Annotated in this window: 45 protein-coding genes (1 of these 45 running past the window's edge); 32 read left to right on the top strand and 13 right to left on the bottom strand. The window is 69.9% G+C overall.

Features of this window, described 5'->3' with window-relative positions; genetic code table 11:
• From RAC81_RS06355 to RAC81_RS06345, 3 genes are all read left to right on the top strand, one after another.
• Positions 1-648, top strand: partial view of a MerR family transcriptional regulator gene (locus RAC81_RS06355; protein WP_375081564.1) — the 3' portion only. 141 nt of this gene lie to the left of the window's left edge; only the last 648 of its 789 coding nucleotides appear in the window; the start codon falls outside the window, past its left edge; the stop codon is at positions 646-648.
• A 118-nt stretch (positions 649-766) separates the two neighbouring features.
• Positions 767-1,141 (top strand): hypothetical protein, encoded by a 375-nt coding sequence (locus RAC81_RS06350; RefSeq protein ID WP_375081563.1) that lies wholly within the window; start codon positions 767-769, stop codon positions 1,139-1,141.
• Between the two features lie 4 nt (positions 1,142-1,145).
• The gene (locus RAC81_RS06345) at positions 1,146-1,964 is read left to right on the top strand and encodes a nitroreductase family protein (RefSeq protein ID WP_375081562.1); all 819 of its coding nucleotides are present in this window, start codon (positions 1,146-1,148) and stop codon (positions 1,962-1,964) included.
• Between the two features lie 6 nt (positions 1,965-1,970).
• Here RAC81_RS06345 and RAC81_RS06340 read toward each other — a convergent pair whose 3' ends face one another.
• Complete coding sequence (locus RAC81_RS06340) at positions 1,971-3,497, bottom strand: FAD-dependent oxidoreductase (protein ID WP_375081561.1); 1,527 nt, start codon at positions 3,495-3,497, stop codon at positions 1,971-1,973.
• A 108-nt stretch (positions 3,498-3,605) separates the two neighbouring features.
• On the opposite strand from RAC81_RS06340, the gene RAC81_RS06335 reads away from it, so the two are divergent.
• The 9 genes from RAC81_RS06335 (at position 3,606) to RAC81_RS06295 (ending at position 13,880) form a co-directional block, all read left to right on the top strand.
• Complete coding sequence (locus RAC81_RS06335; protein ID WP_375081560.1) at positions 3,606-3,995, top strand: fluoride efflux transporter FluC; 390 nt, start codon at positions 3,606-3,608, stop codon at positions 3,993-3,995.
• Positions 3,992-4,351 (top strand): fluoride efflux transporter FluC, encoded by a 360-nt coding sequence (locus RAC81_RS06330; protein WP_375081559.1) that lies wholly within the window; start codon positions 3,992-3,994, stop codon positions 4,349-4,351. The genes RAC81_RS06335 and RAC81_RS06330 overlap by 4 nt, the downstream gene beginning before the upstream one ends.
• 98 nt (positions 4,352-4,449) lie before the next feature.
• Positions 4,450-5,721, top strand: a complete 1,272-nt coding sequence (locus RAC81_RS06325) for an ABC transporter substrate-binding protein (protein ID WP_375081558.1) — start codon at positions 4,450-4,452, stop codon at positions 5,719-5,721.
• 4 nt (positions 5,722-5,725) lie between these two features.
• Positions 5,726-6,685, top strand: coding sequence for a carbohydrate ABC transporter permease (locus RAC81_RS06320; protein WP_375081557.1), 960 nt, complete (start codon positions 5,726-5,728; stop codon positions 6,683-6,685).
• On the top strand, positions 6,678-7,571 hold the full coding sequence (locus RAC81_RS06315; RefSeq protein ID WP_251584266.1) for a carbohydrate ABC transporter permease: 894 nt from the start codon (positions 6,678-6,680) through the stop codon (positions 7,569-7,571). The genes RAC81_RS06320 and RAC81_RS06315 overlap by 8 nt, the downstream gene beginning before the upstream one ends.
• A 3-nt stretch (positions 7,572-7,574) precedes the next feature.
• Positions 7,575-8,636 carry a LacI family DNA-binding transcriptional regulator gene (locus RAC81_RS06310; RefSeq protein WP_375081556.1) on the top strand — a complete coding sequence of 354 codons (1,062 nt, stop codon included), beginning with the start codon at positions 7,575-7,577 and terminating at the stop codon, positions 8,634-8,636.
• Between the two features lie 42 nt (positions 8,637-8,678).
• On the top strand, positions 8,679-9,860 hold the full coding sequence (locus tag RAC81_RS06305; protein WP_375081555.1) for a Gfo/Idh/MocA family protein: 1,182 nt from the start codon (positions 8,679-8,681) through the stop codon (positions 9,858-9,860).
• Between the two features lie 197 nt (positions 9,861-10,057).
• The gene (locus RAC81_RS06300; RefSeq protein ID WP_375081554.1) at positions 10,058-10,651 is read left to right on the top strand and encodes a TetR/AcrR family transcriptional regulator; all 594 of its coding nucleotides are present in this window, start codon (positions 10,058-10,060) and stop codon (positions 10,649-10,651) included.
• A 19-nt stretch (positions 10,652-10,670) separates the two neighbouring features.
• Positions 10,671-13,880, top strand: a complete 3,210-nt coding sequence (locus RAC81_RS06295) for an efflux RND transporter permease subunit (RefSeq protein WP_375081553.1) — start codon at positions 10,671-10,673, stop codon at positions 13,878-13,880.
• 81 nt (positions 13,881-13,961) lie between these two features.
• Here the strand turns inward: RAC81_RS06295 and RAC81_RS06290 are convergent, their stop codons facing one another.
• Positions 13,962-14,858 carry an aldose 1-epimerase family protein gene (locus tag RAC81_RS06290; RefSeq protein WP_375081552.1) on the bottom strand — a complete coding sequence of 299 codons (897 nt, stop codon included), beginning with the start codon at positions 14,856-14,858 and terminating at the stop codon, positions 13,962-13,964.
• 275 nt (positions 14,859-15,133) lie between these two features.
• On the opposite strand from RAC81_RS06290, the gene RAC81_RS06285 reads away from it, so the two are divergent.
• Positions 15,134-17,323 carry a DEAD/DEAH box helicase gene (locus tag RAC81_RS06285; protein WP_375081551.1) on the top strand — a complete coding sequence of 730 codons (2,190 nt, stop codon included), beginning with the start codon at positions 15,134-15,136 and terminating at the stop codon, positions 17,321-17,323.
• Positions 17,324-17,439: 116 nt separating this feature from the next.
• On the opposite strand, the gene RAC81_RS06280 is transcribed toward RAC81_RS06285, so the two are convergent.
• From RAC81_RS06280 to RAC81_RS06270, 3 genes are all read right to left on the bottom strand, one after another.
• Positions 17,440-17,979, bottom strand: a complete 540-nt coding sequence (locus RAC81_RS06280; RefSeq protein ID WP_375081550.1) for a YaeQ family protein — start codon at positions 17,977-17,979, stop codon at positions 17,440-17,442.
• Between the two features lie 57 nt (positions 17,980-18,036).
• Positions 18,037-20,187, bottom strand: coding sequence for an intein-containing Rv2578c family radical SAM protein (locus RAC81_RS06275; protein ID WP_375081549.1), 2,151 nt, complete (start codon positions 20,185-20,187; stop codon positions 18,037-18,039).
• A 61-nt stretch (positions 20,188-20,248) separates the two neighbouring features.
• Positions 20,249-20,392, bottom strand: coding sequence for a hypothetical protein (locus RAC81_RS06270; RefSeq protein WP_375081548.1), 144 nt, complete (start codon positions 20,390-20,392; stop codon positions 20,249-20,251).
• A gap of 90 nt (positions 20,393-20,482) precedes the next feature.
• On the opposite strand from RAC81_RS06270, the gene RAC81_RS06265 reads away from it, so the two are divergent.
• From RAC81_RS06265 to RAC81_RS06250, 4 genes are all read left to right on the top strand, one after another.
• Positions 20,483-21,418, top strand: coding sequence for a M15 family metallopeptidase (locus RAC81_RS06265; RefSeq protein WP_375081547.1), 936 nt, complete (start codon positions 20,483-20,485; stop codon positions 21,416-21,418).
• A 151-nt stretch (positions 21,419-21,569) separates the two neighbouring features.
• Entirely contained in the window at positions 21,570-22,733 is a 1,164-nt protein-coding gene (locus RAC81_RS06260) for an acyl-CoA dehydrogenase family protein (RefSeq protein WP_375081546.1), read from the top strand.
• Between the two features lie 123 nt (positions 22,734-22,856).
• On the top strand, positions 22,857-23,078 hold the full coding sequence (locus RAC81_RS06255) for a ribbon-helix-helix domain-containing protein (protein ID WP_096716183.1): 222 nt from the start codon (positions 22,857-22,859) through the stop codon (positions 23,076-23,078).
• Positions 23,075-23,446: a type II toxin-antitoxin system PemK/MazF family toxin gene (locus RAC81_RS06250; protein WP_375081545.1), complete on the top strand. Its 372-nt coding sequence runs from the start codon at positions 23,075-23,077 to the stop codon at positions 23,444-23,446. Before RAC81_RS06255 ends, RAC81_RS06250 begins: the two co-directional genes overlap by 4 nt.
• A gap of 77 nt (positions 23,447-23,523) precedes the next feature.
• On the opposite strand, the gene RAC81_RS06245 is transcribed toward RAC81_RS06250, so the two are convergent.
• The 5 genes from RAC81_RS06245 to RAC81_RS06225 all read right to left on the bottom strand — a co-directional run bounded on the left by RAC81_RS06245 (position 23,524) and on the right by RAC81_RS06225 (position 28,264).
• Positions 23,524-24,105, bottom strand: coding sequence for an ECF transporter S component (locus RAC81_RS06245; RefSeq protein ID WP_375081544.1), 582 nt, complete (start codon positions 24,103-24,105; stop codon positions 23,524-23,526).
• On the bottom strand, positions 24,102-24,977 hold the full coding sequence (locus tag RAC81_RS06240) for a siderophore-interacting protein (protein WP_375081543.1): 876 nt from the start codon (positions 24,975-24,977) through the stop codon (positions 24,102-24,104). The genes RAC81_RS06245 and RAC81_RS06240 overlap by 4 nt, the downstream gene beginning before the upstream one ends.
• 11 nt (positions 24,978-24,988) lie before the next feature.
• Positions 24,989-25,804 carry an energy-coupling factor transporter transmembrane component T gene (locus RAC81_RS06235; protein WP_375081542.1) on the bottom strand — a complete coding sequence of 272 codons (816 nt, stop codon included), beginning with the start codon at positions 25,802-25,804 and terminating at the stop codon, positions 24,989-24,991.
• Positions 25,801-27,528 (bottom strand): ABC transporter ATP-binding protein, encoded by a 1,728-nt coding sequence (locus tag RAC81_RS06230; protein WP_375081541.1) that lies wholly within the window; start codon positions 27,526-27,528, stop codon positions 25,801-25,803. Before RAC81_RS06230 ends, RAC81_RS06235 begins: the two co-directional genes overlap by 4 nt.
• Before the next feature lie 193 nt (positions 27,529-27,721).
• Complete coding sequence (locus RAC81_RS06225; RefSeq protein ID WP_096716177.1) at positions 27,722-28,264, bottom strand: ECF transporter S component; 543 nt, start codon at positions 28,262-28,264, stop codon at positions 27,722-27,724.
• 197 nt (positions 28,265-28,461) lie between these two features.
• On the opposite strand from RAC81_RS06225, the gene RAC81_RS06220 reads away from it, so the two are divergent.
• The 7 genes from RAC81_RS06220 to RAC81_RS06190 all read left to right on the top strand — a co-directional run bounded on the left by RAC81_RS06220 (position 28,462) and on the right by RAC81_RS06190 (position 38,139).
• Positions 28,462-30,744: a carbon starvation CstA family protein gene (locus RAC81_RS06220; RefSeq protein WP_375081540.1), complete on the top strand. Its 2,283-nt coding sequence runs from the start codon at positions 28,462-28,464 to the stop codon at positions 30,742-30,744.
• 12 nt (positions 30,745-30,756) lie between these two features.
• Complete coding sequence (locus RAC81_RS06215; RefSeq protein ID WP_375081539.1) at positions 30,757-31,002, top strand: YbdD/YjiX family protein; 246 nt, start codon at positions 30,757-30,759, stop codon at positions 31,000-31,002.
• Positions 31,003-31,205: 203 nt separating this feature from the next.
• The gene (locus RAC81_RS06210; protein ID WP_375081538.1) at positions 31,206-32,390 is read left to right on the top strand and encodes a sensor histidine kinase; all 1,185 of its coding nucleotides are present in this window, start codon (positions 31,206-31,208) and stop codon (positions 32,388-32,390) included.
• Positions 32,391-32,394: 4 nt separating this feature from the next.
• Positions 32,395-33,126, top strand: a complete 732-nt coding sequence (locus RAC81_RS06205; protein ID WP_375081537.1) for a LytR/AlgR family response regulator transcription factor — start codon at positions 32,395-32,397, stop codon at positions 33,124-33,126.
• Complete coding sequence (locus RAC81_RS06200) at positions 33,123-33,497, top strand: heavy metal transporter (RefSeq protein WP_375081536.1); 375 nt, start codon at positions 33,123-33,125, stop codon at positions 33,495-33,497. The genes RAC81_RS06205 and RAC81_RS06200 overlap by 4 nt, the downstream gene beginning before the upstream one ends.
• Entirely contained in the window at positions 33,494-34,975 is a 1,482-nt protein-coding gene (locus RAC81_RS06195; protein ID WP_375081535.1) for a cation acetate symporter, read from the top strand. Before RAC81_RS06200 ends, RAC81_RS06195 begins: the two co-directional genes overlap by 4 nt.
• Positions 34,976-35,112: 137 nt before the next feature.
• Positions 35,113-38,139, top strand: coding sequence for a S8 family peptidase (locus RAC81_RS06190; RefSeq protein ID WP_375081534.1), 3,027 nt, complete (start codon positions 35,113-35,115; stop codon positions 38,137-38,139).
• A gap of 115 nt (positions 38,140-38,254) precedes the next feature.
• Here RAC81_RS06190 and RAC81_RS06185 read toward each other — a convergent pair whose 3' ends face one another.
• Positions 38,255-39,172 (bottom strand): pirin family protein, encoded by a 918-nt coding sequence (locus tag RAC81_RS06185; RefSeq protein ID WP_375081533.1) that lies wholly within the window; start codon positions 39,170-39,172, stop codon positions 38,255-38,257.
• Positions 39,172-39,501: a GNAT family N-acetyltransferase gene (locus RAC81_RS06180; protein WP_375081532.1), complete on the bottom strand. Its 330-nt coding sequence runs from the start codon at positions 39,499-39,501 to the stop codon at positions 39,172-39,174. The genes RAC81_RS06185 and RAC81_RS06180 overlap by 1 nt, the downstream gene beginning before the upstream one ends.
• Before the next feature lie 192 nt (positions 39,502-39,693).
• On the opposite strand from RAC81_RS06180, the gene recQ reads away from it, so the two are divergent.
• Positions 39,694-41,724, top strand: a complete 2,031-nt coding sequence (recQ, locus tag RAC81_RS06175) for a DNA helicase RecQ (RefSeq protein ID WP_375081531.1) — start codon at positions 39,694-39,696, stop codon at positions 41,722-41,724.
• Between the two features lie 21 nt (positions 41,725-41,745).
• Here the strand turns inward: recQ and RAC81_RS06170 are convergent, their stop codons facing one another.
• Positions 41,746-43,029: a TetR/AcrR family transcriptional regulator gene (locus RAC81_RS06170; RefSeq protein ID WP_375081530.1), complete on the bottom strand. Its 1,284-nt coding sequence runs from the start codon at positions 43,027-43,029 to the stop codon at positions 41,746-41,748.
• Positions 43,030-43,165: 136 nt separating this feature from the next.
• Here RAC81_RS06170 and RAC81_RS06165 point away from each other — a divergent pair, with 136 nt between their 5' ends.
• The 7 genes from RAC81_RS06165 to RAC81_RS06135 all read left to right on the top strand — a co-directional run bounded on the left by RAC81_RS06165 (position 43,166) and on the right by RAC81_RS06135 (position 57,296).
• Positions 43,166-44,464: an MFS transporter gene (locus tag RAC81_RS06165; RefSeq protein ID WP_375081529.1), complete on the top strand. Its 1,299-nt coding sequence runs from the start codon at positions 43,166-43,168 to the stop codon at positions 44,462-44,464.
• 1 nt (position 44,465) lies between these two features.
• Entirely contained in the window at positions 44,466-46,229 is a 1,764-nt protein-coding gene (locus RAC81_RS06160; RefSeq protein WP_375081528.1) for a glycoside hydrolase family 3 protein, read from the top strand.
• Between the two features lie 327 nt (positions 46,230-46,556).
• A complete protein-coding gene (locus tag RAC81_RS06155; protein WP_375081527.1) occupies positions 46,557-51,764 on the top strand; it encodes a choice-of-anchor G family protein in 5,208 nt (1,735 codons plus the stop codon).
• 68 nt (positions 51,765-51,832) lie between these two features.
• Positions 51,833-52,648 carry a DUF5819 family protein gene (locus RAC81_RS06150; protein ID WP_375081526.1) on the top strand — a complete coding sequence of 272 codons (816 nt, stop codon included), beginning with the start codon at positions 51,833-51,835 and terminating at the stop codon, positions 52,646-52,648.
• A complete protein-coding gene (locus RAC81_RS06145; protein WP_375081525.1) occupies positions 52,645-53,859 on the top strand; it encodes an HTTM domain-containing protein in 1,215 nt (404 codons plus the stop codon). Before RAC81_RS06150 ends, RAC81_RS06145 begins: the two co-directional genes overlap by 4 nt.
• Before the next feature lie 171 nt (positions 53,860-54,030).
• Positions 54,031-56,097, top strand: coding sequence for an acyl-CoA dehydrogenase (locus RAC81_RS06140; RefSeq protein ID WP_375081524.1), 2,067 nt, complete (start codon positions 54,031-54,033; stop codon positions 56,095-56,097).
• A gap of 152 nt (positions 56,098-56,249) precedes the next feature.
• Positions 56,250-57,296 carry an NAD(P)-dependent alcohol dehydrogenase gene (locus RAC81_RS06135; RefSeq protein ID WP_375081523.1) on the top strand — a complete coding sequence of 349 codons (1,047 nt, stop codon included), beginning with the start codon at positions 56,250-56,252 and terminating at the stop codon, positions 57,294-57,296.
• Positions 57,297-57,671 lie beyond the last annotated feature (375 nt).

Here is a 57,671-nt window from a genome sequence, read left to right as displayed (position 1 = left end):
GCCCTCGTGCGTCTGCAGCGGATCTTGCTGCTGCGCGAGCTCGGACTCGGGCTCCCGCAGATCGCCGACGTGCTCGACACCGGTTCGCGCACGACGACGGAGGCCTCGGCCCTCGAGACCCACCTCGCGCTGCTGCGCGAGGAGCAGAACAGGCTGGCGCGCCAGATCGCGTCGGTCGAGAGCACCATCACGGCACTGAGAGGAGGTGAAGAACTCATGGCAGAGAACATGTTCGACGGCTTCGATCACACGCAGTACAAGCAGGAGGTCGAGCACCGCTGGGGTCGGAAAGCGTACGCCGACGGCGACCGCTGGTGGCGCGGGATGACGGAGGCCGAGCGCGCCGATTGGCAGCAGCGCGTGTCCGATCTCGGACGCGACTGGATCGCCGCCGCCGAGAGCGGTGTCGATCCGGCATCCGCTGAGGCGCAGGACATCGCCCGCCGCCATGTCGAGTGGCTCACGGGCGTCCCCGGCACGCCGGCGTCGGCGCCCGGCGGAGACGTCAAGGCATACGTGATCGGCCTCGGCGAGATGTACGTCGCCGACCCACGCTTCGGCGCGAACTACGCGACGTCGTCCGGTGGCACGCACGGCGCCGAGTTCGTCCGCGACGCGCTCCGCGTGTACGCGGAGGCGAACCTCTAACGACCCCGCCGACACACCCCCTTGGGTGCGAGCCACCCCCTTGTGGCTCCTATCCAAAGGGGTGTTTCGCGCGCAAGGGGGTGGCTCGGCAGAGGGTGTCCGGGCGTAGTGTCGTGCCATGGGCCACCGTCGCACGCGCACGAATGCGGCTCCGCTGTTCGTCGCGGCGACTATCGCCTACGCCGCGAACGCCGCCCTCGGCACCGCCGTCGCGGCACGGGTCATCGACACGCGAGGGTTCCGCTGGGTGCACCACGCGCTCTACGTGTCGACGTGCATCACGACGGCCGCCGCCGTCAGCGCCGCGCTCTGGGCCCGCCCGAAGGCCGCGAGTCGCCGGGCCGCGGCATCCCTCGCTCCGGCGATCGTGCCGCTCGCGGCGATCCCGTATCTCGGCACGCACACGCGTCGGCACCCCCTGGTCGCGCTCGCCGCGGCCCCCTTCCTCGTCGCGGGCCTGGTGTGCTCGCGCATCCCCTCCGACCGGAAGTGAACGCATGGAACTGCTCGATGTCATCCGCCGCCGCAAGACCACGAACGGGCCGTTCCTGCCCGATCCGGTGTCGGAGGAGCATCAGCGCATCCTGCTCGAGGCGGCGGGCCGCGCGCCCTCGCAGCTGAACAGCCAGCCATGGCGCTTCGTCGTGATCGAGAACCGGGACACGATCGACAGGATCGCGCAGATCTCGGGCGAGAGCATGACGGAGGCGATGTCGAACGGCACGTTCTTCGAGCGCTACAAGCCGTACTTCCGCTTCAGCCAGGCCGAGATGGAGGAGAAGCGCAGCGGGATGCTGTTCGACAAGCTCCCTGCGGCCCTGCGGCCCTTCACGAGTCAGGTGTTCACGAAGCGCGGGCAGAAGCTCATGAACACCTTCGGTGTGCCCAAGACCCTCGGGGAGGAGAACCACAAGCTCGTCGCCGGCTCTCCGCTGCTCCTCGGGGTCATGCTCGACCGCAGCGAGTACCGGCCGGGGCAGCTCTCGTCGTTCTACTCGGTGTTCAGCATGGGCGCCGCGATGGAGAACGTGTGGCTCACGACGGTCGAGCTCGGGATGGGGATCCAGTTCATCTCCTTCCCGATGGAGGTCCCTGGCAAGTGGGAGGAGATCGTCGACCTGCTGCACGTACCGGACGACCTCGAGCTCATGGCCGTCTACCGCCTCGGCTACCTGCCGCACGACCAGCGCCGCCCGGCCATCGACTGGTCGAGCCACCAGCGGAAGCTCGTGTCGCAGTACGTGTTCCGCGAGACCTGCGAGCAACCCCAGCAGGGGTGGGACGCCCCTCCCGCGGAGGCTAGCGCCCGCGACTGACGGGATTCAGTCCTCCGGGGTGCGGGGCAGCTTCTTCAGATCGCTGAGCGCCGGGCCCTCGATGCGTGTTCCGTCGGCGGTGAAGCGGGAGGCGTGCAGCGGGCAGTCCCACGTGCACTCGGCGTCGTTCCAATCGAGGACGCCCCCGAGGTGCGGGCACACGGCGTCGACGGCTCTGGTGACGCCGTCGACGGTCGAGATGCCGACCGGGAGCCCTCCTCGGTTCGCAACGACGCCCTCGCCCTCGGCGGGCTGAGGCACGGGCACGGGGGTCTTCTCGGCATCCACCCAGCCCTTGGTGGCGGCAGCGGCGACCTTGACGCCCTCGACGGCACCGCGGGCGAGGTCGGCCGGCACCGTCAGGCGCGTGCCGATCTTGACCATCCAGCCGGGACGGTCGTGCCAGCTCGCGCCGAGGATCTCCGTGGTGAGTCGCAGTGCCGCAGCCGGGGCGTTCGACAGCCCCCACTTGGCGTAGCCGGTCGCGAAGCGGATGCGTCCGAGACCCCGCGGCATCGCACCCACGAACGGGATCTGGTTGTGCGACTCGTAGTCCTGCGCCGACCAGCGGTGGGTCTCCTCCGCGCCGGGGAAGAACTTCTGCGTCCACTCGACGAGCTCGTCGACAGCGGCGCGCTCGCCGTCGGAGCGCCCGACCGGGTGGCCGTTGCCGCCGACGACCAGCTGCGCGGTCGCGCCTGGCCCGTCGGACGCGGACACGGGCCGGATGGACCGCGTCGGCTGGTCGGTCGAGATGAACGTGGAGTCGGGGATGCCGCCTGGCACCCGGAACGACACGCAATACGACCGAAAGGCCCGCATCTTCGCGAAGTACAGGCCGCGGTCGAGGATCGGATACCCGGTCGCGATGACGATGTGCTGGGCGAACAGGGGACCTGCGGTCGTCTCGACGCGGGGGTCGGGAAGCGCGTGCGCCGCCGTGACGCGGACTCCGGTGTGCAGCGTGCCGCCCGCGGACAGGAGCTCTGTCGCAAGCGCCTCGCTCACGCGCATCGGGTCGATCGTGACCTGGTCGTCGAGGGCCACGGCACCCGCGGCCGGGAAGTCGACGTTCAGCTCGCCGCGCGTGAGCATGCGCGTCGGCAGCCCGGCCTCCTGCGCTGCGGCGTGCTGCGCGCGCACCGATTCCAGTCCGTCGGCCGTCTGCGCGTAGGTGTGGTCGATGCGTCGTTCGTACGGCACTCCGGCGTGGTCGGCGAAGGATGTGAGCCAGTCCATGCCGGCGCGGTTGCCGTCGACGTAGGCCTGCAGCAGCTCCGCGGAGTGGTGGCGGCGGATCTCGGCCAGCCGTTGCGCCTGCAACAACGAGAGCTTGCCGGTGTTGCCGCCGGACGCGAGTTCTCCCACCGACCCCGACTCCAGTACCGCGACGTCGAGCCCCGCTCGGGTCAGCATCACGGCGGTCGAGAGACCGGTGAGACCGGCGCCGACGACGATGACGTCGTGTCGAGCTCCGGGGTCGAAGGGAGTGCCTGTGGGCGGGGTGCGGTCGAGCTTCCACAGCGGCTTCATGTCATCAGTGTTCGCCCCGAGCCCAGGGGCTGCACAGCGGGTTGACATTCATCGGCCGCCCTGCGACGGTCCGCCGGGGCCGGATCGGCGCCCGGCTAGAGTTGCCGGGTGACTGTCCGCCGCGTGCTCCTCGTGTTCCTCGGGGGCACCGTGGGCACAGCGGGTCGACTCGCGCTCGGCCTCTGGATCACGGATGCCGGCGGCTTCCCGCTCGCGACGTTCGTCGTCAACGTCATCGGCGCGTTCCTCATAGGACTCCTCGCCGCGCGGATGCCGCAGACCGCCGACCTGCGCGTGCTGCTCGGCACCGGGGTGCTCGGCGGCTTCACGACCTACAGCGCCTTCATGACCGGCACCGTGCAGCTCTGGTCCGTCGCGCCGGTGCTCGCCGCGGTGTACGCGGTGGGCAGCCTCGTGCTCGGACTCGCCGCCGCCGCGCTGGGGCTGCGCCTCGGTCGGCCACGCAACTCCGCAGCCGGGGCGGGGGCCGCGCCGTGAGCCCGCTGCTCTTCCTGGGCGCGGCGCTCGCCGGGGGAGCGGGCGCGGTGCTCCGGTACGTCCTCGACCTGGCCGTCGGATCGATCGCGGGTCGTCGGTTCCCGTGGGGCATCCTCGTGGTGAACCTCACCGGCTCGTTCGCCCTCGGCGTCGTGACCACCGCGCTGCCCGATGCCGCCTTCCTCGTCGGCGCCGGTCTGCTCGGCGGGTACACGACCTTCAGCACCGCCATGCTCGACGCCGTCGCGCTGTGGCGGGACGGCGAGCGCGCGGCATCCGTCTTCGACTCTCTCGGGATGCTGGTGCTCGGCCTGGCGGCTGCGGCTGCCGGGCTGCTGCTCGGCGCACAGCTCTGACACCTCTTGCGCGGCGCGCGGGTGGCGGGCTACTCTCTTGCTAATCGTTTAACTGCTAAACGTTTAACAAGGACCTGCACCCGTCGAAGGAGACACCGATGCCCCGCACCTCCCACCGCGCCCTGGGCGGCCTCGCCGCCGCCACGGCGGCCGTCGTCTCGCTCACCGCCTGCTCCTCGTGCACTGGGGGCGGCGAGTCCTCCGGGGGAGATGTCACCCTCAGCTACGCGATCTGGGACGAGAACCAGAAGCCCGCGATGGAGGAGATCGCCGCAGCGTTCGAGAAGGAGAACCCGAACGTCACGATCGACATCCAGGTCACGCCGTATAAGGAGTACTTCACGAAGCTGCAGACCGCGGCGACCGGCGGCTCGGCGGCGGACGTGTTCTGGATGAACGGTCCGAACTTCCAGCTGTACGCCTCGAACGGCCAGCTCGCGCCGCTCGACGACGCCGGGGTGGATGCCGAGGACTACCCCGAGGGGCTCATCGACCTCTACACGTTCGACGGCACGCTCTACGGCGCCCCCAAGGACTTCGACACCGTCGCGCTCTGGTACAACAAGGCGCTGTTCGACGCGGCAGGAGTCGCCTACCCCGCCGCGGGGTGGACGTGGGACGACTTCACCGCCGCCGCCGCAGCCCTCACCGATCCCGCGACCGGCCAGTACGGCGTCGCGGCGAGCCAGTACGGTCAGGAGAACTACTACAACTCGATCGCGCAGGCCGGCGGCGAGGTCATCTCGGCCGACGGCACGGAGTCGGGCTACGGCACCCCCGAAGCGCTCGAGGGCATCGAGCTGTGGACCGACCTCATCGAGGCGGGGTCGTCGCCGACCGCCCAGCAGATGACCGACACCAACCCCGAGGACCTCTTCCTCTCGGGCAAGGTCGCGATGTTCCAGAACGGCTCGTGGGCCGCGATCGCCTACGGCGAGAACGCCGACATCTCCGACCAGGTCGACGTCGCGCCGCTGCCGGAGGGGCCCACGGGGAACCAGAGCGTGATCCATGGCGTCGGCAACGTCGCGAACGCCAAGAGCCCGCACCTCGCGGAGGCGAAGGCGTTCGCCGCATTCGCGAGCGGCGAGCAGGCCGCGAAGATCCAGGCCGAGACCGGCACCGTGATCCCCGCCTTCCACGACACGCAGCAGGCCTGGGTCGACGCGCAGCCGCAGTTCGACCTGCAGGTCTACATCGACGCGCTCGACACCGCCGTGCCCTACCCCGTCTCGAAGAACACGTCTGCGTGGACGAGCATCGAGAGCGAGGTGCTGTCGCAGGTCTGGTCGGGTGCCGTCACGCCCGAGGCCGGGCTGAAGGACCTCGCCGAGCAGATGCAGGCGGCGCTGGACGCGGAGCAGGAGTGACCTCATGACCGTCGTCGCCTCGCGCGAGGCCGTGCAGACGGCGCGGATGCCGGAGGCGCAGCGCCCCGGCATCCGTCGCCGCCGGCGCACGCCGGGCGCCTCGCCCTGGTGGGCGCTCGTGTTCCTCGGCCCCACAGCCCTCGGCATCGCCGTCTTCTACCTGTGGCCGACCGTGCGCACGCTCATCATCTCGTTCACGAAGTCCGGACCGTTCGGCGGGTCGGAGTGGGTGGGCGTCGAGAACTACGCGCGTCTGTTCCAGGACCCCGAGCTGATCGGCGCACTGCGCAACACCGCGATCTACACGGTGATCGCGCTCATCGGCATCCCGCTCGCGGTCGCGATCGCGGCGCTGCTGAACACCACGGGCCTCAAGGGGCGCAGCGCCTATCGCACCCTGTACTTCATCCCCGTCGTGACGATGCCCGCTGCGATCGCGCTCGTCTGGCGCATGATCTACAACGGCGACTACGGCGTGCTCAACGCCGCGCTCGGCGCCGTCGGCATCGACGGCCGCAGCTGGCTGACCGACCCGAGCACTGCGCTCGTGGCGATCGCAGTCGTCGGCATCTGGGCGGGGCTCGGCACGAACATCGTGATCTTCCTCGCCGGTCTCCAGGGCATCCCCGACACGATCATGGAGGCGGCCGACCTCGACGGCGCCGGCCCGGTGCGCAAGTTCTTCTCCATCACGATCCCGCTGCTGTCGCCGTCGATCTTCTTCGTCAGCGTGATCAGCGTGATCAGCGCGCTGCAGGTGTTCGACCTCGTCTACATGATGCTCGGTCGCAGCAACCCGGCCATGCCGAACACCCGCACGGTCGTCTACCTGTTCTACGAAGCGGGGTTCCTCGACAACGATCGCGGCTACGCGGCCGCCGTCGCCTTCCTGTTGCTGCTCATCATCCTGGCGCTGACGATCGTGCAGTTCCGCCTGCAGAAGAAGTGGGTGCACTATGAGTGACCTCTCCCTCGACACCCGCGCGATCGTGGGCGCCGACGCATCCCGTCGCCGCCGTGCGGCCGGGACGCCGAAGAACCGCGGCCTGTGGATCGTGCACCTCGTGCTGATCGTGGGCGCCGTGCTCATGGTGTTCCCCTTCATCTGGCAGCTGCTGACCTCGTTCAAGACGCTGTCCGACTCGGTGCAGGTGCCGCCGAGCCTGCTGCCGCGCGAGTGGGTGTTCACGAACTTCGCCGAGGTGTTCGACTCGATGCCCTTCGCCCAGATGTTCGCGAACTCGGTGCTGCTCACGGTCGGCCGCACGGTCGGACAGGTCGTGCTCTGCACCATGGCCGGATACGCGTTCGCCCGCATCCCGTTCCCCGGCCGCAACGCCCTGTTCGTCGTGTTCCTCTCGGTGCTCATGGTGCCCTCGCAGCTCTACCTGCTGCCGCAGTACGAGATCATCCAGTCGCTCGGCTGGCTCAACACGCTGCAGGCGCTGATCGTCCCCGGCATCTTCAGTGCCTTCGGCACGTTCCTCATGCGGCAGTTCTTCCTGTCGATGCCCGCCGAGCTCGAGGAGGCGGCGCGCATCGACGGCGCGAATCCGTGGCAGACCTTCTGGCGGATCATGGTTCCGCTCGCGAAGCCTGGCATCATCGCACTTGTGGTGTTCACCGTGCTGTGGTCCTGGAACGATCTGCTCTGGCCCCTGATCGTGACGACCGACCCTGCCAGGATGCCGCTGTCGGTCGGGCTGTCGCAGCTCGTCGGCATCCACGGCACCGACTACCCGGTGCTCATGGCCGGTGCGCTGCTCGCGACCCTGCCGATGCTGGTGACCTTCATGATCCTGCAGCGGCAGTTCATCCAGGGCATCGCGTTCAGCGGATCGAAGGGCTGACCCATGGCGGAGCGCAGACAGCATCCTCCCCGGCGCCCGACGCTGCGGATGGTCGCCGAGCGAGCCGGGGTGTCGACAGCGACCGTGTCGTACGTGTTCTCCGGACGCGCCGGCTCCGCATCCGGTGCCGGTGTCGCCGAGGCGACGGCTGCGAAGGTCCTGGCCGCCGCCGACGAGCTGAACTACCGCCCGAACAGCGCCGCGCGCGCGATCAGAACCGGGCGCTCCGGCATGGTTCAGCTCTCGCTGCACATGCTCAGCGACCCCTGGTCGCTCGCGGTCGCCGATGCCGTCAACGTCGAGGCGAACAAGCACGGGCTGACGACGCTGATCCTCGCTGACGGCGACTGGCACGCGGCGCTCGACCGGGTCGAGAGCGACGTGGCCTACCTCGACGGCATCGGACTCGACGAAGACGCCGTGGGCAAGCTCGGCGACCTCGTGCGCCGGGGGCAGCGCCTGGTGGTGTTCACCGAACGACCGCTCGACCCGGACGGCTTCGACGTCGTGCGCTCGGATGCGATCCCCGGCTGCGAGATCGCGATGGACCACCTGCTCGAGCGCCACACGAGGATCGGCGCCCTCACGGCGGAGGGCGCGGTGCGCCTCGCGCCGACGCAGGTCACGCGGTACACGCCCTACCTCGAGCGCATGGCCGCGTCCGGCCTCGATGTCGACCCCGCGTGGACGGCGACGTACGGCGACTCGCAGTCGAGCGCCTTCGAGGCCGCCGTCGGGCTGCTGTCTCGCGAGGACCGCCCGGAGGCCATCTACGCGACGACCGACTTCGCCGCGATCGCGGCGATCAACGCGGCGCACATGCTGGGCCTGCGGGTGCCGCACGACGTGGCGGTGGTCGGCGTGGGCAACACCCCCGACGCGCAGCGGGTCGCCCCCACCCTCACCACGGTGGGCCCGACCGACTTCTTCGACAGTCAGGCGCGCATCATCATCGACCGCGCGCTCGCTCCCGACGACTCCCCGCCCCGGGTCCACGAGTTCCCCTGGTCGCTCTTCCCCGGAGCGTCGACGGATCTCGATTCCGCGGCATCCCGCATTCGCTGACGCAGACGTCACGCACTCTCTCTCGACCCCAGAAGGACCATCGTGGATCTCTCCATCGGAATCATCGGCTTCGGCGCGCGCGCCACCCTCCGCGACGAGGTGCACCGCCCCGGTGCGGGCTCGCGCATCACTGCGGTCTGCGACCCCTCGGAGCGGGCGCGCGACGACGCGCGCCGCCTGCTGCCCGACGCCCTCGTCACCGACTCGCTCGACGAGCTGCTCGCCTCGGGGGTGGATGCCGTGATGGTGCTGACGCCGGACGACACCCACGCCGCGCTCAGCATCCGCGCACTCGAGGCCGGCGTCGCGGTGTTCTGCGAGAAGCCTCTCGCGATCGACCTCGCCGACGCCGACGCCATGCTGCGCACTGCGCGCCGCACCGGGAGCCGCCTCTACATCGGCCACAACATGCGGCACATGCCCGTGATCACGCTCATGCGCGGCCTGATCCAGGACGGGCGCATCGGCGACGTCAAGGCCGTCTGGGTGCGGCACTTCGTCGGGCACGGCGGTGACTACTACTTCAAGGACTGGCACGCCGACCGCCGCCGCACCACCGGGCTGCTGCTGCAGAAGGGGGCGCACGACATCGACATCATCCACTGGCTCGCCGGCGCCTACACCGAGCAGGTCGCGGCGATGGGCGAGCTCAGCGTGTACGGTGCGATCACCGACCGCCGGGAGCGGCCGGGGGAGCGGATGCCGGACTGGTTCAGCGTCGACAACTGGCCGCCCGCATCCCTCACCGGACTCAACCCCGTGGTCGACGTGGAGGACATCTCGATGGTGAACATGCGGCTCGCCGGCGGCATCCTCGCCTCGTACCAGCAGTGCCACTTCACGCCCGACTACTGGCGCAACTACACGGTGATCGGCACGGAGGGGCGCATCGAGAACTTCGGCGACACCGCCGGCAGCGAGGTGCGCCTGTGGAACCGCAGGCACCGCGGTGCCGCCGACGCCGACGAGACGTTCATCGTGCCCGAGGTCGTCGATGCCGGACACGACGGCGCCGACGCGCTGCTCGTCGCCGAGTTCCTGCGGTTCGTGCGCGACGGCGGCCTCACCGAGACGTCGCCGGTCGCCGCCCGCGAGGCGGTCGCCGCCGGCATCCTCGCGACGGAGTCGTTGCGCGGAGACGGCTCGGCGATCGAGGTCCCCGCACTGGATGCCGACCTCGTCGCCTACTTCGAACGCGGTCAGGTGGAGGCCTCCGCCGCCTGAACGGCCCCGCCGCTTTCGCCGACGCCCCTGCTGGTCGCCGACGCCCCGTCTGATTCGCGTCGACCAGACGGGGCGTCGGCGCTCAGGCGGGGCGCCGGCGTTCGACAGGAGGGATGCAGGGCCAGGCGCCGGGCGAACGCTCAGCTTCGACGGGCAAGATGTACAAACGTACATGTACGCCCGTACAGGAGGTTCGGATGAGCGAGGTCACCCGTCGCCGTCGCGACCCCGAGGCGCGTCGCCGTGAGATCGTGACCGCCGCCGCGGAGCTCATCGTCGAGATCGGCGTCGACGCCCTCACGCACCGCAAGGTGGCGACGCGGGCAGGCGTGCCGCTCGGCGCCACCACGCAGTACTTCGCGACCCTCGACGATCTGCGCGAAGCAGCCCTCGATGCGCTCGCCGCCGAGATCCAGGGGCGCATCGAAGAGACCAGGCAGGCCGTCGTCGCGGAGGGCGTGACGCCGGCCGGCATCGCCCGTCTCGTGCGTCAGGCCCTCGACGACGCCCGCGCCGTGCACGCGGACCGCGCGGTCGTCACCGCCGCCGTTCACGACCCCCGCGTGCGAGCGTTCGCGCGCCAGTGGTCCGACGAGATCGTCGGCTTCATGGCGCCCGTCCACGGCCGCGACCGCGCCAGGGCGGCAGCCGTCTTCATCGACGGCGTACTCTGGCACGCACAGATCCACGACGAGCCGCTCGACGAAGAGCTGATCCGAGACGCCCTCGCCGGGATCCTCTGTCCCGCACCGGCGTCCGCACCCGCACCCACCGCCGCAGCATCCGCCTGACCGACAGAGAGAGAATCCCGTGTCGAAACTCGCCGTCCTGAGCCTGAAGAACCGCGCGCTGATCGCCCTCATCACGATCGTCGCCGCGGTGTTCGGCGGACTCGCTCTCACGAACCTCAAGCAGGAGCTCATCCCGTCGCTCGAGCTGCCGAACCTCGTCGTCACCGCGACCTATCCCGGCGCCTCGCCCGAGGTCGTCGAGAACGACGTGTCGACGCCGATCGAAGCGGCGATCCAGGGCGTGCCCGGCCTCGAGAGCACCACCGCGACGAGCACCACCAATGCGTCGGTCGTGCAGGCGACGTTCGCCTACGGCACCGACCTCGCGACGGCCGAGCAGAAGATGCAGCAGGCCATCAACCGCATCTCGGCGCAGTTGCCGGAAGGCATCAGTCCGCAGGTGCTCGCGGTGTCGGTCGACGACTTCCCCGTCATCCAGGTCGCGGTGACCGGCTTCGAGAACGCGCAGGAGGCGCAGACCCAGCTCGAGAACGTCGCGATCCCCGACCTCGAAGACGTCGACGGCGTCAACGCGGCGCAGATCATCGGTGGCGTCGGACAGCGCATCACCATCACGCCCGACGTCGCCGCGCTCGCCGCGCAGGGCGAGAGCACCCAGGCGATCAGCGACGCGCTCGAGCAGAACGGCACCCTGTTCCCGGGCGGCGACATCACCGAGAACGGCCAGACGCTCACGGTGCAGACGGGTGCGAAGATCACCTCGGTCGAGGAGATCGCCGCTCTCCCCATCGTCGGCACCGACGTGACGATCGGCGACGTCGCGACGGTCGTGCAGGAGGCCGATCCGGTCTCGTCGATCTCGCGCGTCGACGGCGAGGACGCCCTGTCGATCTCGATCACCAAGCTCCCCGCCGCGAACACCGTCGAGGTGTCGAAGGGGATCATCGCCGCGCTCGACGAGATCGGCGAGGCGCTGCCGGATGCCGAGTTCACGATCATCTTCGACCAGGCGCCCTTCATCGAGCAGTCCATCGAGACGCTCGCAACCGAGGGACTGCTGGGTCTGGCGTTCGCCGTGATCGTGATCCTCGTGTTCCTGCTGTCGATCCGCTCGACGCTCGTGACCGCGATCTCGATCCCGACGAGCGTGCTCATCACCTTCATCGGACTGCAGGCGTTCGGCTACTCGCTCAACGTCCTCACCCTCGGCGCCCTCACCATCGCGATCGGACGCGTCGTCGACGACTCGATCGTCGTGATCGAGAACATCAAGAGACACTACGTCGGCGACGCCGACAAGGGCGACGCGATCCGGCTCGCCGTGCGCGAGGTCGCGATGGCGGTGACCTCGTCGACCATCACCACCGTCGCCGTGTTCCTGCCGCTCGTCTTCGTCGGCGACGCCGTGGGTGAGCTGTTCCGGCCGTTCGCCATGACCGTGTCGATCGCGATGGTCGCCTCGCTGCTCGTGTCGCTGACCATCGTGCCGGTTCTCGCCTACTGGTTCCTGCGCCCCGGCAAGCCCCTGCTCGACGAGGACGGCGTGCAGATCGATCCCGAGCACCCGGATGCTCCGCCGACCCGCCTGCAGCGCGGCTACCGCCCGATCCTCGGATGGACGCTCAAGCACTCGTGGATCACCGTGCTCCTCGCCGTGATCGTGCTCGGCGGCACGATCGCCGCCGCACCGCTCATGAAGATCAACTTCCTCAGCGACTCCGGCCAGAACACCATGACGGTCACGCAGGACCTCGGTCCCACCGCCAGCCTCGAGACGAAGTCCGATGCGGCGATCGCCGTCGAGGACGCCCTGCTCGACATCGACGGCGTCGAGCACGTGCAGGCGTCGATCGGGTCGAGCGGCTCCGCGCTGCGCGACGCGTTCTCGGGCGGCGCGGGAGTCACCTACTCGGTGCTCACCGACAGCGACGCCGACCAGGAGGCCCTCCGCACCGAGGTGCAGGACGCGATCGAGAAGCTGACCGACGTCGGAGAGGTGTCGGTCGCGGCATCCGCAGGCCTCGGATCGAGCGACATCGAGATCACCGTCACCGCCTCGAGCAGCGACGACCTCGCCACAGCCACCTCTGCCGTGGTCGACGAGCTCGACGGTCGCGACGGCATCGGCCAGGTCACCGACAACCTCGCCGCCGCCCTGCCCTATCTCGCGGTGGTCGTCGATCGCGACGCCGCCGCGGCGCGCGGGCTCTCCGAGGTAGCCGTCGGCGCGATCGTGTCGAACACCATGCGTCCGCAGCAGCTCGGATCCGTCGAGATCGACGACTCCTCGCTGACCGTCTACCTCGCGAACGCCACCCCGCCCACGACCGCCCAGGCGCTGCGCGAGCTTACGATCCCCACCCCGACGGGCGTCGTGCAGCTGCAGGACCTCGCGGCCGTCGAGGAGCGCAACGGCCCCACCTCGATCACCACCGAGCAGGGCCGTCGCACCGCCACGATCACGGTGCCCCCGGCCTCCGACAACCTCGCCACCGCGACGCAGTCGGTGACCGAGGCGCTCGCCGCGGTCGACCTGCCCGACGGCGCCTCTGCCGAGGTCGGCGGCGTCGCCTCGCAGCAGGCCGACTCGTTCTCGCAGCTCGGACTCGCGATGCTCGCGGCCATCCTCATCGTGTACGTGGTGATGGTCGCGACCTTCAAGTCGCTGCGTCAGCCGCTGCTGCTGCTGGTCTCGGTGCCGTTCGCGGCCACCGGCGCGATCCTGCTGCAGATCGTCACCGGCGTGCCGCTCGGCGTCGCCTCGCTGATCGGGGTTCTGATGCTCATCGGCATCGTGGTGACGAACGCGATCGTGCTCATCGACCTCGTGAACCAGTACCGGGAGAAGGGACTGTCGACCGCCGAGGCGGTGATGGCGGGTGGTGAAAAGCGTCTGCGGCCGATCCTCATGACCGCGCTCGCGACGATCCTCGCGCTCACCCCGATGGCGCTCGGCATCACCGGTCACGGCGGCTTCATCTCGCAGCCGCTCGCGATCGTCGTAATCGGCGGTCTGCTGTCGTCGACCGTGCTCACGCTGATCGTGCTCCCGACGCTGTACAACCTCGTCGAGGGTGCGAAGGAACGGCGCCACGCTCGCAAGGGCGGCGGTACCGCCGCGACGGATGCCGCAGACGGCGCCCCGGACGGGACCGACGGCCCCGCGCTCGCCGGAGCCACGGCATCCGGAGCGTCGTCGGCTTCGGCACCCGCCCTCCCGCACGCGCCGCAGCTCACTCGCCGCGAGCTGCGCGAGCGCGGCGAGTAGCCGCCTCACCGCTGAGACCCCGTCCTGTCGACCGCAGGGCGGGGTCGTCGCGAACCGGGCGTCTCGGGCGCGGGGCGCGTCTCAGTCGAGCGTGATGCCCCAGTGCAGGGTCCAGGTCTCGCCGGGGGCGAGGCGCCGCAGTCCGGTTCTGCTGTTGAACGCGTCGGCCGGGGCGGTCATCGGCTCCATCGCGACGGCGAGCGGGCGTCCGGGGTACTTGTCGGTCGTGAAGACCTGCACGACCTCGTAACCCTCGCCCTGCCAGAGCGTCAGACGGCGGCCGTCCGGTGCGGTGAGCGAGTGGCGCGCGATGCCGTCGGCATCCCGCTCGAGGTCGATGAACCCCGTGTCGAGCGAGACGTCGCCGAGGCGCACGCCCTCCCGCACGGCCGCGTCGATCGGGCGCGTGCCGACGGGCAGCATCCGCTCGTCCGTCTCGATCGCCGTGGCGGCCGAGACGCGCAGCACGAGGTCTTCCTCGGCGACGTCGCCGATCGTGAGGAACGGGTGCGAACCGACGGCCACGGGCGCCGGCGTCGCCGACTGGTTCGTGATCACGTGCTCGACGTCGATGCCGTCGGCACGCAGCGTGTAGGTGACGCTCGTCTCGAGCAGGTACGGGTAGCCGGTCTGCGGCACCACCGACGTGCGCAGGGTCGCCGACGACGCGCCCTCCGTGACCTCGTAGGCCGTGAACCTCAGCAGGCCGTGGCTGGCGTTGCCGAACTTCGGCTCGGTGATCGCCAGCTGTCGCTCGGTGCCCTCGTCGTCCCATCGCCCGTCACGCACGCGGTTCGGCCACGGCACGAGCACGACGCCCGAGCACGACGGCGTCGGCGCGTCGAGCGGGTACGGGGCGATCAGATCGACCGATCCGATGCGCAACGAGCGGAGCGAGGCGCCCACCTGCGCGATCTGCGCCGACACCTCGCCGAGCTGGAGATGGATCTGGGTGCCGGTGGGGGATGCGGTGCTCATGCCGCCATCGTAGGGCGACGGGCGTCCTCCCAGGTGCGACCGGTACACTGGTGTGGTCGGCTTCGGGCACCCGCGTATGGACGCGGACGTTTTTGTGCAAGAAGTGTGAGCCCAGGGGCCGATGGTGAGCGTCGATCGACGCAAATCAACCATCACATGAATGGCCCCGGCCGCTGACAGTCCGGACCCGCAGTTCGATTTCTCGATCGGATGCCGGGTGCTCGCGCGTGTGCGCGGTAGCGCTGTTCTCGTGCGAGAACTCAGAAGGACACCCCATGCCCAAGAACAAGAAGCCCCGCGGCGGACGCCCCGCCGCCAACTTCGAGCCGCGCTACGGCGCCAAGAAGACCTCGTTCCACGACCGTCACGCCGGCGGCCGCGACGGAGCCCGCGACACCCGCGACGGAGCCCGCGACACCCGTGGCGGACGAGCGGATGCCGGGGAGCGGCGTCCTGCGGCGGCCGGCTTCGACCGCCGTCCCGGCAGCCGCAGCCCCGGCCACCGCGGTTACCGCGCAGCCGACGAGGGCGGTGCTCCCAAGCAGCGCTGGTCCGCGCAGGAGCGCGCCGGCCGCGACGAGGCCCGCAGCATCCGCAACCGCGCCGAGTCCGGACGCCGCGAGGCCCCGCACCGTCGCGACGACCGCGAGCGCCCCCGTTCCGATGAGCGCCGTTTCGACGATCGCCCCCGGTTCGACGACCGCGCTGGTGCGCGTCGCTTCGACGACCGTCCGCGTCGGGACGACCGCGGTTCCGACCGTCCCCGTTACGACCGTGACGACCGCGGCGGGCAGCGCTCCGACCGTCCCCGTTACGACCGTGACGACCGCGGCGGGCAGCGCTTCGACCGTGATGCGCGTTCGCGGCGCGACGACCGCGGGTTCGGCGACCGCGCCGGCCGTGGCGGCGACCGCCCCCGGTACAGCGACCGCGGCGCCGAGCGTCCGCGTTTCGACCGCGATGCGCGTCCGCAGCGCGACGACCGCGCAGCATCCGACCGTCCTGCACGCTCCTACGACGCCGACCGTGCCCGTCGCGCCTTCGACCGCGACCGCACTCAGCGTGCGATCGAGGGCGGCCGCGACGAGCGTTCGCGCCCGTCGACCGGTGGCGCGTACCGCACCGAGCGTCCTCGTCGCGACGACCGCACCGGTCGCGACGCGCGTCCGAGCCGCAGCGACTGGAACGCCGCACCCAAGGCCGTGTTCGAACCGACCGAGGACGTCGTGCACGAGCGCCTCGAGGCCAAGGCGGTGCAGGCCGTCGAGGTGACCGACGTGACGTTCGCCGATCTCGGGCTCGGATCGAACATCGTCGAGACGCTTGCCAACATGGGGGCGGCCAGCCCGTTCCCGATCCAGGCGGCCAGCATCCCGGCCGTGCTCGAAGGGCGCGACGTGCTCGCCCGCGGCCGCACCGGCTCGGGCAAGACCATCGCGTTCGGCGCACCGCTCGTCGAGAAGGTGCTGCAGTCGCAGGCCGGCAAGCGCCGTGAGTTCGGACGGTCGCCGCGCGCGATCATCCTCGCCCCGACGCGTGAGCTCGCCCTGCAGATCGACCGCACGATCCAGCCCATCGCCCGCAGCGTGGGCCTCTTCACGACCCAGATCTACGGCGGTGTGCCGCAGGGTCGCCAGGTGGGCGCCCTCAAGAAGGGCGTCGACATCGTCATCGGCACGCCCGGTCGCGTCGAGGACCTCATCAACCAGGGCAAGCTCGACCTCTCCGACTGCCGCATCGCGGTGCTCGACGAGGCCGACCACATGTGCGAGCTCGGGTTCGTCGAGCCCGTGCAGCGCATCCTGCGTCACACGGCCGACGGCAGTCAGAAGCTGCTTTTCTCGGCGACGCTCGACCGCGAGGTCGCAGCCCTCGTCGACGAGTTCCTCGTCGACCCCGCCGTGTACGAGGTCGCCGGCGAGGACCAGGAGTCCAGCACGATCGAGCACCGCGTGCTCGTGATCGAGCACCGCGACAAGGCCGACATCCTCACGTCGCTCGTCGACCGCGAGGGCAAGACCCTCGTGTTCGCCCGAACGCGCGCCTACGCCGAGATGCTCGCCGAGCAGTTCGACGACGCCGGCATCCCGGCGGTCTCGCTGCACGGCGACCTGAACCAGGGCAAGCGCACGCGCAACCTCGAGCGCCTCACCTCGGGACGCGTCAACGTGCTCGTCGCGACGGACGTCGCCGCCCGCGGCATCCACGTCGACGACATCGACCTGGTCGTGCAGGCCGATGCGCCGGACGAGTACAAGACGTACCTGCACCGCTCGGGCCGCACCGGCCGTGCCGGTCGCTCGGGTCGCGTCGTCACGCTCATCACGCGTCAGCGTCAGCGTCGCATGAGCGAGCTGCTGAGCCGCGCCGAGATCGAGGCGCCGTTCGAGAACGCGCGCGTCGACGACGATCTGATCGAGGAGATCGCCGGACGGATGCCGTCGGCCGCCGACCTCACCAGCTGACCGTTCGGTCACGAAGGCCCCGTCCCGCGTTCCCGCGGGCGGGGCCTTTCGTGCACCTCGCGGGTCGTTGAGCGAGGAGCGCAGCGACGACGGAACGCGGTGAGGCCCGCTGACCGTCAGTCGATCGTGTGCTCGTGCACGGCCGTCGTCAGGCTCGTGCCGTTGAGCGTCAGGTACAGGGTCTGCTCGGTGACGGTCATCGTCACGGTGTTCCGGCGCTCGAGCAGCGACGCGGCGGATTCGATGAACCCGGGGTCGAAGCTGTACACACGGACGTCGTCGGCGCGGTGGATGCGCTTGTCGGCCCAGGGCGCCATCACCTTCACCGGATCGCGGTGGGTGTAGACGACGACGCGATCGGCGAGACGCGTGGCGTGATGGAGGCGTTCGGCGTCGGGGGCTCCGACCTCGATCCAGGCGGTGATGCGCCCGGTGAGGTCGCGCACGACGACGGCGGGTTCCTCGGTGTCGGAGACGCTGCCGCCGAAAGCGATGCCCTCGGCGTACTCCAGTCCGTATGCGAGCAGACGGGTGAGCAGATATGCGTCGGTCTCGGACGGGTGCCGTGCCGCGCGGAGGGAGTAGTCCTCGTAGACGCCGCGATCGGTGTCTGCCAGTTGCACGTCGAACGTGTGGATTGTCGAACCGATCGCCATAGTCTTCGAGCCTACGGGCTGTGGCGCGGCGGGACGGACGGATGCCGACAGTGGGCGTCAGAAGAGCATCGGCTGTGCAGGGGCCTCCCCGTTCGATCCGGTCGTCCGGAAGCCGACGGACGTCGTCGCCCGGGCGCCGCCCTGCGACTCGTTCTGACTCCAGATCGAGTCGACGTGCCCCTGCCCGGGGCGGGTGCCGCGGCGGGGGTAGTCGTTCTCGTCGCGCCCGTCGAGGCCGTGCATGCGGATCAGCGGGCGTGCGCGCTTGGCGAGCCACTGGCGGTAGCCCTTCGGCGCCTCGACGGACACCCCGGGGTACAGTCCGAGGTACGACGACACGAGATCGGGCCGTGCCTCGCCGAGCCACTGCATGAACCAGGGCTTCACACCGGGGCGCAGGTGCAGTGCGCCGTAGATGACGCGCCGCGCTCCGGCATCCTTGATCCGTCTCAGCGCGGTGTCGATCGCTTCGACCGAGTCGGTCATGTGCGGCATGATCGGCATGAGGAAGACGGTGACGGGGAATCCGGCATCCGTGAGTGCCTTGACCGTGTCGAGCCTCGCCTGAGTGGTGGGGGCGCCCGGTTCGATCGCCTTCTGCAGATCGTCGTCGTACATCGCGATCGACATCTGCACGTCGACCGGAACACGCTGCGCCGCCTTCACCAGCAACGGGATGTCGCGACGGATCAGCGTGCCCTTGGTGAGGATCGAGATCGGAGTACCCGACTCCGCCAACGCCTCGATGATTCCGGGCATCAGCTTGTACCGACCCTCCGCGCGCTGATAGGGGTCGGTGTTGGTGCCGAGTGCGACGGTCTCGTGCTGCCAGCTCCCCTTGCGGAGCTCGCGCCGTAGCACCTCGACGACGTTGGTCTTCACGACGATCTGCGAATCGAAGTCCGATCCGCCGTCGAGGTCGAGATACTCGTGCGTGCCCCGGGCGAAACAGTTGTGGCTGATGACTCCGTTCGCGATGAAGTCGCCGGTCCCCGTCGTGATGTCGAGAAGATCTCGATCGCCGGGCAGGGGGTCGATGCTCACGACGCGAAGGTCGGCCACGCTCTTGACGGCCGTGCCTTCGAGAAGCAGTTTGCGGCTGATCGCCGGCGTGGCGACGGTGAAGAACCGCTGACGGCTCGGCAGACCGCCGACGACGCGCACGGTCGAAACGCCGTTCGACCTGGGGGCCTCGGTCACGTGGGGGATGCCGAACACCGACAGCGCGCGTTCGATGGACGCGAGCAGTTCGGCATCTTTATTGGAGATCCGAAGTATCCCGCGCGAACAGCTGCCCTCCGCGTCGAAGATGCCGCCGAGGAATCCCGCGTGCCAGTCGTGGTCCCTTTCCTCCGGTGGGGTGATGAGCGACTCGATCGTCTCGACGGCTCCGCGGGCCGCAGTGTGAAGCGCATTCGCGGCGCTGCGCTTCTCTGTCGCGACAGCGAAGGGACGTGTTCGAGTCGGCACTCCTTCCTGTTCGAGGAAGGCGCGAGTGCGCGACAGTGCCTCGTCGTCGATCAACGCGAGTCGAAACATGTGGATCTCGCGCGTGCGCTTCGCGCTCGGATAGGTGCCATGGAAGATCATTCCGTCTCCGCGGATCATTCCGGAGAGATAGCCGCGTCGGTAGGATTCCGACGACTGGTCCGTCATCGCACGGGCACCGCCCACGCCGAACCCCATCAGTCGATTGCTGGTCGTGAGGTGTGGGCGCTGGCCGCCCTCGGCATCGGTCACGTGCTTCCAGCCGCGTTCGGTGAGGAAGCGGTGATCGCCGCTGGCGATGATGCTCGTTCCATCGGCGAGAGTCACACGGTGGGCTTTCTTGCGTGTGGTCCACTTCGCCTGAATCGTGGTGCGGACGTAGCGTCGGTAATTGCCTTGCCGCTCGGTGCCGATGATGGCCGCTCCGACCTCCAGGTCGCGCAACGGGCGCTGCCTCCCGTCGGCGCACAGGATCAGCGTGTCGGGCGAGACGCAGTAAGTGCACGCATGGCTGCATCCTCGGTAGGGGTTGATCGTCCACGCGAACGGCATGCGCGAAGCGCCGGGCACGTGGTTGAGCGCCGACTTCGACAGCACCTCGTGGAACGTCATGCCGGCGAACTCGGGCGTCGTCACTGATCGCAGCATGCTCGACCGATCTTCGAGACCGGGCAGCGCAGCGGCATCCGTCTCGCCGACCTTCTGTCCCTGCCACCGCATAGTCTCATTCGAACATGAAGACGAATGAAAGGCAAGTGAGATTCGAAGAAAAAGACGAACGTCAGCCCGGCGGTTCGGTCGCCCGGATCACCCCGCACTCCACGCACGACCACACGACGAGGAATCGCTCGTCGTCGAGGATCTCGAAGGTGAGCGCTCCGCCGCAGGTCGGGCAGATCCGGGGATCGGCGGCGCGTGCGTGCATGCACTCAGCCTACGGAATCACGGCGGCACGGGGTCGAGACCGATCGGGTCTCGGCATGCGGCGTCACGCCGCGCGCGGCACAATGGAGGGATGACCTCCACGCCGCAGCCTCGGCATGCGGCGCCGCGCTCCCCGATTCGCGGACCAGCACTGCCGGGCGGGCTCGCGGTGACCGCCGTCGGCATTCTCCTGTCGATCGCCGGCGCGCCCGTCGCCGACTCCGCCGAGCAGCAGACGGTGATGCCCGAGCCGGTGGTCGTCGCCGAGGTGCCGGCCGTGCAGGTCGGGGGGACCACGGCGGCCGACCCGTGCTCGGAGCCGTCGGTGCTCGAGGCGATCGCGGTGGCCGAAGACCCGGCCATCATCGCCGGCTTCGGAGGCGGGGCCAGCTTCCGCAACGCGGTCGTGGCGGGCAACGCGCCGTGCATCGGTCTCGACGATCCGGCGCACGTGTGGGTCGTCGTGAACAAGGCGCGACCGCTGAATCCGGTCACCTTCGCGCCCGCGTCGCTCGCCGACATGCCCCTCGAGATGACGACTCCGTCGGGCCAGGCCCGCACCGACGTCTCTGCCGCAATCGGCGAGCTCGCCGCCGCAGCCGCCGCAGAGGGCGCGGGTCAGATCGGTGCGAACAACGGCTACCGCTCGTACGACCTGCAGGTGTCGACGCACGCGTCTCACGTGCGCAACAGCGGGCAGGCAGGAGCGGATGCCGCGTCGGCCCGCGCCGGGCACAGCGAGCACCAGACCGGACTCGCGCTCGACGTCGTGGCGTGCAGCCCCGAGTGCGGAGAGATCGATGCCTTTGGCGCGACGCCCCAGGGCGCGTGGGTGGCGGAGAACGCCTGGGAGTACGGGTTCATCGTGCGGTACGAGCAGGTCGGCAGCGGGATCACCGGCTACAAACCCGAGCCGTGGCATCTGCGCTATCTGGGGCGCGAACTCGCGGCGGCCTACCATCACGGCGGCTATCACACGCTCGAGGAGTTCTTCGGCCTTCCGGCGGCGCCCGAGTACCCACACTGACCCCGCTCGGGGCCGCCCTGGCGGCATCCGACAATCGCGGTACCCAGTCTCACCGGAAGTGGGATGCATTCTCACAACGCACTGTCTTCTCCCCGTCGTACCGGCATATGATCGCCGGAGCAACGACGCACGAGACGTTCGGGAGGACGGCATGGAACGCGACATCTACGAAGAGGATCACGAGGCATTCCGCGACCTCGTCAAGGATTTCGTCAAGCGCCACGTGACGCACGAGGCGATCGAGAAGTGGGACGCCGACGGAGAGGTCGACCGCGCGACCATGCTCGCCGCCGGAGAAGCCGGCATCATCGGACTCTCGGTTCCTGAGGAGTTCGGCGGAGCGGGGATGCTGCAGGACTACCGCTTCCGCGCGATCGTCAACGAGGAGGTCATCGCCGCCGGAGCGGGTTCGCTCGCCGGTGCCTTCGGCATCCAGGACGACCTGGCCGTCCCGTACCTCGTGCACATGGGCACGCAGGCGCAGAAGGAGAAGTGGCTGCCGCGCATGGCCACGGGCGAGGTGATCGGCGCGCTCGCGATGACCGAGCCGGGTGCGGGTTCCGACCTCCGCGGCATCAAGACGACCGCGAAGAAGACCGACGGCGGCTACATCGTCAACGGGGCGAAGACCTTCATCTCCTCGGGGGCGACGGCCGACCTCGTCGTGACGTTCGTGAAGACCGGCGAGGGCAACCGGCCGGACGCGTTCAGCCTGGTGCTGATCGAGAACGGCATGGAGGGCTTCGACCACGGCAAGAAGCTGCACAAGATGGGCTTCCAGGGTCACGACACCGCCGAGTTGTCGTTCAGCGACGTGTTCGTGCCCGACGAGAACCTCATCGGCGGCGAAGAGGGAAAGGGCTTCATCCAGCTGATGATGAACCTGCCGCTCGAGCGCCTGTCGATCGGCGTCGCCGGTGCGGCGGCCGCGCAGGCGGCGCTGGACTGGACCGTCGCCTACACGAAGGACCGCGAGGCGTTCGGCGAGCGGATCATCGACTTCCAGAACAGCCGGTTCCAGATCGCCGACATGGCGACGACCGTCGACGCGCTCTGGGCCTACATCGACCGCGCGCTGCTCGCCTACTCGAAGGGCAAGCTCTCGGCGGAGGAGGCCGCGAAGGTCAAGTTCTGGGCGACGGAGCGCGAGTGGGAGGTGCTCGACGCCGGAGTGCAGCTGCACGGCGGCTACGGCTACATCACCGAGTACCCGATCGCCCGCGCGTTCCTCGACGCCCGGGTGCACCGCATCTACGGCGGCACGAACGAGATCATGCGCGAGATCGTCGGGCGGCAGATCGCCGGCAAGCGCTGACTCACGCAGAAGGGCCCCGGGTTCGCCCGGGGCCCTTCTGCGTGTACCGCTGAATACCGGTGAAAGCACCTGCGGTGGGGAGATGGGTAGCAAAAGGACTGCTACCGGGGTAGCATCGTCGGCATGAGCAGCACCAAGATCAGCCTCAGTCTCAGCACAGCGGACGTGGCGTTCCTCGACTTGGAGGCGCTGAGTGGACGGTACTCCTCGCGCTCAGCGGCGGTGCAGGATGCCGTGCGATTGCTGCGGGAGAGCCGACTGGCTGACGCTTACGCCGAGGCATACGCCGAGGACTACGATGACGCCTGGGATGTGGCCGACGAGGACGGACTCGCCAGCGCATGACCGCAGATGCGCTGCCGCTTCTGCGCCGAGGACAGATTCTGCTCGTCTCCCTCGATCCCGCGGTGGGCTCGGAGGCGAGCAAGACGCGACCTGCGGTCCTCGTGAGTAACAACACCGCCAACGGTGCGGCTGCGCGGTCGGCCCGGGCGACGGTGACCATAGTGCCGCTGACGTCGAACGTCGCTCGGGTGCGTCCGTTTCAGGTACTGCTCCCCGCGGAGGCCACCGGTCTCGACCGGGATTCGAAGGCGCAAGCGGAACAGATCCGAACGATCGCCGTTGACCGGATCGTCAGACCCGTGGGGTGGGTACCCGCCGAACTCGTCGCGGAGATCGACGAGGCCATGCGCCTGCATCTGGCGCTCTGAATTCCCAGCGAGACGGCCTGGGGTGCACCCTCTGTCTGCGACCCGAGCGGCGATCGCCTCCCCGGCGGAGCGCGGACTCAGCGGGACGCGCGCGCTCCGACGCCGGCCCTACGCAGACGATCGGCGATGAGGACGCCGAGCGCCGTCGCGCCGACGCAGCTCGCGAGAGTGAGAGTGAAGAAAGCGATCTGCAGTCCGACGGTCACGCTGCCGAGATCGAACGACTGCCACGCGAGGATCGGATAGACGACGCTCACGACGACCGCACCCACGTAGTGCAGCCACGTGCCCCAGTATCGCCAGAGCACGAAGAGGAACGGCAGTTCGGTGAACGCCGCCCACCACAGGTTCGTCGCGACGCTGCTGAAGCCGTACCCCGAGAAGGGGACGATGACGAGGCCGGCCAGCAGGCCCACGAGCAGCCCGACGAAAGGACGCCGCAGCAGCCGCAGGGCGATCACCGAGGGCAGCAGCCAGAGGCCGGCGAGGGCGACGCTCACGAAGGGCAGTCCGGCGAACAGGAGCGTCGAGACCCAGTTCGCGGGGGCGAGCAGGATGCCGCCGGCGACGCCGAGCGCCGCGCAGGTGAGCAGCACGGCAGTAGGGATGCGGCGCTTGCCGGTGTTCCTGTCGCCGCGCGTCGTATCCGTCCCGCTCACGCGAGCGGCTCCGCCGCGGCATCCCGGGCCGCCTTGGACGCAGGCGACGCGGCGCCGACTTTCCAATACCCGCAGAAGCTCACGGCGTTCTTATCGACGCCGCGCTCGCCGACGAGGTGCTTGCGGACGCCCGAAGCGAGGGACTGCTCTCCGGCGGCGTACACGTGGAACGGAGCCTCCGGCAGTGCGAGGTCGTGCAGCTGCGCGAGTGCGCGCGATCCGGGCGGGAACTCGTGCGGGCGCGTGAGCCAGACGACGTCGATGCCCGCGGGGTGCGGGAAGTCGAGGGCGTCCTCATCGGAGGGGACCTCGATGATCGCCGTGCCCGTCGCGCCCTCGGGAAGCGACGCGCAGATCGACGCGATGGCGGGCAGCGCCGTCTCGTCGCCGATGAGCACGACCCGCTCCGTTCCGCGCTGCGGGTTGAAGGTCAGGCCCTCGTCGATGATGAGGACGTTCTCGCCCGGCGCGCAGGTCTCGGCCCAGCGCGATGCCGGGCCGGCCGTCCCGTCTGCCGCGGAGCCGTGCAGCACGAAGTCCACGTCGATCTCGGCACCGGTGTCGCCGGTCGCGGGTCGGTACGCACGCACCGTGTAGTTGCGCATCACGGGTCGCTCGCCGTCGGGGATGCGCAGGAACTTGAGGTACCCGAACATCTTGTTTGCCTTGGCGGGCACGCGGTCGAGACCGGCATCCCCTCCGATCGGGAGGAACAGGCGGAACCACTGGTCGAAGCCCATCGGGCGGAACTTCGCGATCTCGCCGCCGCCGAGCGTGACGCGGATCCAGTGCGGGGCGAGGCGCTCGGTGCGGAGCACGGTGAGGTGCAGGAGCTCGGACGACTCGGGCTTCACGAGCTTGCTGTATGCCATGGGTACGCCTTTCAGGGCAGCTGCCAGGGGAAGAACGCCGCGAACACCGCGGCGGAGATGACGAGGCACAGGACGACGAACACGGTGTCGCGTGCGCGGAACGGCACCAGGTGTCGTTCGGTGCGGGTCGGGTGGGCGCCGAAGGCGCGGGAATCCATCGCGAGGGCGACGCGTTCGGCGTGGCGGATGGCGCCAGCCAGCAGTGGCACGATGTACCCCCAGCCGCGGGCGACCCGGGCGAACGGGCCGCTGCCGCCGTGGTGACCGCGCACCCGGTGGGCGGCGCGGATGACCGACAGCTCGTATCCGAAGCGGGGCACGAACCGGAACGCCGCGAGCGCCGTGTATCCGATGCGATAGGGGACCCGCAGCTGCTGCACGCTCGCGCGTACGAGGTCGGGGCCGGTCGTCGTGAGCCCGCCGATCAGCGCGAGGGCGATGATCGCGCCCAGCCGCAGTCCGGTCGCGAAGCCGATCGCGAGGGCGCCCTGGTGGAGGGTCCATGCCCCGATCTGCACCACCGCGGGGGTGTCGGCAACGAGAGAGGCATCCACCCACAGCGAGAAGCCGACGCCGATCGCGAGGATGCCGAGCGGCAGCGCTCCGAAGAGCAGCGCCGCCGTGCGCGCCGTGAGCCGTGCGCCGACCGCGATCACCGCCATCGCGAGCACAAGGAACGCGGCGGGAGTCGCGAGATCCCGCACGAAGATCAGCAGCACCATCGCCGGGACGACGCCCGCGATCTTTGCGAGCGGATTGAGCGCGTACAGGAACTGGCGACGTGAGGTCTGCGCCAGGGCTGCATACGGATCGACGATCAGGGTCATGCGATCGCCCACCCGGATGCCGCGAGCACGCGCTGCAGGGGAGGGAGCCGCAGCCCGGCGTCCGTGAACGTCCGCTCGTTGCGGAAGAGGTCGGCGGTGGTGCCGGCCGCGTGCACGCGTCCTGCACGCAGGATCAGGGTGTGCGTCGAGTGCTCGGCCACGAGCTGCAGGTCGTGGGTCACGATGAGGATCGTGGTGCCCTCTGTGCGGAGATCGTGGAGCAGCGTCAGCAGCTCGGCGGCCCTCGCGCGATCCTGCCCGAACGTCGGCTCGTCGAGAGCCAGCACGCCGGGTCGGGTGATCAACGCCGTTCCGACCGAGAGACGGCGCTTCTCGCCGCCGGAGAGCAGGAAGGGGTGCACGTCCGCCTTCTCCTCGAGGCCGAAACGCGCGAGCATCGACTGCACGCGCTCGGTGATCTCGGCATCCGGAACGCGCCGCAGCCGCAGCCCGTGCGCGAGCTCGTCGAACACGGTGTGGGCGATGAACTGGTGCTCGGGGTTCTGGAAGACGAAGCCGATCCGGCTCGCGAGGTCGCGCGGAGCTGCCGCACCGGGGTCGACGCCGTCGACGATCACCTGGCGCTTCGGGGGAGGCACGACACCGGCGAGCGCCTGCAGGAGCGTCGTCTTGCCCGCGCCGTTGGTGCCGACGATCGCCGTGAAGGTGCCGCGTGCGATGTCGAGGTCGATTCCGTGCAGGATCTCGGTCCTCCCGCGCCGGACGGTCAGCCCGCGTGCGCGGACGATCGGCTGCTCCTCGGTCGTTGAGCGAGCGGAGCGAGACGAAGCGCGGTGGGGTGTTCCGGGAGTCTTGCCGCGTTTCGTCTCGTCGCTGCGCTCCTCGCTCGACGACCCGGGAGACGGCCCGCCCGCAGCGAGGGCCGTGGCGAGTTCATCCGGCGTCAGCGGCAGCGGATCCAGCGTGGCACCGGCATCCCGCATCCTGAGCGCGGCGATCGTGGCGGCCGGAAGCCACACGCCCATCGCGACGAGCTCGTCGACGTGTTCGCGGATGACCTCGGCGGGCGCTCCATCGAACGCCACGCGGCCCGAGCGGTCGAGCACGACGGTCCGGGTGACGAACGACAGGGCCGCGTCGAGGCTGTGCTCCACGAGCAGGATCGCCCGGTCGCCCGCCGCGACGACGTCGGCGAGTGCGGCGTACACGTCATCGATGCCCTGCGGGTCGAGGTTCGCGGTGGGTTCGTCGAGCACGACGAGCGGCGATCCCATCGCCAGGGCGCAGCCGATCGCGAGACGCTGGCGTCCGCCGCCCGACAGCCGGTCGGGGTTCTCGTCGCGCCGCTCCCACAGTCCGACGCGCCGCAGCGCAGCCTCCGTGCGCGTGCGCACCTCATCGAGCGGCAGCAGCAGGTTCTCCGGTCCGAAGGCGACCTCGTCGTACACGGTGCCGGTCACGATCTGCGCGTCGGGATCCTGGAACACCATCGCGACGTGGGTGCTGAGCGTCGCCGTCAGCGCGTCAGCGGTGTCGAGCTCGCCGGCGATCACCTGGCCGGTCATGGTCGCCGGCACCGCGTGGGGGATCAGACCGTTGAGGGCGAGGGTGAGCGTCGACTTGCCCGATCCCGAGGGGCCGAGCAGCAGCACGACCTCGCCGGGACGGATGTCGAACGTCACGTCGGCGGGAGAAGGGCGCGCCGCATCGGCGTGCGTGATCGAAAGATCGCACACGCGGAGCAGGGGTGCGGAAGAGCGCACGGCATCCCTCGGATCGCGGGTCGGTACCCCTCCAACTTAGCCGAGCCTTACCTGACTCGCGATGCCGCGCATGCCGGCCCCCTGACGCCGAGACCCACCACGCGCGTCGGAACCCACCGCCACCGACGTCGCGGCTGGTGGGTCTGGGCGCGGGTGGTGGGTCTCGACACAGAGATGGGGATGCCGCGCGAGGTCAGCGCCGCGCGACGCCCGCCCGACTCAGCGCCGTGCCGATCGCGAGCCCGACCGCGGTCCACGCCACCGGACCGAGCACCGACACCACGAGGTACGCGATCTGCGCCCACAGCGGCAGGGCTCCGAGGTGCGCGGCGAAGAACACGACCACGGCGACGAGGATGCCGATCACGCCCGCCGAGAGGAAGAACCGCCACGCGCCCCAGGCCCGGTAGCGCGTCAATGCGGCGATGCCCTCCTGGATCGCGCCGAACAGCAGCGCCGTGCCGATGAAGCGCAGCGCCCACGCGGGGTTGAACGCACTCGAGATGAGCGCGGCGATCACGTGCGTGACGAGCGCGACGAGCGGCCGGCGCAGCACCTCCTGAGCGATGATGCCGGGCAGCACATGAGACCCGAGCACGAGGCCGTAGAGGTAGGGCGTGAGGATCAGAACGCCCGGTGTGATGAGGCCGGCGATGCCGCCGAGGATGCCGGTGGCGACGCCGATCGCGGCGCAGACGAGCAGCACGCGCGTCGACAGGAGAGGGGTGCGGGCCACCTCTCCAGACTACTTGCGGAGGGATGCCGCCAAGGCCGCGAGCCGCCGTGCAAAACCGGGGCGGTACCGCCACTCGGCATCCGTTCGTCGCACGGTCGGCGCCGCTCGTCGCACGATCGGGCCGCCGCCATCCGTTCGACCGCCGACGATCCCTACCGTGGATGAACGCAATGACGCGCATCCCGAGGAGAACCCCCATGACCGCATCCTCGCCGCACAGCCGCGGCGCCGCGACCACCGACGACGATCCCGTGATCGTCACCGACCCGAAGCTGCCGCCGGTCGCCCTGACTGACGAGCACCACGAGCGCGCGAACCGCTGGACTCTGCCGAAGATCCTGCTCTGGACCGCCATCGCCCTGCTCGGCGGCGTGGCCTGGGTGATGCTCGCCATCGTCCGCGGCGAGACCGTGAACGCGATCTGGTTCGTGTTCGCGGCCGTGTGCACGTACCTGATCGGCTACCGCTTCTACTCGAAGGTCATCGAGCGCTACATCACACGCCCCGACGACCGTCGGGCCACGCCCGCCGAGGTGAAGCAGGACGGCAAGGACTACGTCCCCACCGACCGCCGCGTGCTCTACGGTCACCACTTCGCCGCCATCGCCGGCGCCGGCCCGCTCGTCGGCCCCGTGCTCGCCGCGCAGATGGGCTACCTGCCCGGAACGATCTGGATCATCGTCGGCGTCGTGCTCGCCGGAGCCGTCCAGGACTACACGGTGCTGTTCTTCTCGATGCGCCGCGGTGGCCGCACGATCGGCCAGATGGCGCGTCAGGAGCTGGGAAGGATCGGCGGCACGGCTGCGATCGTGGCATCCCTGCTCATCATGCTGATCATCGTCGCGATCCTCGCCCTCGTCGTGGTGAACGCGCTCGGCGAGAGCCCGTGGGGTGTGTTCTCGGTCGCGATGACCATCCCGATCGCCCTGTTCATGGGCGTGTACCTGCGCTTCCTGCGCCCGGGCAAGGTCACCGAGGTCTCGATCATCGGCTTCGTGCTGCTCATGGCCGCGATCATCGCGGGCGGCTGGGTCGCCGGCACCGAGTGGGGTCAGGCGATCTTCCACCTCGACCGCACCACCATCGCCTGGGGCATCATCATCTACGGCTTCATCGCCGCGGTGCTCCCCGTCTGGCTGCTGCTCGCCCCGCGCGACTACCTGTCGACGTTCATGAAGATCGGCGTGATCGTGATGCTCGCCGGTGCGATCGTGCTCGTGCGTCCGGAGATCTCGGTCCCCGCCGTCAGCATCTTCGGCGAGAACGGCATGGGGCCGGTGTTCGCCGGTCCGCTCTTCCCCTTCCTGTTCGTGACGATCGCGTGCGGCGCCCTGTCGGGTTTCCACGCGCTGATCGCCTCGGGCACCACTCCGAAGCTGGTGGAGAAGGAGCGCCAGACGCGCTTCATCGGCTACGGCGGCATGCTCATGGAGTCGTTCGTCGCGATCATGGCGCTCGTCGCCGCGATCTCGATCGACCAGGGAATCTACTTCGCGATGAACGCGCCGTCCGCGGCGACCGGCGGCACCGTCGAGGGAGCCGTCGCCTTCGTCAACTCCCTCGGCCTGACGGGAGTGAACCTCACACCCGACATGCTCACGGGGACGGCCGCGGCGGTCGGCGAGGAATCGATCGTGTCGCGCACCGGCGGCGCCCCGACCCTCGCCCTCGGGCTCGCGCACATCATGCAGCAGGCCCTCGGCGGTCAGGCGCTGATGGCGTTCTGGTACCACTTCGCGATCATGTTCGAGGCGCTGTTCATCCTCACCGCGGTGGATGCCGGCACCCGCGTCGCACGCTTCATGCTGCAGGACTCGATCGGCGCGTGGTTCCCCAAGTTCCGCGACGTCTCGTGGCGTCCCGGCGTGTGGATCTGCACCGCGATCATGGTGGCCGGTTGGGGAGCGATCCTCATCCTCGGCGTCACCGATCCGCTCGGCGGCATCAACACGTTCTTCCCGCTGTTCGGCATCGCGAACCAGCTGCTCGCCGCGATCGCGCTCGCCGTGGTGCTCGCGATCGTCGCGAAGCGCGGACGGTCGTACGTCAAGTGGCTGTGGATCATCGGCCTGCCGCTCGCGTTCACGGCCGTCGTCACGATCACGGCGTCGCTGTACAAGATCCTGTCCCCGGTCCCGGCGATCGGCTACTGGGCGAACCACTTCCGCTACCGCGAGGCGTTGAGCTCGGGCGACACGTCGCTCGGCGAGCCGAAGGTGCTGGAGGCCGTCATCCGCAACACCGCGGTGCAGGGCACGCTGTCGATCATCTTCGTCACGCTCGCGATCGTCGTCATGATCGCGGCGGTCGTGGCGACCATCAAGGCGATCCGCAACGGCGGAGGGGAGAACAGCGAAGACGCTCCGGTCGCGTCGCGCCGTTACGCCCCCGCGGGCTTCCTCCCGACCGCTGAGGAGCGCGAGCTCGAGAAGCAGTGGGAGCCGATCCTCGCCGACGAGCGCAGGGCATCGACGCACTGAACGGCGCGTGAGATGACCGACACGATGAATCGGACGGATGCTGCGGCCACCGCCCTGCGGGCACTCTGGTGTACCGCGGGGCGGGTGGGCCGCGGCATCCGCTGGTACATGACGACGCTCATGGGCGACACCGCCTACGCGACCTACGTCGCCCATCACCGTCGCCACCACTCCGACGAGGAACCGCTGACCGAGCGGCAGTTCTGGCGGCAGCGCATGGACGACCAGGACCGCAACCCCGGTGCCCGCTGCTGCTGACCCGCCGACGAGCGATCCCGTGCCTCGCCCGCCGTGCACGTCCCTGCACCCACGCCGAGACCCACCACCCGCGCCGAAACCCACCACCCCGAACGTCGCCGGTGGTGGGCCTGGGCGCGCGTGGTGGGTCTCGGCGCAGAGCAGGAGAAGTCCGGATGCCGGATGCCGATGGGATGCGGATGCCGTATGCCTAGGCTGAGGGCATGAACGACGTCGTCCTCGCCGCGGTCCTGGGCGCGGTCGGCGGCGTCGTGCTCACGGTGCTGCTCCTGCTCGCGAGGCGCTTGGCGCGAGGATCGGCCGACCTCGGCAGCGATGCCGAGCGGGCCGCGCTGCAGGCCCTGCATCAGGCGAGCCTCGCAGCGCCGCACCTCCGCGCGGGGCTGACCGGTCCCGACGTGGTCAAGGCGGCCCGGCACCTTCGGGTGCTGCTCGGCAGTGCGGCGGTGGCGATCGTCGGCGACGACGATGCGCTGTCGTTCGACGGACCGTCCGACGGGCTGGAGTCGTCGGCCGTGCGCATCGCCCAGCACGTGCGGTCCTCGGGGCGTCGACAGGTCTTCCGGTCGCCCGACGGGCACACCGACGCCCTCGAAGCGGTGGGCGCACCGATCGTCGTCGACGGGCAGGTCATCGGCGCCGTCGTGGCGTTCGCGGCCCCGGTCGGTGCAGCGCTCGTGCGCGCGGCGGAAGAGGTCGCCGACTGGTGCGCCGCGCAGGTCGAGCTCGGCAGCCTCGATGCGTCGCGCACGCAGCTGGCCGAGGCCGAGCTGCGGTCGCTGCGGGCGCAGATCTCGCCGCACTTCATCTACAACTCCCTCACCGCGATCGCGTCGTTCATCCACACCGACCCGCTACGGGCGCGCGACCTCGTGCTCGAGTTCGCCGACTTCACGCGGTACTCGTTCCGCCGGCAGGGGGAGTTCACGACGCTCGCGGAGGAGCTCGGCAGCATCCGCTCCTTCCTCGAACTGGAGCGCGCACGGTTCGGAGAGCGCTTGCGCGTGACCCTGCAGATCGCGCCGGAGACGCTGTCGACCGTCATCCCTTTCCTCTCCGTGCAGCCACTGGTCGAGAACGCCGTGCGCCACGGCGTCGAACCCGGTGAGGGCGGGGGCGAGATCCGCATCGTCTCGCGCGACGACGGCACGCACACCGAGGTCACCGTCGAGGACGACGGCGTCGGGATGGACCCGGACGCGCTCCGCGCCACACTCACGGCCGCCGACGACGGGTCGCACGTGGGCCTGCGCAACGTCGACACCCGCCTGCGTCAGCTGTACGGACCCGAGGGCGGCCTCGTCGTCGAGACGAACACCGGCGCGGGTACCCTGGTGCGCATGCGGGTGCCCAAGTCGCAGCCGCAGCACGATCCCGAAGGCGATTGACTCGATGACCGACGCAGGCACGATCGACGTCGTCGTCGCCGACGACGAGAAGCCGGCGCTCGACGAACTGGTGCACCTGCTGCGCCTCGACCCGCGGATCGGCGACGTGCTCACGGCGACGTCAGGTGCCGAGGCGCTGCGGATGCTGTCGCAGCACCGTGTGCGCATCGCGTTCCTCGATATCCACATGCCCGGTCTGCTCGGCACCGACCTCGCCCGATCCCTGCTCGCCCTCGCCGCGCCGCCGGCCGTCGTGTTCGTCACCGCCGACGAGGCCCGCGCGGTCGAGGCGTTCGAGCTGCGCGCGGCGGACTACCTGCTGAAGCCGGTGCGGGTCGAGCGGCTGCGGCAGGCCGTCGATCGCGTGATCGAGCTCGGCGGGTTCGCCGTGCCGGGCGACGACGAGACGCTGCCGGTGACGATCGGCTCGACCGTGCGGTTCGTGCGGCGCAGCGAGGTGCGCTGGGTGCAGGCCCAGGGCGATTACTCGCGCCTGCACACCGCGGACGGCGGGCACCTCGTCCGCATCCCGATCTCCGAGCTCGAGACCCGATGGGAGGATGCCGGGTTCCTGCGCATCCATCGCTCCACCCTCGTCCGCGCGGCCGCCGTGACGGAGGCGCGCCTGTCGGGGTCGGAACCGGCGGTCGTCGTGGATGCCGCGGTGCTGCCCGTGAGCCGACGCCTCGTCGCGACGGTGCGCGATGCCCTCCTGCGCGTCGAGGGGGCGCCGTGACCGAGACGCCGAAGCGCGTGCGCGTCACCGCCGATGCGCCGACGCGACGCCCAGCGCCGCTGACGCGCGGCATCGCCCTGCCCGGCTCGCCGGTCGACGAAGCGGATGCCGTGTTCACGCGCGCGCTCATGCGCAGCCAGCTGCGGCTCGCCCTCGGCACTGTCGCGGGCTTCGTGCTCGTGGTGATCGCTCTGACGCTCGCGATCGCCCTGATTCCCGAGTTCGATCAGCTCGTGGTGTGGGGGCTGCCGCTGTCGTGGCTGCTGCAGGCGTACGCGTTCTACCCGATCATCCTCGTGTTCGCGGTGCTGTACGTGCGCACGGCCGCGCGCAACGAACGCCGGTTCCGTGCGCTGCGGGACCGCGAGTGAACGCCGTCCTCGACCTCGTCGGCATCGCGCTCGTCGTAGTCGCGACGCTGCTCATCGGCGTCTACGGGCTGCGTATCTCGCGCACCACGGGCGATTTCTTCGTCGCCTCGCGCACGGTGCGCCCGGTGTGGAACGCCTCGGCGATCAGCGGGGAGTATCTCTCGGCTGGCACGTTCCTCGGACTCTCCGGACTCGTCCTGCTCGACGGCGCGCGGGGGTTCTGGTTCCCGATCGGATACGCGGCCGGCTACCTTCTGGTGCTCGTGTTCGTCGCGGCGCCGCTGCGTCGCAGCGGCGCGTACACGATCCCCGATTTCCTGGAGGCGCGACTGGAATCGACGACCGCCCGCCGTGTCACCAGCATCGCGGTGCTCGTGATCGGCTGGCTGTACATCGTGCCGCAGCTGCACGGCGCCGGCATCACGCTGCTCGTCGTCGCCGGGCTGCCCGAGTGGGTCGGAGCTGTGCTCGTCGCCGTGCTCGTCGCGGCGGCAGTGGCGGCCGGAGGGATGCGCGCGATCACCTACGTGCAGGCGTTCCAGTACTGGCTCAAGCTCACGGCTCTGCTCGTGCCGGTGGTGTGCATCGCGTTCGCGCTGAGCGGCGGGCCGCACGATTTCGACCCCGCGTTGGTGTTCCCCGCCGAGGCCGGCCCCTCGGGGTTCGACGCGTACGAGACGGCATCCCTACTTCTCGCCCTCCTGCTCGGGACCATGGGTCTGCCGCACGTGCTCGTGCGGTTCTACACGAGTCCGACCGGGGTCTCGGCGCGCCGAACCACCGTGATCGTCATCGGCATGGTGAGCGCGTTCTACGCCGTGTCGAGCACGATGGGTCTGCTGGCGCGCGTCGCGGCTCCCGACCTCGCGGTGCCGGGCGTCGCCGATACGGTCGTGCTGCTCTTGCCGTCGCGAGTGTTCCCCGGCATCGCGGGCGAGCTGCTCACGGCACTCATCGTCGCCGGTGCGTTCGCGGCGTTCCTCGCGACCTCGGCCGGACTCGTGGTCTCGCTCGCGGGCGTCGTGAGCCAGGACGTCTTCTCCGGATCCGTGCGCTCCTTCCGTCTGTCGGCCGTGCTGTGCGCACTCGTCCCGCTCGCGGTCGCGCTTCTCACCGCGCCGGCGGGACTCGGATCGAGCGTCGGAATCGTGTTCGTGATCGCCGCGTCGACGCTCTCTCCGGTGATCCTCCTGGGCGTGTGGTGGCGCGGCCTCACGGCCCGCGGGGCGGTCGCGGGGATGCTGTCCGGCGGCCTCGCAGCGGGCCTCGCCCTGGTCGTGCACGCGGCGATCGGCGGAGTGGGCGTCGCCGCTCCGTACCTCGCTCAGCCCGCCGCCTGGACGATCCCGCTGGCGGCCGCGGTCACGGTCGTCGTGTCGGTGCTCGACCCGCGCGGACCGTCGCCGCGCACGGCGAAGTTCCTCGCGCGCGTGCACTCGCCGGAGCGGCTCTCACCCGTGGAGAGCGACAGGAAATGACGTACTGGTCTTTCGTCTAGGTTTCCTCGTCGAGCCTGGTCACCCGGCGGATGCTCGGGCTACTTTGATCCGCGGCGCGGCAACGAGGTCACGCCGGGATCATCGGAGAGACACACATGGGTCGAACACCCCTCCGGATGGCGGCGGCCACAAGCCTGGCCGCGCTGTTCGTCGCGTCGACGGCAACCGCAGGATACGCAGGCGTCGAGGAGGTGAACGCACCCACCCCGATCGAGGGGACGCCCGGTCAGTACATCGTCGTGATGAAGGCCGATCCGCTCGCCAGCTACGAAGGCGGAGTCGACGGCATCCAGGCCACGAAGCCCGCGGAAGGCGAGCAGCTCGAGCCGGAATCGCAGGAGTCCCTCCGCTACGTCGAGCACCTCGAGACCGAACAGCAGACGCTCGCCCAGGAGGTCGGGGTCACCCCCGACACGACCTACCAGGTCGTGCTCAACGGCTTCAGCGCGCAGCTCTCGGGCGAGCAGGTCGACAAGCTCCGCGCGTCGAAGGACGTGTACGGCGTGTATCCGGACTTCATCCGCCACCCCGACGCGCAGTCCTCCACCAGCTTCCTCGGACTCGGCGACGACAAGAAGGGCAAGGGCGGCGTCTGGCAGCAGACCGGCGGCGTCGACAAGGCCGGCGAAGGCGTCGTGGTCGGCGTGATCGACACGGGCATCGCGCCCGAGCATCCGTCGTTCGAGGGCAAGAAGCTCAAGCAGCAGAAGAAGGACAAGAACCGCCACAAGGGCAGTCAGCCCTACACCGACGGCACCACCGTCTACTTCGACAAGTCCGACGGCGGGCGCTTCCAGGCCACGATGGTCGAAGGTCAGGGGTGGGACAAGAGCGACTACAACAGCAAGCTGATCGGCGCTCAGTACTTCTCCTCGGGCGCTGCCGCCGCCGGATTCGACTTCCAGTACGACTACCTCTCGCCGCGCGACGGCGACGGACACGGCTCGCACACCGCGAGCACCGCGGCCGGCAACTTCAAGGTGAAGGCGACCGTCGAGGGCGTCGACCTCGGCACCATCTCGGGTGTCGCACCCGGGGCGAAGGTCTCCGCCTACAAGGCCTGCTACGTCGGCCCCGACCCCGCGGTCACGACCGACGACATCTGCGCCGGCAGCGACCTCATCGCCGCGATCGACCAGGCCGTCGCCGACGGCGTCGACGTCATCAACTACTCGATCGGCGGCGGCGCGGCATCCACCGTCCTCGCCCCCGAAGACATCGCGTTCTTCAACGCGGCCGCGGCCGGCGTCTTCGTCGCGACGAGCGCGGGCAACGACGGACCAGACCCGGTGACCGCCGACCACGCCTCGCCCTGGTACACGACCGTCGCGGCATCCACCATCCCGACCTGGGAGGGCACGGTGCAGTTCGACGGCTTCGCGCAGGCGGGAGCCTCGGTCAGCGTGCCGTTCGGCCAGACCGTGACCGGCCCGTCGGTGTACGCGGGCGACATCCCGGCATCCGGTGCGTCCGGTGCGGATGCCGCGCTCTGCCTTCCCGGCACGCTCGACGCCGCGAAGGCCGCCGGACACATCGTCGTCTGCGATCGAGGGAACAACGCGCGCGCCGAGAAGTCGCAGGTCGTGAAGGACGCCGGGGGCATCGGCATGGTCCTCGTCAACGTCCCGGGCGGATCCGACTCGCTCGACAACGACTTCCACGCCGTGCCGACCGTGCACCTCGCCTCCGCGTACCGCGCGGCGGTGCTCGCCTACGTGCAGGGCGGCGCCGATCGTCCGATCTCGCTCGTGGGTGAGAACACGACGGGCGTCACCACCCCGGTGCCGCAGATCGCCGGATTCTCGAGCCGCGGGCCGATGCTGGCCGACGGCAGCGACATCATGAAGCCCGACATCGCCGCCCCCGGTGTGGCGATCCTCGCCGCGACGAACAACGACCCCGACGAGGCGCCGACCTTCGGCATCCTCTCCGGAACCTCGATGGCGTCTCCGCACATCGCCGGCCTCGCAGCTCTGTACCTCGGCGAGCGGCCGAACGCCAAGCCCGCCGAGATCAAGTCCGCGATGATGACCACGGCGTACGACACGGTGAACGCCGACGGATCGCCGAACCGCGACCCGTTCCAGCAGGGCGCCGGACAGGTCGACCCGAAGCGGTACTTCAACCCGGGTCTGCTGTACCTGAACGACGTCGCCGACTGGACGGCGTACCTCGAGGGCAAGGGCCTCGCCGACTTCCCGGGCGACCCGATCGACGGCAGCGACCTGAACGTCGCGTCGATCTCGATCGGATCGCTCGCGAGCGCGCAGACCGTCACCCGCACGGTGACCTCCACCGAGAAGGGCACGTTCACGGCATCCGCCGACGTGCCCGGTGTGAACGTCACGGTGTCTCCCTCCACGCTGACGTTCGACCGAGCGGGCCAGACCGCGAGCTACACGGTCACGTTCGACAACGCGAGCGCGCCGGTCGAGCAGTGGGCGACCGGGTCGTTGACCTGGACGAGCAAGAAGAACACGGTGCGGTCGCCGATCGCGGTGTTCCCGGTCACGGCGGATGCTCCGGCCGAGGTGTCGGGCACGGGCGTCGACGGATCGACCACGGTGGAGATCACTCCGGGTGTCGACGGCGACCTCGCTCTCCGTCTGTCGGGTCTCACGCCGTTCACGCTGCTGGAAGACCCCGACGGGCGGGTCACCGGTCACTCCGGCGACGAGTCATCGGGAGACGAGAACAAGGACGTGTCGTGGATCGTCGACGTGCCCGAGGGGACGACGCTCGCCCGGTTCGACCTCGACTCGTCGGATGACGCCGGAAGCGACCTCGACCTCACCGTGTACCGGGTGGCGAGCCCCGACGACCTGCGGTACTACGAGCGGTGGCAGTCGGCCACCGGATCGGCCGACGAGCAGGTGACCGTCGAGGCCCCGACCGCGGGCACCTACCTGGTCGTGGCGAACGTGTACGCGACCTCGGCGCCGATGACGTGGGATATGACCTACGCCGCCGTGCAGCCCGAGGGCGAGGGCGCGTTCACCGCGAACCCGAACCCCGTTCCCGCCGTCCGCGGCGAGAAGACGAGCTACGACCTCAGCTGGAGCGGCCTCGAGACCGGCACCCGCTATCTCGGGCTCGTGCAGTACGGCGACTCGGCTGTGCGGACCATCGTGACAGTCGAGTAGCGCGCGTCCCTCCGCGGCATCCGGTTCTCGGAGACTCGCACGTTTCTCGGACGATTCCTCACGGGTCGTCCGAGAAACGTGCAGTCGTCCGAGATTCAAGACTCCGAAGCGGGCGTCAGATCTTGCGACCGCGGGGCATGAGTCTCACGTCGGGCAGCGGCGGCGCGGGGATGCGCACGTCGTGGCCCTCGACGGTTCCGAAGCGGTCGGATGCGGCTTCCCAGTCGTCTCTCGCTTCGACGATCTCCTCGTGCGTGCGAGCGGCGAAGTTCCACCACATGACGATCTCGCTCTCGAACGGCTCCCCGCCGAGGAGGAACAGGAGCGCGCCGTTCGCGCTCGACACCTCGACGGCATCCCGTTCGTCGCCGAGGTAGAGCATGTCGTTCAGCTCCATCGGATGCTGGGAGACGACGGCATCCCCCTCGACGAGCATGACGCCGTGCTCCCAGTCGGCGTGCAGGGGCAACCGCACGGTGCTCCCGGCGGCGACGACGACTTCGGCACCGACGATGGGCGTGTGCACGGAGGCCGGAGAGGTGATGCCGGCGAACTCGCCCAGCACGACCGTGGCCGCGGCATCCGCTCCGTCGAGTGCGGGCAGCCGCACGCCGGGGAGCTCCGTGTGCTGCTCGAACCCACCTGCGCCGTGTCGGGCGGTCTCCGGCAGCACGACCCAGAACTGCAGGGCGTCGAGCGGCACCGGATCGTCGCCGACCGAGTACTCCGAGTGCGAGATGCCGTTGCCCGCGGTCATGAGATTGAGCTGGCCGCGACGCAGGTCGACGTCGCTGCCGAGGGCGTCGCGGTGGCGGATCTCGCCGACCAGCGGCCAGGTGACGGTCTGCAGACCGATGTGCGGATGCGGTTCGACGCGCATGCGCGTATCGGCCGGGCCGAACCGGTCGAGGAAGCACCACGCGCCGATGGTCGGCAGGTTGCGGTGCGGCAGCAGGCGCAGCACGTTCATGCCGCGCACCCCGCCGAGCGGAACGTCGCGCGGTTCCAGGACGATGCGGCGCTCGCCGATCATCAGGCCTCCGCGCCGTCGGTGCCCGCGACGGGGGACGGTCGCTGCGGCCAGCGGATCTCGGCGCCCTCGATCTCGTGCGTCGTCAGGTACTTCGCGATGTACGGGCACAGCGGCACGATGGCGTCTCCGGTCGCCGCGGCATCCGTCAGTGCGTCCTTCGCGAGGATGCTCGCGAGACCCTGCCCCTGGAAAGCCGGGTCGATCTCGGTGTGGATGAAGCGGATCACACCGGGGCGCAGCTGGAACTCGGCGAACCCGGCCAGCGTGTCGCCGGAATGGATCTCGTAGCGCGAGGCGTCGTCGTTGCGGGTCACGGTGAAGTCGGTCATCGGAGGCTCCTTCGGGCGTCTGCGTCCAACCTACGCCCGCGCGGCGGCGCCGGGGTCGGCGAGACGCGTCGAGTGGGCACCTGCTGCGGGAATTCGCGCGGAAATGCGACAAAAGGTGCCACCTGAAGCAAGGGAAGGGGATGCTGGGGAGGCGCAGCCCCCGTTGTCGGCGGGGGTCGTTACGCTGGAGGGATGCCGCAGACTCCCCGTGACCCGTACGAGGATCTGCCGTTCGCAGACGAGCCGCCTCGCGACGACTGGGAGGGTGGCTGGGAGCCGAGCGAGCCGCCGGAGCCCCTCGACTGGGAGCCGCAGGGCGCCGGCTTCGAACCGCCTCTCGACTGGGGTCCAGGGCCGGCGACGCCGGTGGCGACGGCACCCGCCCCGCCGGTCCGTCGTGCGACGCCGAGCCGTTTCGCGACCGCGCGCGAGGCGCTGCACACGGTCTTCGGGTACGAGGAGTTCCGCGGCGACCAGGCGGCGATCGTCGACCAGGTCATCGGCGGCGGCGATGCCGTCGTGCTCATGCCGACCGGCGGCGGCAAGAGCATCACGTATCAGGTGCCCGCGCTCGTGCGCGAGGGGACGGGACTCGTGATCAGTCCCCTCATCGCGCTCATGCACGACCAGGTCGACGCGCTCCGCGCGAACGGCGTGAAGGCCGCCTACCTCAACTCGACGCAGTCGATCGACGAGCGCCGCGAGGTCGAGAGGGCCTACGTGTCGGGCGAGCTCGACCTCATCTACGTGGCGCCGGAGCGCCTGTCGAGCCCTGCGACGACGGCGCTGCTGCAGCGCGGCACGCTCAGCGTCATCGCGATCGACGAGGCGCACTGCGTGTCGCAGTGGGGCCACGACTTCCGCCCCGACTACCTCGCCCTCGGTGACCTCGGCGAGCGGTTCCCCGGCGTCCCGCGCATGGCGCTCACAGCCACCGCGACCCGGGCGACCCATAAGGAGCTGACCGAGCGGCTGCACCTCGACGACGCGAAGCACTTCGTCGCGAGCTTCGACCGGCCCAACATCCAGTACCGCATCGTGCCGAAGGTCGACCCTCGCAAGCAGCTCGTCTCCTTCATCCGCGAGCAGCCCGAGGGAGCGGTCGGCATCGTCTATGCGCTCAGCCGCAAGTCCGTCGAGCAGACCGCGACGTACCTCTCGGCGCAGGGCTTCGACGCCCTGCCGTACCACGCGGGGCTGCCGTCAGAGGTCCGCGCGGCGAACCAGTCGCGCTTCCTCCGAGAGGACGGCGTCGTCATGGTCGCGACGATCGCGTTCGGCATGGGCATCGACAAGCCCGACGTGCGCTTCGTCGCGCACATCGACCTGCCGAAGTCGGTCGAGGGGTACTACCAGGAGACCGGTCGAGCAGGGCGCGACGGTCTGCCCTCGATCGCGTGGATGGCCTACGGCCTGGGCGATGTCGTGCAGCAGCGACGCCTGATCGATCAGAGCCCCGGCGACCGCACGTTCAAGATGCGCATGGGGCAGCACCTCGACGCCATGCTCGCGCTGTGCGAGACGGTGCAGTGCCGGAGGCAGAACCTGCTCGGGTACTTCGGGCAGGACTCGCAGCCGTGCGGCAACTGCGACACCTGCCTCGAGAAGGCCGACACGTTCGACGGGCTGATCCCGGCGCAGAAGCTGCTCTCGACGATCGTGCGGCTCAAGCGCGAGCGCAATCAGGCGTTCGGTGCGGGGCACCTCATCGACATCCTGCGCGGAGCGTCGACCGAGCGCATCCGCCAGCAGGGCCACGAGAGGATCGCGACCTACGGCATCGGCTCCGACCTCAGCGAGCAGGACTGGCGCAGCGTGATCCGCCAGCTCCTCGCCCGCGGCATCCTCGCTGCTCAGGGCGAGTACGGCACCCTCGCCCCCGGCGTCGAGGCGCCCGGGGTGCTGAAGGGCGAGACGCCCGTGCCGCTCCGCAAGGACACGATCGGACGGCCGTCGTCGCCGGCGCGCGCCCGCAAGGCGAGCGCCGCGGATGCTCTGGATGCCGGAGACCGCGGCCTCTTCGAGGCGCTCCGCGCCTGGCGGGCCGGCGTCGCCCGTGAGCAGGGCAAGCCCGCGTACGTCGTCTTCGGTGACGCCACGCTGCGGGCGCTCGCCGAGCACCGGCCGACCTCGCTCGCCGACCTCGAGGGCATCACCGGCATCGGCGAGAAGAAGCGGGAGGCCTACGGCGAAGACGTGCTCGCCGTGATCGCGAACGCCTGACCCGCTGTCCGCCCGCCCGCCTCAGTCGGTCGGCGGCATCACGTCGTCGAGGTGGGCCCGCAGGTGGGCCGCGACGTCCACCGCATCCCGGTCGTATAGCCACTGGTACTGCAGGCCGTCCCACAGGGCGACGAGCCAGACGGCCTCGTGGTCCGGATCTCGGTGCGCCGGCAGATCGCCGTCTCCCTGTGCGAGCCGGAAGAGTTCGGCGAAGTAGTCGATCACGCGTGTGAACCGCTGCGTGAAGTATTCGTGAGCGGGGTGCCCCGATGGGACCGCCTCGCACGACAGCACGGCGTACACCTCGATCAGCCCCGGCTCGTCGTGAGCGTTGCCGAAAGCGCCCAGCGGTAGGTCGCGCAGCGCATCGGCAGCGCGGTCGAGGGGAATCGTGGCGGCGCGGTCCTGGATCGAGCGGTCACGCTCGGCGAGCACCGCGCTCAACAGAAGCTCCTTGGACGGGTAGTGGTGCAGAAGCGTCGACTTCGAGACGCCGACGGCCTCGGCGATGTCGCGGAGGCTCGTGTCGCCGTAGCCGTCGCGAGCGAACAGCCGCATGGCGTCGGCGACGATCCTCGCCCGCCGCTTGCGTCCGACGGCGTAGCCGGGGTCGGCGTCTGTCGGTTCGTCGATGAGAGCACCCGTGAGGCCGGGGAAAGGCGCACCGGTCGCGGCGGCCGGTGCGTCGTCGTGGTCGCGCCAGCCGGGCGGCAGCGCCCACAGCGATTCCCGCTCCTCCAGCATGGCGACGACGTCGACACGGTCGGGCAGATACTGCGACATGAGCTGCAGGCCGTCCCACCCGGCCATGTGGCGGATCGTCTCGGCGGTCGGGTCGCGATCGGCATCCATGGTCCCGTGCTGTCGGGCGTCGACGAGCACATCCCGCGTCATCGCGCGGAGCCTCTCGTATCGTCCTTGCATGCGCTCGTGCGCGGGATGCCGGGGAGTGGATGCTTCGCCCGTGAGAGCCGCGAAGAGCTCCAGATAGCCGGGCGTGCGTGCGTTGCGCGCCGCGATCTCCGCAGAGACGAGGGCGCCGGGCTCGGCATTCGCGACGATCGCGTCGAATGCCCTCTCGTTGTCGTCCTCGAACCCGGCCACTACTTCGGCGAGCACAGCGTCTTTCGAGGCGAAGTGGCCGAGGAGTCCGGGATGGCTGACGGATGCCGCGGCCGCGATGTCTCGCAGTGAAGTGGCGCGGTAGCCGTTCGCGACGAACAGCTCGCGGGCGGCGTCGACGATGCGCTGCCTGGTGGCAGCGGCGCGCGCCTGCCGGGCGCCCGTCGAAGTCGCTGTCGTCATCGCGGCCTCCTCACCCACCCATCCTCTCTCATTACCAATCGGTCGATATTCACTTACCAATCGGTCGACTTTCATGTATGGCCATCTCGACGCCGCCTCGAAGACGATCGGCGCACCTTTGCCCGAAAGGAATCCCATGACAGAGTTGTCACCGGCCGCGAATGCGGCGGCCGTCGGAACGACCGGCTTCAAGGCTGTCGGCACGACCCCTCCGAAGACCCCGCGCGGCTACACCCCCGGACTCGCCGCCGTGAACTTCGGCGTCTTCCTCGCGCTGCTGACCCCGGTCATGGTGTCGATGGCCTTCAAGATCCAGCGTCTCGACCCCACGAACACCGAGGGCAGTCTCGGCCTCGTCATGGGCGTCGGCGCTGCGTTCGCGCTGGTCGCGAATCCGCTGGTGGGCCGGCTCTCCGACCGCACCACGTCGCGGTGGGGCATGCGCCGCCCATGGATCCTCGGCGGAGCGATCGTCGGCCTCGGCGGCTTCGCGATCATCGGCGTCGCGACATCGGTGTGGGTCGTGCTGCTGGCCTGGTGCCTGGTGCAGACCGCGATGAACGCCGTGCTCGCCGCCGCCAACGCGACCCTTCCCGACCAGGTTCCCGTGTCGAGCCGTGGCAAGGTCTCGGGTGTCGTCGGCATCACGACCCCCATCGGCATCCTCGCCGGCAGCTTCCTGGTGAACTTCCTTCCCGGCGACTTCGAGCGTTTCGTCGTGCCCGGCGTGATCGCGCTCGTGCTCGTGGTGATCTTCGTCCTCACGCTCAAGGACCGTCGTCTCACCCAGAAGCCCGCCGAGCGCTTCACGCTCGCGATGTTCTTCGGCTCGTTCGTGTTCAACCCCCGCAAGCACCCGGACTTCGGCTGGACGTGGCTCACGAAGTTCTTCGTCATGTTCGGCTACGCCGGCATCGCGACCTTCCTGCCGCTCTACCTCGTGACGCGGTTCGGACTCGACGAGCAGGGGGCGGTCAGCACGATCCTCATCGCGAACCTCGCGTCGATGGCGGCCATGGCGATCTCATCGCCGCTGGGCGGCTTCCTCTCCGACCGCATCGGCAAGCGCCGCCCGTTCGTCGCGGTCGCCGGTCTGGTCATGGTCGTCGGCCTCGTCATCCTGGCGGTCGCCCCCTCGATCGAGATCGTGATCCTCGCACAGGCCATCATCGGTCTCGGCGCCGGGTCGTTCCTGTCGGTCGACCTGGCGCTCGCGACGGAGGTGCTGCCGAACCCCGACGACGTCGCGAAGGACCTCGGCGTGCTCAACATCGCCAACGCGCTGCCCCAGTCGATCGCGCCGGCGATCGCCCCCGGCATCATCGCGCTCGGCGCTGCGACGCCGCTCGGCGGCTACCCCACCTGGTACCTCTTCGGCGCGCTCGTCGCGCTCGCCGGTGCCGTGCTCGTCTACCGCATCAAGGGAGTCAAGTGAGATGACGGACGTCACGACCACGACCACCGCAAGGCCCTGGCTCGATCGCAGCCTCTCGACCGATGAGCGCGTGCAACTGCTGCTCGACGAGATGACGGTCGAGGAGAAGGCGGGCCTCTTCTTCCACACCATGATCGCGATCGGCGACCTCGACGAGGCGAACCCGGTGTTCGGGATGCCGAGCGCCCGCGAGCTCGTGGAGGGTAAGCACCTCACGCACTTCAACCTCCTCGGCGCTGCGCCGACGGGCCGCGAGATCGCGGCCTGGCACAACGAGCTGCAGCGGCTCGCGGCATCCACCCGCCTGGGCATCCCGGTGACGCTGTCGACCGACCCGCGCCACTCCTTCAGCGAGAACCCCGGAGCGTCGATCCTCGCCGGGCCCTTCTCGCAGTGGCCGGAGACGCTCGGTCTGGCGGCGACCCGCGACCCCGCACTCGTCGAGCGGTTCGCGGATATCGCCCGCAGGGAATACACCGCCGTCGGGCTGCGCGTCGCCCTGCACCCGCAGGTGGATCTGGCGACCGAACCGCGCTGGGCGCGACAGACGGCGACCTTCGGCGAGGACGCGGAACTGGCGGGCATTCTCGGAGCGGCATATATTCGCGGCTTCCAGGGCTCGTCTTTCGGTCCCGGCTCGGTGTCGACCATGACCAAGCACTTCCCCGGCGGCGGTCCGCAGAAGGACGGCGAGGATCCGCACTTCGCGTACGGCCGCGAGCAGGTGTATCCAGGCGGGCAGTTCGAACTGCACCTGAAGCCGTTCGCGGATGCCGTGGCCGCGGGCACCAGGCAGATGATGCCGTACTACGGGATGCCGGTCGGCACCGAGTACGAGGAGGTCGGCTTCGGCTTCAACAAGTCCGTGATCACCGGCCTGCTGCGGGAGCGCTTCGGATTCGACGGCCTGGTGTGCACCGACTGGGGTCTCATCACCGACGCGGAGATCTTCGGTCAGCCGTTCCCGGCCCGTGCCTGGGGCGTCGAGCACCTGTCTCCGCGGGAGCGGATGCGCAGAGTTCTCGACGCCGGAGCCGACCAGTTCGGCGGCGAGGACTGCGCTGAGCTGCTGCTCGAGCTCGTCGCCGACGGGTCGATCGCGGAGGAGCGGCTCGACGCCTCGGCGCGGCGGATCCTGCGCGAGAAGTTCGAACTCGGACTCTTCGACGATCCGTTCGTCGACGAGGACGCCGCGGACGCCGTGGTCGGCGCCCCGGAGTTCCGCGCCGCCGGCGAGGAGGCCCAGCGCGCCTCGATCACGGTGCTCACGAACGACGGGATCCTGCCGTTCCGTCGCGGTCTGAGGCTCTACGTGGAGGGCGTCGATGTCGCCGTGGCCGCCGCCTACGGCGAGGTGGTCGACTCCCCGGATGCCGCCGATCTCGCTGTCATCCGTCTGCAGGCGCCGTTCGAGCAGCGCGAGACGATGTTCGAGAACTTCTTCCATGCCGGATCGCTCGAGTTCCCGGACGAGGTGATCGATCATGTCGAGCGGATCTCGGCCGTCGTTCCGACGGTCGTCGATGTGCTCGCCGACCGACCGGCGATCCTCGAGCCCGTGACCGTCCGCGCAGCGGCCGTCGCCGTGAACTGGGGTGCGTCCGCAGCCGCGCTGCTCGACGTGCTGAGCGGCGCGTCCCCGTCGAAGGGCCGGCTGCCCTTCGACCTGCCGCGGTCGATGTCGGCGGTCGAAGCCTCCCGCCCCGATGTGCCGTTCGACACTGCCGACCCGCTGTTCCGCTTCGGGCACGGCCTCGTGCTCTAGACGCTCACGCACGACGAACGCCCCGCAGGCCAGCGCCTGCGGGGCGTTCGTCGTGCCGCGGGCCGCGCCACGCAGAACGGTTGTTCTGCGTGTTGCGCACCTTGTTGACTGAACCGTCATTCAATTGAGCGTCTCGGAAATCCGATATATCGCTTGGGCTGCAAAATGTCTCGACATCGGTTAATCCGAGCGGGAAAGCTGGACAAAACCTGGACATAAATCCGCTCACACCGGAATACTGTCTCCCAAACATGCGCTCGGCCGTTGATGTCTTCGGCACCTGGGGAGGGCCCATGACGCGGAGAATCTGCATCACGGGAGAGGCGAATGGACATTTCGGAGGGGAGGACTCTGCGGCGACGCAGGGTCATCGGAGGAGGAATCGCAGGCGGAACAGTCGCTGCGGTCATCCTCGCGAGTGCACTGGCACCGACGGCGGCGAACGCCCTCGACGCAGCGGATCCGACCGATCCGTCGGCTGCGCAGGGGCAGATCATCCAGCTGCCGGCGGACCTGCTCGGTGGGTTGGACATCGCGACGCTCGGACACACTCTGACGAGCAATCCGTCTGCGCCTGGGCCTGAGCTCGGAGGTCTCGACCTCACCGCGCTGGGCGCCCTCAGCATCGATGTGGGTTCGCTCAACGTTCCGCTGCTGACCGACGGCACGACGCCCGGACTCTTGCAACTGGGCGACCTCGGCAGTGCACAGAGCTTCAGCTCCTCGCCGACGCAGACGCAGTCGATCGCCTCATCCGGCACCATCACCTCGGGCGGCGCCATCGACGCGGGAGCCATCGACGGCAGCGTCACCCCCGGGACCCTCGACCTCACGGGTCTTTTCGATCAGCTCGATGTCGCAGGTCTCACCGACGCGGTCCTCGACCAGGCCTCGATCGGTATCGGTGCGCTCGCATCGCGGGCCGAGTCGAACACCGATGCGGCGACGTCCGAGTACCGGATCGCCGACCTGGGCCTCGACCTGCACAGCGACCTCGTCGCCGGGCTGTCGACGACGCTCGGCGGTGCCATCCAGGGCACGCTCACGCCGGTCAGCGATCTCGTCGGCCCAGCGGGCGCGCTGACAGCCCTCGCCACGACCCTCGTCGGCACCGTCAACGCCATTCCCGACGTGCCGTTGGTGGCGAACTTCTCTGCGACCGGCGGCACCGCGTCCATCGCCGGACTCGACACCGTCGGTCAGACGGTCGTCACTGAAGTTCTCGAGGAACCCCTCGAGAACACCACCGGGTCGGTGCTCGTCGATCTGGCCGACGGCACGATCTCCGTGAACCTCGCGCAGCTGCTCGTCGAGACGGGCGCCGGCGCGAACCTCAACACGCTTCCGGCCAACACGCCCGTGCTCTCCGCGACGATGATCTCGGCGATCCAGCAGGGAATCACCTCGGCGCTCACGGGAACACACCCCGAGAGCCTCAACGGCAAGGTCACCTCCACCCTCGCGACGACGTTGAACGAGCTGCAGGCCACGGTGAACGTGGGCGTCACGCTCACCAACCCGCTCACCGGTATCACTCTCACCTCCGGCACCATCACGGTCGCCGGGACGCTCGCGCAGTTCGCGGGCACGGCGACGCCGGCACCGACGACGACCACCGACATCACGCTCGCGGGGCTGGATCTCAGCCTGCTGCTGAACCCGGTGATCGCCGCCGTGACCTCGGCGGTCGCGACGACCACGGGGCCGCTCGTCAACACGGCGCTCACAAGCGTCATCCCGCTCGTGCAGCCGGCTCTCGCCGCGTTGACCACACCGCTCCTCGCGACGCTCGACCCGGTTCTGCAGGGCGTGCTGTCGGAGATCGCGACCATCACGATCAACGAGCAGCCGACCACGGGCGACCTCGGCGCCGACAGCTTCACGGTGCGCGCGCTGGGGGTCGATCTGCTTCCCGGAGTCGGGGGAGGAGTGTCGCTCGACCTCGGCTCGTCGACCGTGAAGTCGGCGGTCGCCGCCGTCGCCGCGATCGACGCGGCCGACACCGTGCAGGCGGGCACCGACCTGACCGTGACGGGTTCCGGGTATCCCGCGAACACCGAGGTCTCCGTGCAGCTCACGGCGCCCGGCGGCGGGAACGTCGGCGGTCCTGAGACCGTGACCACCGATCCGACTGGCGGCTTCACGCTGGCCTACCCGGTCCCGGCATCCGCAGAACCGGCCGCCGGCTACACGGTGACCGCCACCGCTGGCGCCGTCAGCGCCACCGACACGACCGAGGTGACGGCGGCCGCCGCCGTGGATGCCGCACCTGCCGTGCAGGCCGGCACCGATCTGGCTGTCACCGGCACCGGCTGGCCCGCGAGCTCGCAGGTGTCCGTGCAGCTCACCGCCCCCGGCGGTGCGGCGGTCGGCGGGCCCGAGCTCGCGAACACCGATGCGACCGGGTTCTTCACCCTCGCCTATCCCGTTCCGGCCGGTACCCCCGCTGCGACCGGATACACCGTGACGGCGACGGCCGGAGCCCAGAGCGCGACCGACACGACCGAGGTCACCGACGCGCCTGTTCCGACGGTGGATGCTGCGGCGACCGTGCAGGCGGGAACCGACCTCGGCGTCACCGGCGCGACCTGGCCGGCGAACACGCTGGTCACGGTGCAGCTGACCGCACCCGGCGGGGCGAACGTCGGCGGCCCGGAGACCGTGACGACCGACCCGGCCGGCGGCTTCACGCTCGCCTACCCGGTGCCCGCCTCGGCGGTGCCGGGAACCGGGTACACCGTGACGGCGACCGCCGGTGCGGCGACCGCGACCGACAGCACGGAGGTCACGGCCGCAGCGTCCGTCGACGCGGCCGACACCGCTCAGGCAGGTACCGATCTTGCCGTCACCGGCGCCAACTGGCCCGCGAGCACTCAGGTGTCCGTCCAGCTGACCGCCCCGGGCGGTGCCGCAGTCGGCGGACCGGAGCTCGTGACGACCGACCCCAGCGGTGGCTTCACGCTCGCGTACCCCGTCCCCGCGACCGCGACGCCGGGTGCCGGCTACACCGTGACGGCGACGGCTGGAGCGCAGTCCGCCACCGACACGACCGAGATCACGGCAGCGGCAGCGGTCGACGCGGGCGACACCGCGCAGGCCGGAACCGACCTTCCGGTGACGGGTACCGGCTGGCCCGCGAACTCGCAGGTCACGGTTCAGCTCACCGATCCCGACGGCACTCCCGTGGGCGGACCGGTGCTCGTGACGACCGACCCCAGCGGTGGATTCACCGTCGGCTACCCCGTTCCCGCCACGGCCACGCCCGGAACGGGCTACACCGTGACCGCGACGGCCGGAGCGCAGTCCGCGACCGACACGACCGAGATCACGGCGGCGGCGACGGTGGATGCCGACGCGACCGTCGAGGCGGGATCCGACCTCGGGGTGACGGGCGCGAACTGGCCCGCGAACACGGAGATCTCGGTGCAGCTCACTGCTCCGGGCGGAGCCGCGATCGGCGGTCCGGTCACCACGACGACCGGACCGCTCGGCGGCTTCAGCCTGTCGTACCCGGTCCCGGCGGGCACTCCGGCGGGCACGGGTTACACCGTCACCGCGACCGCGGGCACCCAGACCGCGACCGACACGACCGAGGTCACGGCGGCTCCGGTCGTCGTGGATGCGGCTCCCACCGTCCCGGCCGGCACGAACCTCGCGGTGACCGGCAGCGGCTGGCCGGTGAACTCCTCCGTGTCGCTGCAGCTGACCGCGCCGGGCGGCGGGGCGAACGTGGGCGGTCCGGTGACCGCGACGACCGATGCGTTCGGCGCCTTCACCGCAAACTATCCCGTCCCCGCCGGCACCACCCCCGGCACCGGCTACACGCTGACCGCGACGGCCGGCGCGATCACGGCGACCGACACCACCGAGGTCACGGCCGGCGATCCGGGCGACGTGAACACGAACGCCGCGGCATCCGCCTCCGCATCCGCCGACGCGACCGCAGACGGCGACCCGTCGGCGCAGGCGGCGGCCGAAGCGGCTGCCCTCGCCGACGCGACGTCGTCGGCATCCGCCGCAGCGACGGCCGACGCGACCGCAGCAGCCGTGGCGGCGGCGACCACCGACGCCTCCACGACGGCCTCCGCCGATTCGACCACCACCGCGAATGCGGCGGCAGCGGTCGCGGCCCAGGCGGCGGCTCAGGCCGACGCCTCGGACGACGTGAACGCGGCGGCCTCGACAGCGGCCGACGCGAACTCGGCGGCCTCGTCGGAGTCCGCGGCCACGAGCGATTCGTCCACCGACGCCTCGTCGGAGGCATCGACGAACGCGAACGCGGCGGCCTCGGCATCCGCATCCGCGAACGCCGACGCGTCGAGCGCCGCAGTGGCGGAGACGGCGGCCCAGGCCGCGGCCTACGCCGATGCGACGGCCGAGGGATCCGCTGCGGCCGACCCCGCGGCGGAGGCGGCATCGGAGGCGGCGGCGACAGCCACCGCATCGACCGCAGCCACCGCCGACGCGACCTCGTCGGCCAACGCCGGTGCGGCGATCGCGGCGCAGGCGGCGGCCCTCGCGGATGCGACGTCGAACACGGCGGCCGACACCTCGGCCACGTCCGACGCCAGCACGAGCGCGGCGGCCAACGCGAGCGCGGCGGCGATCGCCACCGCGTCGACCGACGCCTCGTCGGATGCCGTTGCCTCGGCGGACGCCTCGGCCGAGATCAACACCAACGCCTCGGCGTCGGCGGCGGCCTCGGCTCAAGCCGACGACGACAGCAACGCGGCGGCGCAGGCGGCAGCGGTCGCGGCGGCTCTGGCGGATGCCACGAGCAGCGCCTCGGCGGCGGCTGACGCGACGGCGGAGGCAGCTGCTCAGGCCGCTGCGACCACCGACGCCTCCACGGACGCCTCGACCACTGCGACCTCGACGGCGAACGCCTCGGCGGCCGCGGCGGCCCAGGCGGCGGCGCAGAACGACGCGACCTCGACGAGTGCAGCGGACGCCTCGGCCTCGGCCGACGCGGACCCCAACGCCTCGGCGGCCGCGGCGGCGAACGCCTCGTCCTCGGCCACCGCGTCGGCGACGGCGGCGGCCGACGCCTCGGCATCCGCCACCGCGCAGGCCTCGGCCTCGGCGACCGCGCAGGCTTCGGCCTCCGCGGATGCGGCAGCCGACCCCGGTGCGAAGCTCGGCATCATCATCCAGGTCCCCGTGCTCGAGCGCGGCGACCGCCAGACCGCCGTCGGCACCGGCTTCGCGCCGGGCGAGACGGTCACGGGAGTGATGACGTCGGCGCCGCTCGCGCTGGGCACGCAGGTCGCGAACGCCCAGGGCACGGTGACCTTCACCTGGACGATCCCGGCCGGTTACGACCTGGGCACCCACACGGTGACCCTCACCGGTGCGAGCTCGGGCAGCGTGGCGGCGACCTTCCAGGTGGTGGCCTCGGGGCTCGCCACCACAGGCGGCCAGGTGCAGGGCGGCTGGATCGCCCTCGCAGCACTGCTGCTGGTGCTGGGTCTCGGAGCCGTCAGGTTCGGCCGACGCCGAGCACAGACCGTCGCGACCGACCGCATGGTCGAGTAGCGACACCCTCGTCGGGGCCGCCGCGCACGGCGGCCCCGACACCCTCGGCGGTCAGGAAGGTGCGCACAATGACCACGACGACACAGACATCATCCGAATCGGACACCGCGGACGAGCGCGTGGACGCGGCGAGACCGCGGCCCTCGTGGTGGGTCAAGCTCATCGCGTTCGGGGCATGCCTCCTGACGCTCTGGCACGTCGGGGCCTCCTTCCTCTGGATCGCCCCGTACTCCGCTCTGCGGGAGATCCCCACGCAGGAGGTGCTCGCGGGGTACATGCTGCCGATGTTCGGCCAGTCGTGGAGCGTCTTCGCGCCGGAGCCGATCAACGGCGACTACCACTTCAACGTCCGCGCCGTGATCGAGAAGGACGGCGAGCAGGTCGAGACAGGGTGGGTCAGCGCGACCGACGTCGAGCTGTCGATGATCCGCTACAACCTCTTCCCGCCACGCGCCGGCATCCAGTCGAGCGAAGTCGCCAGCGGTCAGATGAACGCCTACAACAAGCTGAACGAGCAGCAGCAGGCGGTCGTCGCACTCGACTACACGGAGGACGGGTGGGAGGAGTGGATGGTGCGCTCCTTCGACGAGCTCGAGGGTGACAACCCGTCGACCGCGGCGTACATGGCCGAGGAGCACCTCTCGACCGCGTACGCCACCCAGGTCGCCTACGCGATCTGGGGAGCGGATGCCGTCGTCGAGGTGCAGTACCGGGTGAGCAGGCAGAACGTCGTGCCCTACGCCGAGCGGAACGACCCCGGCGCCCAGCGCCCCGATCCCACGTTCTCGACGACCGGGTGGCGTCTCCCTATAGAAGAGGAAGGGCAGAGTCGCGAGAACTTCGCGAACACCTTCCGGAGCCAGTTCGAGAGGACGCAGAAGTGAGCGCCCCCACGAAGACCCGCGGACGGCGCCCCGCCGCGACGACCATCGCTCCCGCGCCGGTCGAGTCACCGGCACCGCCGAAGCCTGCGCCGGCATCCGCTCCGTCATCCGCTCCTTCGCCCACGCCCGGCCGCAGACAAGGCGACGCGCAGGTGTCGTTCCCGGTGCGGCTGCTGACGTTCGCGTCGTCGATGGTCGCGGGTTTCTGGGCCATGGTCGTGTCGGCGATCGATCGCATCTCGGCGTTCGTCAGCGACTGGCTCTTCTCGAGTAAGAAGGCCCTGTACGGGCTTGCGGTCACGCGGATCCTCTTCGGCGTCACGGCGATCGGACTCCTCGCCTCGAACTTCAGCACCCGCCTCTACACCTTCGGATCGGGGTCGGCGTGGAACGGCGAGCTCGCGCAGCCGGTCAGCGACTTCCCGACCATCTGGGTGTTCAGCGCGTTCCACGCGGTGATGGGCAACGACGCGCTGTACACCGCCCTGTACCTCTTCCTCGGGGTGCTCGCCGTGCTGTTCGTGCTCGGCTGGCGCTTCCGCATCGTGCTGCCCGTCTTCTTCTGCCTGTGGGTCGGGTTCATCGAGGCCAACGACATGGTGGGCGACCAGGGCGACAACATGTTCCGCATCGCCCTGCTGCTGCTGTTCTTCGCCGACCCCGCCGCGCGGTGGTCGCTCGATGCGCGTCGGCGCGCGAAGAGCGGGGAGTGGTTCCCGCCGGGCAGCCAACCGGCGCTGCTGGGCACGGTCTTCCACAACCTCGCGCTGGTGGCGCTCACCGCGCAGGTGTGCTTCGTTTACGCATCCGGTGCGCTGTTCAAAGCCGGCGGCGATCCGTGGAAAGAGGGGTACGCGGTCTACAACCCGCTGCAGACCGCCCGGTTCGGCACCTGGCCGGTGCTGAGCGATCTCGTCACGACCTGGGGTCCGATGGTCGTCGCTGCGAGCTGGGGATCCATCATCCTGCAGGTCGCGTTCCCGCTCATGCTTCTCACCCGTCCCACCCGGTTGATCGGCCTCGTCGGCATCCTGTCGTTCCACATCGGGATCGCGGTGCTGATGGGCCTGCCGTGGTTCTCGCTGACCATGATCGCGATCGACTCGATCTTCATCCGCGACCGCACCTGGTCGCGGATGAGCGCGGGAGTCGCCCGCCGGTGGGACGACGCGAAGTCGGCACCGCCTCCGCGCGCGCCGGCCGAGGCGTGACCGGGGAGCTCGGTCGACTTCGCCTGACTGCGGTCTGACTGTGGGCTGACGACAATCCGCTCCGGCGACGAGGTCGAGACGGGTTGGCGAAACCATACAGGTGACTTCGTGGTGGGTTGTGGCACACCTACCATTGAGGCATCCCCGATCTTCTCCTGAGAGGAACGCGCCATGGTCGACGCTGCCGTCCGTCCGAACACGACCCCCGCCGAGTCGAACGAGTCCTCCGCGAACGCGCGGCTCGACGTCGACGCGGTCACCGAGCTGCTGCTGGGAACCTGGGCCGACACCCGGCGCGAGGCCCGCGAGATGATCAAGGACTCGGCGTTCTGGCGCAAGGACGAGCTCGGCAAGGACGAGCACCGGGAGCGCGTGCTCAGCCAGCTGCACCTGCTGGTCGACAACAAGGCGGTGCACCGCGCCTTCCCGAAGCGCCTCGGCGGCGAGGAGAACAACGGGGCCAACATCGCCGGGTTCGAGGAGCTCGTCACCGCCGACCCGAGCCTGCAGATCAAGTCGGGCGTGCAGTGGGGCCTCTTCGGCTCCGCCGTGCTGCAGCTCGGCACCGCCGAGCACCACGACAAGTGGCTGCCCGGCATCATGAGCCTCGAGATCCCCGGCGCGTTCGCGATGACCGAGATCGGGCACGGGTCCGACGTCGCCGCAGTGGGGACGACCGCGACCTACGACCCCGAGACCGAGGAGTTCGTCATCAACACCCCGTTCCGCGGGGCGACGAAGGAGTACCTCGGCAACGCGGCCCTGCACGGCATCGCCGCGACCGTCTTCGCGCAGCTCATCACCAACGGCGTGAACCACGGCGTGCACTGCTTCTACGTGCCGCTGCGCGGCGAGGACGGCGTCGACCTGCCGGGTATCGGCCGCGAGGATGACGGCCTCAAGGGCGGACTCAACGGCATCGACAACGGACGCCTGTCGTTCGATCACGTCCGGATCCCGCGCACCAACCTGCTCAACCGCTACGGCGACGTCGCCCCCGACGGCACCTACTCGAGCGCGATCGACAGCCCGGGACGCCGCTTCTTCACGATGCTCGGCACTCTGGTGCAGGGGCGCGTGTCGCTCGACGGAGCGGCGTCGTGGGCGTCGGCCCTCGGACTGAAGATCGCGATCACATACGCGACGCAGCGGCGCCAGTTCGACGGCATCGACGGCCAGGAGGTCGTGCTGCTCGACTACGGCAAGCACCAGCGCCGCCTGCTGCCCCGCCTTGCGACGACGTACGCGCAGATCTTCGCGCACGACGAGTTCCTGCAGAAGTTCGACGGCGTGTTCTCCGGCCGCACCGACACTCCGGCCGACCGGGAAGACCTCGAGACTCTCGCCGCCGCGCTCAAGCCGCTGTCGACCTGGCACGCGCTCGACACCCTGCAGGAGGCTCGCGAGGCGTGCGGCGGCGCCGGCTTCATGTTCGAGAACCGTCTCGTCGGACTCCGCGCCGACCTCGACATCTACGTCACCTTCGAGGGTGACAACAACGTGCTGCTGCAGCTCGTCGGCAAGCGCCTGCTCACCGATTACGCGAAGCAGTTCACGGGGAAGGATGCCGCGGCCCTCGCCAAGTTCGCCGTCGGCCAGACCGCGGGCAAGCTGTTCCACGGTGCCGGACTGCGTCAGTTCGGACAGTCGGTCGCGGACTTCGGTCAGGTGGCTCGGTCGGTCGAGAACGGGCTGCGCGAGGAGCAGCAGCACCTGCTGCTCGCCGAGCGCGTGCAGCAGATGGTCGCCGACATCGCGGCTCGTCTGCGCCCCGGTGCCAAGGACAAAGCGCTCGGGTCGAAGTTGTTCAACGAGAACCAGGCCGAGCTCATCGAAGCGGCGCGCGCCCACGGCGAGCTGCTGCAGTGGGAGGCCTTCACCGACGCCGTGCACCGGGTCGAGGACGCCGACACCAAGAAGGTGCTGACCTGGCTGCGTGACCTGTTCGGGCTGCAGCTCATCGAGAAGCACCTCGCCTGGCACCTCATCAACGGCCGCCTGTCGATGCAGCGTGCTGCGGCGGTGTCGAGCTACATCGATCGGCTGTGCGCTCGACTGCGTCCGCACGCGCTCGACCTCGTCGACGCGTTCGGGTACGAGCCCGAGCACGTGCGCGCACCCATCGCCTCGGGTGCGGAGAAGGAGCGCCAGGACGAGGCCCGCGCGTACTACGCCGCGCTCGCGGCATCCGGGGACGCGCCCATTCAGGAGAAGGCGCTCAAGCAGAAGAAGCGCTGACGCGGACGCGGGTCGAGCGCGCTATCGTTCCCCTGGTCGTGGAGCGAGCTCTCCTTTCCCCGGGTCGTGGAGCGAGCGAAGCGAGACGAAACGGGGCGAGCACCGCGGGCGCGCACGGTTCTCGCCTAAGCGCCGCGGGTAGTGTCGACAGCATGACCCGCGTCCACGCCTACGCCGCCCCCAGCGAAGCCGCTCCGCTCGAGAAGACCGTCATCGAGCGCCGTGAGCTCGGACCGCACGACGTGCTGATCGACATCGCGTTCGCCGGCATCTGTCACTCCGACATCCACACGGTGCGCGGCGACTGGGGCCCGCAGAGGTATCCGCTCGCGCCGGGGCACGAGATCGCCGGGACCGTCGCGGCCGTCGGATCGGACGTCACACGTCACTCCGTCGGCGACCGGGTCGGCGTCGGATGCATGGTGAACTCGTGCGGCGAGTGCCGCAACTGTCAGCGAGGCGACGAGCAGTTCTGCACGAACGGCACGATCCTGACCTACGGCAGCATCGACAGGGACGGGACCGTCACCCAGGGGGGATACTCCGAGCAGGTCGTCGTGACGGAGTCGTTCGTCGTTCGCATCCCCGAGGGGATCGAGCTGGATGCCGCTGCCCCGCTGCTCTGCGCCGGCATCACGACCTACTCCCCGCTGCGGCACTGGAACGTCGGACCCGGCAGCCGGGTCGCCGTCGTCGGACTCGGCGGGCTCGGCCACATGGCCGTGCAGATCGCGCACGCGCTCGGCGCCGAGGTCACCGTGCTGTCGCAGACGCTCACGAAGAAGGACGACGGGCTGCGCCTCGGCGCCGACCACTACTACGCGACGAGCGACCGCGAGACGTTCCGCAACCTGCGTTCGTCGTTCGACGTGATCCTCAACACCGTGAGCGCGGTCGTGGACCTGCGGTCGTACCTCAGCCTGCTCGACGTGGGCGGATCGATGGTGTGCGTTGGTGCTCCGGCGGAGCCCCTGCCGGTGCAGGTGATGTCGCTGATCGGCGGCCGCAGGTCGCTTGCAGGGTCGAACATCGGCGGCATCCAGGAGACGCAGGAGATGCTCGACTTCTGCGCCGAGCACGGCATTGCGGCCGAGGTCGAGGTCATCCCGGCGTCGCAGATCAACGAGGCGTACGAGCGCGTGCTCGCATCGGACGTGCGCTACCGCTTCGTCATCGACGGATCGACCTTCGCGGACTGAGCGAGGGGACCCCTCTCGGTCGTTGAGCGAGGGGACCGAGACGAAACGCGTTCACTCTCGGTCGTTGAGCGAGAGGAGCGAGTCGAAACGTGTCTCCTCTGGTCGTTGAGCCGAGCGCAGCGAGTCGAAACGCGCACTCTCTGGTCGTTGAGCGAGAGTAGCGAGACGAAACGTGGTGAGCTTCCGGTCGGGTGGTTTCTCGCGGGTCGTTGAGCGAGCGGAGCGAGACGAAACGTGGTGAGGTTTCTGGTTCGCCGGGGCCTTCTCCCTCGCCGCTCGCACCGTGTTCCGGTGTTCTGGAATACCCTTCTGACCTGGCCCGTTTCTGGTGGTTTCAGCCGTGTGAATGTCGGAGGTTCCGGGTTGGATGAGGGT

Source organism: Microbacterium sp. CR_7, assembly GCF_041954755.1.
GTDB lineage: Bacteria > Actinomycetota > Actinomycetes > Actinomycetales > Microbacteriaceae > Microbacterium.
This window is presented reverse-complemented; position numbering and strand designations above follow the sequence as displayed.

Coding starts and splice junctions, on each gene's coding strand:
- RAC81_RS06220 (WP_375081540.1), top strand. CDS start 28,462: ATGACCGCATCCTCGCCGCACAGCCGCGGCGCCGCGACCACCGACGAC.
- RAC81_RS06275 (WP_375081549.1), bottom strand. CDS start 20,187: ATGCGGTGGCAGGGACAGAAGGTCGGCGAGACGGATGCCGCTGCGCTG.
- RAC81_RS06250 (WP_375081545.1), top strand. CDS start 23,075: ATGACCGCAGATGCGCTGCCGCTTCTGCGCCGAGGACAGATTCTGCTC.
- recQ (WP_375081531.1), top strand. CDS start 39,694: ATGCCGCAGACTCCCCGTGACCCGTACGAGGATCTGCCGTTCGCAGAC.
- RAC81_RS06165 (WP_375081529.1), top strand. CDS start 43,166: ATGACAGAGTTGTCACCGGCCGCGAATGCGGCGGCCGTCGGAACGACC.
- RAC81_RS06290 (WP_375081552.1), bottom strand. CDS start 14,858: ATGAGCACCGCATCCCCCACCGGCACCCAGATCCATCTCCAGCTCGGC.
- RAC81_RS06180 (WP_375081532.1), bottom strand. CDS start 39,501: ATGACCGACTTCACCGTGACCCGCAACGACGACGCCTCGCGCTACGAG.
- RAC81_RS06150 (WP_375081526.1), top strand. CDS start 51,833: ATGACCACGACGACACAGACATCATCCGAATCGGACACCGCGGACGAG.
- RAC81_RS06135 (WP_375081523.1), top strand. CDS start 56,250: ATGACCCGCGTCCACGCCTACGCCGCCCCCAGCGAAGCCGCTCCGCTC.
- RAC81_RS06210 (WP_375081538.1), top strand. CDS start 31,206: ATGAACGACGTCGTCCTCGCCGCGGTCCTGGGCGCGGTCGGCGGCGTC.
- RAC81_RS06350 (WP_375081563.1), top strand. CDS start 767: ATGGGCCACCGTCGCACGCGCACGAATGCGGCTCCGCTGTTCGTCGCG.
- RAC81_RS06155 (WP_375081527.1), top strand. CDS start 46,557: ATGGACATTTCGGAGGGGAGGACTCTGCGGCGACGCAGGGTCATCGGA.
- RAC81_RS06310 (WP_375081556.1), top strand. CDS start 7,575: ATGGCGGAGCGCAGACAGCATCCTCCCCGGCGCCCGACGCTGCGGATG.
- RAC81_RS06205 (WP_375081537.1), top strand. CDS start 32,395: ATGACCGACGCAGGCACGATCGACGTCGTCGTCGCCGACGACGAGAAG.
- RAC81_RS06255 (WP_096716183.1), top strand. CDS start 22,857: ATGAGCAGCACCAAGATCAGCCTCAGTCTCAGCACAGCGGACGTGGCG.
- RAC81_RS06185 (WP_375081533.1), bottom strand. CDS start 39,172: ATGATCGGCGAGCGCCGCATCGTCCTGGAACCGCGCGACGTTCCGCTC.
- RAC81_RS06170 (WP_375081530.1), bottom strand. CDS start 43,029: ATGACGACAGCGACTTCGACGGGCGCCCGGCAGGCGCGCGCCGCTGCC.
- RAC81_RS06160 (WP_375081528.1), top strand. CDS start 44,466: ATGACGGACGTCACGACCACGACCACCGCAAGGCCCTGGCTCGATCGC.
- RAC81_RS06235 (WP_375081542.1), bottom strand. CDS start 25,804: ATGACCCTGATCGTCGATCCGTATGCAGCCCTGGCGCAGACCTCACGT.
- RAC81_RS06285 (WP_375081551.1), top strand. CDS start 15,134: ATGCCCAAGAACAAGAAGCCCCGCGGCGGACGCCCCGCCGCCAACTTC.
- RAC81_RS06140 (WP_375081524.1), top strand. CDS start 54,031: ATGGTCGACGCTGCCGTCCGTCCGAACACGACCCCCGCCGAGTCGAAC.
- RAC81_RS06265 (WP_375081547.1), top strand. CDS start 20,483: ATGACCTCCACGCCGCAGCCTCGGCATGCGGCGCCGCGCTCCCCGATT.
- RAC81_RS06190 (WP_375081534.1), top strand. CDS start 35,113: ATGGCGGCGGCCACAAGCCTGGCCGCGCTGTTCGTCGCGTCGACGGCA.
- RAC81_RS06340 (WP_375081561.1), bottom strand. CDS start 3,497: ATGAAGCCGCTGTGGAAGCTCGACCGCACCCCGCCCACAGGCACTCCC.
- RAC81_RS06320 (WP_375081557.1), top strand. CDS start 5,726: ATGACCGTCGTCGCCTCGCGCGAGGCCGTGCAGACGGCGCGGATGCCG.
- RAC81_RS06270 (WP_375081548.1), bottom strand. CDS start 20,392: ATGCACGCACGCGCCGCCGATCCCCGGATCTGCCCGACCTGCGGCGGA.
- RAC81_RS06280 (WP_375081550.1), bottom strand. CDS start 17,979: ATGGCGATCGGTTCGACAATCCACACGTTCGACGTGCAACTGGCAGAC.
- RAC81_RS06300 (WP_375081554.1), top strand. CDS start 10,058: ATGAGCGAGGTCACCCGTCGCCGTCGCGACCCCGAGGCGCGTCGCCGT.
- RAC81_RS06240 (WP_375081543.1), bottom strand. CDS start 24,977: ATGGCATACAGCAAGCTCGTGAAGCCCGAGTCGTCCGAGCTCCTGCAC.
- RAC81_RS06345 (WP_375081562.1), top strand. CDS start 1,146: ATGGAACTGCTCGATGTCATCCGCCGCCGCAAGACCACGAACGGGCCG.
- RAC81_RS06260 (WP_375081546.1), top strand. CDS start 21,570: ATGGAACGCGACATCTACGAAGAGGATCACGAGGCATTCCGCGACCTC.
- RAC81_RS06325 (WP_375081558.1), top strand. CDS start 4,450: ATGCCCCGCACCTCCCACCGCGCCCTGGGCGGCCTCGCCGCCGCCACG.
- RAC81_RS06215 (WP_375081539.1), top strand. CDS start 30,757: ATGACCGACACGATGAATCGGACGGATGCTGCGGCCACCGCCCTGCGG.
- RAC81_RS06315 (WP_251584266.1), top strand. CDS start 6,678: ATGAGTGACCTCTCCCTCGACACCCGCGCGATCGTGGGCGCCGACGCA.